At 64.6% G+C, this 56,508-nt stretch carries 51 protein-coding genes and 1 pseudogene (2 of these 52 cut by a window edge); 33 read left to right on the top strand and 19 right to left on the bottom strand.

Features of this window, described 5'->3' with window-relative positions; all coding sequences use genetic code 11:
- The 5 genes in view from ACVINW_RS01910 to ACVINW_RS01890 are tightly spaced (at most 58 nt apart) and all read right to left on the bottom strand, a layout consistent with a single transcriptional unit that may run on beyond the window.
- A protein-coding gene (locus ACVINW_RS01910; RefSeq protein WP_456749733.1) for an ABC transporter permease crosses the window boundary here: on the bottom strand, positions 1-769 show its 5' portion. Its footprint begins 32 nt before the window's first position; 769 of the gene's 801 nt are visible here — the first part of the coding sequence; the start codon lies at positions 767-769; its stop codon lies beyond the left edge, outside the window.
- Between the two features lie 7 nt (positions 770-776).
- Entirely contained in the window at positions 777-1,583 is an 807-nt protein-coding gene (locus tag ACVINW_RS01905; RefSeq protein ID WP_456749732.1) for an ABC transporter ATP-binding protein, read from the bottom strand.
- On the bottom strand, positions 1,562-2,317 hold the full coding sequence (locus tag ACVINW_RS01900) for an ABC transporter permease (protein WP_456749731.1): 756 nt from the start codon (positions 2,315-2,317) through the stop codon (positions 1,562-1,564). Before ACVINW_RS01900 ends, ACVINW_RS01905 begins: the two co-directional genes overlap by 22 nt.
- Before the next feature lies 1 nt (position 2,318).
- Positions 2,319-3,284 (bottom strand): ABC transporter substrate-binding protein, encoded by a 966-nt coding sequence (locus ACVINW_RS01895; protein ID WP_456749730.1) that lies wholly within the window; start codon positions 3,282-3,284, stop codon positions 2,319-2,321.
- A gap of 58 nt (positions 3,285-3,342) precedes the next feature.
- Positions 3,343-4,068 (bottom strand): GntR family transcriptional regulator, encoded by a 726-nt coding sequence (locus tag ACVINW_RS01890; protein ID WP_456749729.1) that lies wholly within the window; start codon positions 4,066-4,068, stop codon positions 3,343-3,345.
- A 190-nt stretch (positions 4,069-4,258) separates the two neighbouring features.
- On the opposite strand from ACVINW_RS01890, the gene ACVINW_RS01885 reads away from it, so the two are divergent.
- Genes ACVINW_RS01885 through ACVINW_RS01875 form a run of 3 tightly spaced genes read left to right on the top strand, consistent with a single transcriptional unit; the run spans position 4,259 to position 7,053 of the window.
- Entirely contained in the window at positions 4,259-5,308 is a 1,050-nt protein-coding gene (locus ACVINW_RS01885; RefSeq protein WP_456749728.1) for an aromatic ring-hydroxylating dioxygenase subunit alpha, read from the top strand.
- Positions 5,309-5,313: 5 nt separating this feature from the next.
- On the top strand, positions 5,314-6,060 hold the full coding sequence (locus ACVINW_RS01880; protein ID WP_456749727.1) for a GntR family transcriptional regulator: 747 nt from the start codon (positions 5,314-5,316) through the stop codon (positions 6,058-6,060).
- Between the two features lie 12 nt (positions 6,061-6,072).
- Positions 6,073-7,053 (top strand): PDR/VanB family oxidoreductase, encoded by a 981-nt coding sequence (locus ACVINW_RS01875; RefSeq protein ID WP_456749726.1) that lies wholly within the window; start codon positions 6,073-6,075, stop codon positions 7,051-7,053.
- Positions 7,054-7,224: 171 nt separating this feature from the next.
- Here the strand turns inward: ACVINW_RS01875 and ACVINW_RS01870 are convergent, their stop codons facing one another.
- A complete protein-coding gene (locus tag ACVINW_RS01870; RefSeq protein WP_456749725.1) occupies positions 7,225-9,186 on the bottom strand; it encodes a putative bifunctional diguanylate cyclase/phosphodiesterase in 1,962 nt (653 codons plus the stop codon).
- A 267-nt stretch (positions 9,187-9,453) separates the two neighbouring features.
- On the opposite strand from ACVINW_RS01870, the gene ACVINW_RS01865 reads away from it, so the two are divergent.
- Genes ACVINW_RS01865 through ACVINW_RS01855 form a run of 3 tightly spaced genes read left to right on the top strand, consistent with a single transcriptional unit; the run spans position 9,454 to position 13,713 of the window.
- Entirely contained in the window at positions 9,454-10,449 is a 996-nt protein-coding gene (locus tag ACVINW_RS01865; protein WP_456749724.1) for a VOC family protein, read from the top strand.
- Position 10,450: 1 nt separating this feature from the next.
- Complete coding sequence (mhpA, locus tag ACVINW_RS01860) at positions 10,451-12,040, top strand: bifunctional 3-(3-hydroxy-phenyl)propionate/3-hydroxycinnamic acid hydroxylase MhpA (RefSeq protein WP_456749723.1); 1,590 nt, start codon at positions 10,451-10,453, stop codon at positions 12,038-12,040.
- Positions 12,041-12,099: 59 nt separating this feature from the next.
- On the top strand, positions 12,100-13,713 hold the full coding sequence (locus ACVINW_RS01855; protein WP_456749722.1) for a GMC family oxidoreductase: 1,614 nt from the start codon (positions 12,100-12,102) through the stop codon (positions 13,711-13,713).
- A gap of 267 nt (positions 13,714-13,980) precedes the next feature.
- Here ACVINW_RS01855 and hemE read toward each other — a convergent pair whose 3' ends face one another.
- Complete coding sequence (gene hemE / locus ACVINW_RS01850; protein ID WP_456749721.1) at positions 13,981-15,027, bottom strand: uroporphyrinogen decarboxylase; 1,047 nt, start codon at positions 15,025-15,027, stop codon at positions 13,981-13,983.
- A 121-nt stretch (positions 15,028-15,148) separates the two neighbouring features.
- On the opposite strand from hemE, the gene ACVINW_RS01845 reads away from it, so the two are divergent.
- Positions 15,149-15,334, top strand: coding sequence for a hypothetical protein (locus ACVINW_RS01845; protein ID WP_212017518.1), 186 nt, complete (start codon positions 15,149-15,151; stop codon positions 15,332-15,334).
- A 218-nt stretch (positions 15,335-15,552) separates the two neighbouring features.
- Here the strand turns inward: ACVINW_RS01845 and ACVINW_RS01840 are convergent, their stop codons facing one another.
- Genes ACVINW_RS01840 through ACVINW_RS01830 form a run of 3 tightly spaced genes read right to left on the bottom strand, consistent with a single transcriptional unit; the run spans position 15,553 to position 17,962 of the window.
- Positions 15,553-15,843, bottom strand: coding sequence for a PilZ domain-containing protein (locus ACVINW_RS01840; RefSeq protein WP_456749720.1), 291 nt, complete (start codon positions 15,841-15,843; stop codon positions 15,553-15,555).
- Between the two features lie 45 nt (positions 15,844-15,888).
- Entirely contained in the window at positions 15,889-17,547 is a 1,659-nt protein-coding gene (locus tag ACVINW_RS01835; RefSeq protein ID WP_456749719.1) for a pilus assembly protein TadG-related protein, read from the bottom strand.
- A 1-nt stretch (position 17,548) separates the two neighbouring features.
- Positions 17,549-17,962 carry a TadE/TadG family type IV pilus assembly protein gene (locus ACVINW_RS01830; RefSeq protein WP_456749718.1) on the bottom strand — a complete coding sequence of 138 codons (414 nt, stop codon included), beginning with the start codon at positions 17,960-17,962 and terminating at the stop codon, positions 17,549-17,551.
- A 398-nt stretch (positions 17,963-18,360) separates the two neighbouring features.
- Between ACVINW_RS01830 and ACVINW_RS01825 the strand changes: the two genes are divergently transcribed.
- Positions 18,361-19,248, top strand: coding sequence for a LysR family transcriptional regulator (locus tag ACVINW_RS01825; RefSeq protein WP_456749717.1), 888 nt, complete (start codon positions 18,361-18,363; stop codon positions 19,246-19,248).
- Positions 19,249-19,278: 30 nt separating this feature from the next.
- Here ACVINW_RS01825 and ACVINW_RS01820 read toward each other — a convergent pair whose 3' ends face one another.
- Together ACVINW_RS01820 and trhO are read right to left on the bottom strand one after the other, a co-directional pair.
- Entirely contained in the window at positions 19,279-19,494 is a 216-nt protein-coding gene (locus tag ACVINW_RS01820) for a SlyX family protein (RefSeq protein WP_456749716.1), read from the bottom strand.
- Entirely contained in the window at positions 19,487-20,239 is a 753-nt protein-coding gene (trhO, locus tag ACVINW_RS01815) for an oxygen-dependent tRNA uridine(34) hydroxylase TrhO (RefSeq protein WP_456749715.1), read from the bottom strand. The genes ACVINW_RS01820 and trhO overlap by 8 nt, the downstream gene beginning before the upstream one ends.
- Before the next feature lie 193 nt (positions 20,240-20,432).
- Between trhO and ggt the strand changes: the two genes are divergently transcribed.
- The 3 genes from ggt to ACVINW_RS01800 are packed head-to-tail and all read left to right on the top strand — an operon-like array spanning position 20,433 to position 23,566.
- A complete protein-coding gene (gene ggt / locus ACVINW_RS01810; RefSeq protein WP_456749714.1) occupies positions 20,433-22,019 on the top strand; it encodes a gamma-glutamyltransferase in 1,587 nt (528 codons plus the stop codon).
- Between the two features lie 34 nt (positions 22,020-22,053).
- Positions 22,054-22,512 (top strand): FKBP-type peptidyl-prolyl cis-trans isomerase, encoded by a 459-nt coding sequence (locus ACVINW_RS01805; protein ID WP_456749713.1) that lies wholly within the window; start codon positions 22,054-22,056, stop codon positions 22,510-22,512.
- A 46-nt stretch (positions 22,513-22,558) separates the two neighbouring features.
- A complete protein-coding gene (locus tag ACVINW_RS01800) occupies positions 22,559-23,566 on the top strand; it encodes a D-2-hydroxyacid dehydrogenase family protein (protein WP_456749712.1) in 1,008 nt (335 codons plus the stop codon).
- 56 nt (positions 23,567-23,622) lie between these two features.
- Here the strand turns inward: ACVINW_RS01800 and ACVINW_RS01795 are convergent, their stop codons facing one another.
- Positions 23,623-23,838: a CsbD family protein gene (locus ACVINW_RS01795; protein ID WP_456749711.1), complete on the bottom strand. Its 216-nt coding sequence runs from the start codon at positions 23,836-23,838 to the stop codon at positions 23,623-23,625.
- Between the two features lie 146 nt (positions 23,839-23,984).
- On the opposite strand from ACVINW_RS01795, the gene ACVINW_RS01790 reads away from it, so the two are divergent.
- Together ACVINW_RS01790 and ACVINW_RS01785 are read left to right on the top strand one after the other, a co-directional pair.
- A complete protein-coding gene (locus ACVINW_RS01790; RefSeq protein WP_456756272.1) occupies positions 23,985-24,527 on the top strand; it encodes a cupin domain-containing protein in 543 nt (180 codons plus the stop codon).
- Positions 24,528-24,576: 49 nt separating this feature from the next.
- Positions 24,577-25,314: an enoyl-CoA hydratase/isomerase family protein gene (locus tag ACVINW_RS01785; protein WP_456749710.1), complete on the top strand. Its 738-nt coding sequence runs from the start codon at positions 24,577-24,579 to the stop codon at positions 25,312-25,314.
- 159 nt (positions 25,315-25,473) lie between these two features.
- On the opposite strand, the gene ACVINW_RS01780 is transcribed toward ACVINW_RS01785, so the two are convergent.
- Positions 25,474-27,000, bottom strand: coding sequence for an amidohydrolase family protein (locus ACVINW_RS01780; RefSeq protein WP_456749709.1), 1,527 nt, complete (start codon positions 26,998-27,000; stop codon positions 25,474-25,476).
- 227 nt (positions 27,001-27,227) lie between these two features.
- Between ACVINW_RS01780 and ACVINW_RS01775 the strand changes: the two genes are divergently transcribed.
- Positions 27,228-28,238 carry an alpha/beta hydrolase gene (locus ACVINW_RS01775; RefSeq protein WP_456749708.1) on the top strand — a complete coding sequence of 337 codons (1,011 nt, stop codon included), beginning with the start codon at positions 27,228-27,230 and terminating at the stop codon, positions 28,236-28,238.
- 194 nt (positions 28,239-28,432) lie between these two features.
- Positions 28,433-28,867, top strand: coding sequence for a VOC family protein (locus tag ACVINW_RS01770; protein ID WP_456749707.1), 435 nt, complete (start codon positions 28,433-28,435; stop codon positions 28,865-28,867).
- A gap of 106 nt (positions 28,868-28,973) precedes the next feature.
- Here the strand turns inward: ACVINW_RS01770 and ACVINW_RS01765 are convergent, their stop codons facing one another.
- Positions 28,974-30,377, bottom strand: coding sequence for a sensor histidine kinase (locus ACVINW_RS01765; protein WP_456756271.1), 1,404 nt, complete (start codon positions 30,375-30,377; stop codon positions 28,974-28,976).
- Positions 30,377-31,048 (bottom strand): response regulator, encoded by a 672-nt coding sequence (locus ACVINW_RS01760; RefSeq protein WP_456749706.1) that lies wholly within the window; start codon positions 31,046-31,048, stop codon positions 30,377-30,379. Before ACVINW_RS01760 ends, ACVINW_RS01765 begins: the two co-directional genes overlap by 1 nt.
- Positions 31,049-31,675: 627 nt before the next feature.
- Here ACVINW_RS01760 and ACVINW_RS01755 point away from each other — a divergent pair.
- From ACVINW_RS01755 to ACVINW_RS01745, 3 genes are all read left to right on the top strand, one after another.
- Positions 31,676-33,346, top strand: a complete 1,671-nt coding sequence (locus ACVINW_RS01755) for a glycosyltransferase family 39 protein (RefSeq protein ID WP_456749705.1) — start codon at positions 31,676-31,678, stop codon at positions 33,344-33,346.
- Positions 33,347-33,460: 114 nt separating this feature from the next.
- Complete coding sequence (locus tag ACVINW_RS01750; protein WP_456749704.1) at positions 33,461-33,784, top strand: hypothetical protein; 324 nt, start codon at positions 33,461-33,463, stop codon at positions 33,782-33,784.
- 186 nt (positions 33,785-33,970) lie between these two features.
- Complete coding sequence (locus tag ACVINW_RS01745; protein WP_456749703.1) at positions 33,971-34,300, top strand: hypothetical protein; 330 nt, start codon at positions 33,971-33,973, stop codon at positions 34,298-34,300.
- Positions 34,301-34,408: 108 nt separating this feature from the next.
- Here ACVINW_RS01745 and ACVINW_RS01740 read toward each other — a convergent pair whose 3' ends face one another.
- Entirely contained in the window at positions 34,409-35,599 is a 1,191-nt protein-coding gene (locus ACVINW_RS01740) for a hypothetical protein (protein ID WP_456749702.1), read from the bottom strand.
- A gap of 2 nt (positions 35,600-35,601) precedes the next feature.
- Positions 35,602-36,342 (bottom strand): annotated as a pseudogene (locus ACVINW_RS01735) (FecR family protein).
- Positions 36,343-36,547: 205 nt separating this feature from the next.
- Here ACVINW_RS01735 and ACVINW_RS01730 point away from each other — a divergent pair.
- Positions 36,548-37,852, top strand: a complete 1,305-nt coding sequence (locus tag ACVINW_RS01730) for a phospholipid carrier-dependent glycosyltransferase (protein WP_456749701.1) — start codon at positions 36,548-36,550, stop codon at positions 37,850-37,852.
- Positions 37,853-37,908: 56 nt separating this feature from the next.
- Here ACVINW_RS01730 and ACVINW_RS01725 read toward each other — a convergent pair whose 3' ends face one another.
- Positions 37,909-38,538 (bottom strand): OmpA family protein, encoded by a 630-nt coding sequence (locus tag ACVINW_RS01725; RefSeq protein WP_456749700.1) that lies wholly within the window; start codon positions 38,536-38,538, stop codon positions 37,909-37,911.
- A 156-nt stretch (positions 38,539-38,694) separates the two neighbouring features.
- Between ACVINW_RS01725 and ACVINW_RS01720 the strand changes: the two genes are divergently transcribed.
- From ACVINW_RS01720 to ACVINW_RS01655, 14 genes are all read left to right on the top strand, one after another.
- Positions 38,695-38,937, top strand: a complete 243-nt coding sequence (locus tag ACVINW_RS01720) for a hypothetical protein (protein ID WP_456749699.1) — start codon at positions 38,695-38,697, stop codon at positions 38,935-38,937.
- Positions 38,938-39,012: 75 nt separating this feature from the next.
- Positions 39,013-40,176 (top strand): winged helix-turn-helix domain-containing protein, encoded by a 1,164-nt coding sequence (locus tag ACVINW_RS01715; protein ID WP_456749698.1) that lies wholly within the window; start codon positions 39,013-39,015, stop codon positions 40,174-40,176.
- A gap of 213 nt (positions 40,177-40,389) precedes the next feature.
- Complete coding sequence (locus ACVINW_RS01710; protein ID WP_456749697.1) at positions 40,390-41,715, top strand: MFS transporter; 1,326 nt, start codon at positions 40,390-40,392, stop codon at positions 41,713-41,715.
- A gap of 291 nt (positions 41,716-42,006) precedes the next feature.
- A complete protein-coding gene (locus ACVINW_RS01705; protein WP_456749696.1) occupies positions 42,007-43,113 on the top strand; it encodes an efflux RND transporter periplasmic adaptor subunit in 1,107 nt (368 codons plus the stop codon).
- Positions 43,114-43,243: 130 nt separating this feature from the next.
- Positions 43,244-46,381 carry an efflux RND transporter permease subunit gene (locus ACVINW_RS01700; RefSeq protein WP_456749695.1) on the top strand — a complete coding sequence of 1,046 codons (3,138 nt, stop codon included), beginning with the start codon at positions 43,244-43,246 and terminating at the stop codon, positions 46,379-46,381.
- Between the two features lie 21 nt (positions 46,382-46,402).
- Positions 46,403-47,011: a TetR/AcrR family transcriptional regulator gene (locus ACVINW_RS01695; RefSeq protein ID WP_456749694.1), complete on the top strand. Its 609-nt coding sequence runs from the start codon at positions 46,403-46,405 to the stop codon at positions 47,009-47,011.
- Between the two features lie 177 nt (positions 47,012-47,188).
- Positions 47,189-47,812 (top strand): flavin reductase family protein, encoded by a 624-nt coding sequence (locus ACVINW_RS01690; protein WP_456749693.1) that lies wholly within the window; start codon positions 47,189-47,191, stop codon positions 47,810-47,812.
- 221 nt (positions 47,813-48,033) lie between these two features.
- Positions 48,034-49,278 carry an SMP-30/gluconolactonase/LRE family protein gene (locus ACVINW_RS01685; RefSeq protein WP_456749692.1) on the top strand — a complete coding sequence of 415 codons (1,245 nt, stop codon included), beginning with the start codon at positions 48,034-48,036 and terminating at the stop codon, positions 49,276-49,278.
- A gap of 209 nt (positions 49,279-49,487) precedes the next feature.
- On the top strand, positions 49,488-51,755 hold the full coding sequence (locus ACVINW_RS01680; RefSeq protein ID WP_456749691.1) for an acyl-CoA dehydrogenase: 2,268 nt from the start codon (positions 49,488-49,490) through the stop codon (positions 51,753-51,755).
- Entirely contained in the window at positions 51,755-53,038 is a 1,284-nt protein-coding gene (locus ACVINW_RS01675; RefSeq protein ID WP_456749690.1) for an acetyl-CoA C-acetyltransferase, read from the top strand. Before ACVINW_RS01680 ends, ACVINW_RS01675 begins: the two co-directional genes overlap by 1 nt.
- 2 nt (positions 53,039-53,040) lie before the next feature.
- Entirely contained in the window at positions 53,041-55,137 is a 2,097-nt protein-coding gene (locus tag ACVINW_RS01670; RefSeq protein ID WP_456749689.1) for a 3-hydroxyacyl-CoA dehydrogenase NAD-binding domain-containing protein, read from the top strand.
- Positions 55,138-55,226: 89 nt separating this feature from the next.
- Entirely contained in the window at positions 55,227-55,580 is a 354-nt protein-coding gene (locus tag ACVINW_RS01665; RefSeq protein ID WP_456756270.1) for an acyl-CoA thioesterase, read from the top strand.
- Positions 55,581-55,749: 169 nt separating this feature from the next.
- Positions 55,750-55,944, top strand: coding sequence for a hypothetical protein (locus ACVINW_RS01660; protein ID WP_456749688.1), 195 nt, complete (start codon positions 55,750-55,752; stop codon positions 55,942-55,944).
- A gap of 110 nt (positions 55,945-56,054) precedes the next feature.
- Positions 56,055-56,508 carry the 5' portion of a DeoR/GlpR family DNA-binding transcription regulator gene (locus tag ACVINW_RS01655; RefSeq protein WP_456749687.1) on the top strand. The gene runs 374 nt beyond the window's last position, so 454 of the gene's 828 nt are visible here — the first part of the coding sequence; the start codon lies at positions 56,055-56,057; the stop codon falls past the right edge of the window.

Here is a 56,508-nt window from a genome sequence, read left to right as displayed (position 1 = left end):
CCTCGTCGGCGGCGCTCTGGCCGGCGCGCGTGCCGGTCTGCCAGATCGCGGCCTTGCGCTCGACCCAGCGGATCGCGCTATTGAAGGCGATCGCCATGAACAGCACCAGCAGCACGCCGGCGAACACGTGCGGGCTGTCGAGGATGGTGCGGTAGCGCGAGATCAGATAGCCGATGCCGGCGGAGGAGATCAGCATCTCCGAAACCACGACGCCGACGATGACCAGCGCGCCGCCGATCCGCAGGCCCGACAGCACGGTCGGGATCGCGGCGGGAATGATGACGCGGACCAGCCGCTGGCTCAGCGTCGCGCCCATGCTGCGCGCGGCGAGCAGCAATTGCGGGTCGATGGTCTGGATCCCGGCCGCGGTCGCCAGCATGGTCGGCAGGAAACCGTAGATCGACGCGAAGGCGATCTTGGATTCGGAGCCGATGCCGAGCCACACGGTGAACACCGGATAAAGGATCACGAGCGGCACCGCATAGAGGCTCGAGACCATCGGCATGATCAGCAGTCGCGGCCGCGGCAGGCTGCCGACGACGGCGCCGAGCAGGATGCCGCCGCCGCAGGCGAACGCCATCGAGACCGCGACCTCGTAGAGCGTCACCGCCAGCGCATGGCCATATTCGGCCGCCTCGTTCCAGCCGGCGAGCAGGGTGGAGGACAGCGACGGCAGGAACAACTCGGGGATCAGGCCGGTGCGCGGCAATAGCTCCCACAGCACGAGCAGGCCTGCGACGATCAGATGACGAAGGGTTTTCGCGCTCATCGCCGTCTCACGCCGATTTGCGGATGTGCCGCCAGATGCGGTCGCGCAGCGCGCCGAAAGCATCGCCGCTCAGCATCTCGTAGGTCCGCGGCCGCGGCAGATTGACTTGCAATTGATCGACGATGCGGCCCGGCCGCGGCGACATCACGATCACCTCGTCGGCGAGATAGACCGCTTCCGTCAGGCTGTGGGTGACGAACACGATGGTCTTGCCGGTGGCGGCCCAGATCCGCAGCAGCTCGTCGCCCATCGTCATGCGGGTCTGCTCGTCGAGCGCGGCGAACGGCTCGTCCATCAGCAGCACCGGCGGATCCTGCACCAGGCCGCGCGCGATCGAGACGCGCTGCTTCATGCCGCCGGACAATTCGTGCGGGTGGCGCTTGCCGAAGCCCTCGAGGCCGACCAGCTTGAGCGCATCCTGCGCCTTGGCCCGGCGCTCCGCCTTGGCGACGCCGCGCAGCGCCAGCGGAAACTCGACATTGTCTTCCGCGGTCAGCCACGGAAACAGGCTCGCTTCCTGGAATACGACGCCGACGCGGTTCGGGTCCGGCTGCGGGATCGGCGCGCCGTTGATGGTGATGGTGCCCGAGGTCTGCGCGCGCAGCCCGGCCATCATCATCAGGAGCGTGGACTTGCCGCAGCCGCTCGGGCCGACCAGCACGACGAAGCGTCCCGGCTTGATGTCGAGCGAGACATTCTCCAGTGCGACGACGTCCTGCGACTTGGTCCGGAACACCTGCCCGACATTCCGCACCTCGATCGCGCCGGCGCGCGGCGCAGGCTTCAACGGTGTCACGTTCGCCAATGGCTGCATCGTGTTTCCACCCATCTGATCAGTTCATTGAAGGTCATGGCGATCGCGGCGACCATCACGACGCCGGCGAGCAGCTGCTTCATCTGGAAGTTCTCGCCCCAGGTCGCGATCTGGTGGCCGATGCCGTCCCGCGAGGCGTACATCTCGGCGAGGATCACGCCGGTGAGGTTGAAGATCATCGAAATCCGCAGCGCTTCCAGCAGCACCGGCAGCATGCTCGGCAGATAGACGCGGAACGCGGTTTGCGCGCGCGTGGCGCCGTAGGAGCGGGCCACCGTCAGATGCTCGACCTTGACCGACTCGACAGCCGTCGTGGTCGACATGATCACGATGAAGATGGTCGAGAAGAAGCCGAAGCCGACCTTCTGGGCGAAGCCGACGCCGAACACCAGGATGAACAGCGGCAGGAAGATCGATTTCGGGATGCTGAAGGCGAAGAAAAGCAGCGGCTTGGCGACATCGGCAAAATAGCGGTTCTCCGCGATCAGGAATCCGATCAGCGTGCCCATCGGCACCGCGAGCGCGAAGGCAGCCAGCACCTCGGTCGCGGTCACCATGAGGTCGGTCCGGACGCTCGACCGTTGCAAGAGGTCGCCGAGGGTGGCGAGCGTATCCGATGCCGACGGCAGCAGGCGGGGATTGACGAAGCCGGTCCGCGACAGCATTTCCCACAGCGCGAAGATCGCGATCACGATCGCGACCCGCGCGAGCTTGATGGTGAGGGTGGCCTGCATCTTATGGCTTGGTCGGAACCGGCTTGAATTTGGTCGAGATCACGTCCTCGACCGGAACGATGTCCTTCAATCCGCCGAGCTTGGCGAGATCGAGCGACAGCTGCACCGCCGCCGGCACGTTGGCCGCGCCCATGTCGCCATCGGTCTCGAGCTTCATGATGGTGTTGTCATATTCCATCGCGGCGATCTCGGGCGGCATCTCATAGAGGTCGGCGATCAGCTTCACGGTGACGTCGCGGTTGGCGCGCATGAACTGCACGGCGCCATAGAGCGCATTGACGGCCTTCTGCACCACCTCGGGCTTGGTCTCGGCGAACTTGTCGAGCACGATCCAGCCCGCGGTGAGGTTCGGCGGTGCCGCGGTCGCATAGTCGAGGATGGTCTTGGCTTCGCCCGACTTGGCGACCTGGAAGCTGAGCGGCGAATAGACCACGGCGGCATCGACATTGCCGGCAAGCAGGTTCGGCACCAGGCCGCCGCCGCCGACCGGCACGCGGGTGAAGTCGATCTTCCTGTCCTGGATGGTCCAGAGCGCGAGCAGGTCGGAGCCGGAGCCCGCCGCGGTGATCCCGACTTTCTTGCCGTTGAGATCCTTGACCTCGAGCGTGGACTTGGCCGGCACCATCAGCTGCCAGCCGAAATTGCCCATCGCAGCATTGGCGACGATCCGCGACATCACGCCCTTCTTGCGGCCGGCCGATACCAGCGACGGCGGATCGAGGATGATGTCGGCGGCTCCGGCCGCCATGCCCTCGAAGGTCTCGGCGCCGCTGCGATAGACCGTCAGCTCCGCCTTGATGCCTTCCTTCTCGAACAGCTTCTGCCGCACCGCGGTCTCGGCGATCGTCGTCGGCCAATAGGTCTTGGTCGGCAGGCCGACGCGGATCGTGTCGGCGGCGACCGCTGGGCCGGCCAGCAGGGTGGTGGCGATCAGGGTTGCCAGCGCGCGGCGGCGCGTGATGCTCATGGTTCTGTTTCTCCCGGATATCGATTGTTGTTATTTGCGGCGCCTTGCGCGCCGTGGATCAGGGCGTGCCGTTGACCTCCGCGATGCGCGGAGCCGCGAGCTCGACGAATTCCCTGGTGGTGCCGAAATGCTTTGACAATGCGCGAACTGCCGCATCCGCATCGCGCGCGAAAACCGCGTCCACAATCGCGGCGTGCTCGGCCTGGACGTCGCGCGCCCTGCCGACCTCGCGGCGGATCGAAAGCCGCCGGTAGCGCTCGCTCTGCTCATGCAGCACGTCGCGGAAGCCGAGCAGCCATTGCGATCCGCAGGCATTGACCAGCGCACGATGGAAGACGCGGTGGCGGACCACCCATTCCTCGTAATGCACGGTGGGGTCATCGGGATAGCGATGCGGCACGGCCTTCAGCGATTCCCAGGCCGCCGCGACCGACGACAGCCAGGCCTCGTCGCCGCGTTCGATCGAGCGCCGCAACGCAAGGCCCTCGATGTCGATCCGGGTCTGCGTGACATCGGCGAGATCGGCGAGCGAGACCGGGCAGACGCGAAAGCCGCGCTGGTCGGAAGCCTGCACCAGGCCGTCGGCCACCAGGCGCGACAGCGCCTCGCGGACGGCGGCGAGGCTGACCGAGAACTGCTTGGCGAGACCTGCGATGTGCAGCTTCTGGCCCGGAAGCAGCCGGGTCGACAGGATGTCGGCGCGCAGCCGCTCCTGAACCGCCGATGTCAGGCTGCGCGGCCCGTCGCCAGCCAGGCCCTCGCGAAAACTCAAGGCGATGTTCATGGCCGCGCAGACTGGCGGACGACCTTGTTGCCGTCAATCGAAAATCGATTTTATTCGGACGCAGACCTCTCTTGACAGTTAATGTATACTGATATGGCGTTGACGGCACGAATGAGCGAGAATTTCCTTGGGAAATTGCCGAAAATGGAGTATTAATGTATACAATCAGAATGCAACTAGGGAGGATCTCGTGCCAAAGCCCTTTCCGATGAACGCCTGGTACGCGGCCGGCTGGGATGCCGAGATCAAGCATGCGCTGCTGCCGCGGACGATCTGCGGCAAGCATGTCGTGATGTATCGTAAGGGCGACGGCGAGGTGGTGGCGCTCGAGGACGCCTGCTGGCATCGCCTGGTGCCGCTCTCTAAGGGCCGGCTCGACGGCGACACCGTGGTCTGCGGCTATCACGGCCTGAAATACAATGGGCAGGGCCGCTGCACCTTCATGCCGTCGCAGGAGACGATCAATCCGTCGGCCTGCGTGCGCGCCTATCCCGTCGTCGAGCGTCACCGCTTCATCTGGCTCTGGATGGGCGATCCCGCGCTCGCCGATCCGGCGCTGGTGCCTGACATGCACTGGAACCACGATCCGGCCTGGGCCGGCGACGGCAAGACCATCCACGTCAAATGCGACTATCGCCTCGTCGTCGACAATCTGATGGACCTGACCCACGAGACCTTCGTGCACGGCTCGAGCATCGGCAATGACGCGGTCGCCGAAGCGCCGTTCGACGTCACCCATGGCGAGAAGACCGTCACCGTGACGCGCTGGATGCAGGGCATCGAGCCGCCGCCGTTCTGGGCCAAGCAATTGCAGAAGCCGGGCCCGGTCGATCGCTGGCAGATCATCCGCTTCGAGGCGCCGTGCACCGTCAACATCGACGTCGGCGTCGCGCCGGCCGGAACGGGCGCGCCGGAAGGCGATCGCTCGCAGGGCGTCAACGGCTATGTGCTCAACACCATCACGCCGGAAACCGAGAAGACCTGCCATTACTTCTGGGCCTTCGTCCGCAACCACCGCATCACCGAGCAGCGGCTGACCTCGGAAATCCGCGACGGCGTCGCCGGCATCTTCCACGAGGACGAGATCATCCTGGAAGCGCAGCAGCGCGCGATGGACGAGAATCCGGACCGCGTGTTCTACAATCTCAACATCGATGCCGGCGCGATGTGGGCACGACGCGTCATCGACCGTATGGTGGCGAAGGAAAACCCGTCGCAGCAGCTGCAAGCGGCGGAGTAGACGGCATGGCGGAGCGCGAAGCCGAGCGTTCAGTGTCGCAGACCGTGCGGGCGCAACTCGCGCTGCGCGAGCTGATCGTTTCCGGCGGCTTGCGGCCGGGCGAGCGCATCTCGGAATTGCAGGCGGTCGAGGTCACCGGGGTGTCGCGCACGCCGGTGCGGATGGCGTTGGTCCGGCTGGAAGAGGAAGGCCTGCTGGAGGTGATCCCGTCCGGCGGCTTCATGGTCAAGGCATTTTCCGAGCGCGACATCCTCGATTCGATCGAGCTGCGCGGCACGCTGGAGGGATTGGCCGCGCGCTTTGCCGCCGAGCGCGGCGTCTCGTCGCGCGATCTCGAGCCGCTGAAGCAGTGCCTCAACGAGATCGACGGCCTGGTCCGGCAGGAGCCGATCTCGATCGAGGCGTTTTCGTCCTATGTCGCGCTCAACGCCCGCTTCCACGTGCTGCTGGCCGAGCTGTCGCGCAGCCCGCCGCTGATCCGGCAGATCGACCGCGCCTCGGCGCTGCCATTCGCCTCGCCGAGCGGCTTCGTGATGGCGCAATCGGTCTTGCCCGAGGCGCGTCAGATCCTGCTGATCGGGCAGGATCATCATCGCGTCGTGGTCGACGCCATCGAGAACCGCGAGGGCGCGCGTGCCGAGGCCGTTATGCGCGAGCATGCAAGGCTCGCGGCGCGCAATCTGCGGCTGGCGCTGCGCAACCGCACCCATCTCGATCTGCTGCCGGCACTGGCGCTGATCTCGGCCGGCTGAACGGAGCGCGCCATGCGATTCATCGAAACCTGGACATCAGCCACGCTGCTTGGCGTGCGCGACCTCACGCCCGGCATCCGCGAATTCCTGCTGCGGCCCGACGATTTCACCGCCGCGCCCTATCCGGTCGGCAGCCATATCGACGTCGGCGTCACCATCGACGGCCAGCCGCAGACAAGATCCTATTCGCTGGTCGGTGAGGTCGATCCGCAGGGGTTCCGGATCGCAGTGCGGCACGCCCCGGATTCCCGCGGCGGCTCGCGCTACATGTGGTCGCTCGCGCCCGGCGCGCGGCTCAACATCACGCAGCCCGCCTCGCTGGTGCAGCTCGACTGGACGCGGCGGCAATTCTGCCTGATCGCAGGCGGCGTCGGCATCACGCCGATCGTCGGCGCGGCGCAGGCGCTGGCGCGCCGCGATGTCGGCGTCACGCTGCATTATGCCGCGCGGACGCGCGGCGATGCGGCCTATCTCGGTGCGCTCGAACGTCTGCTCGGCGACCGCCTCATCGTTCATGCCGGCGACGAGGGCCGGCGGCTCGACCTCGACAGCGTCTTCGCAGGTCTGCCGCAGGATACGATGACGTTGTTCTGTGGGCCGATGCGGATGCTCGATGCGGCGCGGCGGGCCTGGGAAGCGTCCGGCCGTCCGATGACCGATCTGCGTTACGAGACCTTCGGATCGAGCGGGCTGTTGCCGACCGAAGCGTTCCGCGTGCGACTCCGCGATGAAGGCACCGAGTTCGTGATCCCGCGCGACCGCTCGATGCTGGACGTGCTGAACGAAGCCGGCCATGAGGTGATGAGCGACTGCCGGCGCGGCGAATGCGGGGTCTGTGCGCTCGACGTGGTCGATGTCGACGGCGAGATCGACCATCGCGACGTGTTCTTCAGCGACCACCAGAAGCAGGAGAGCCGCAAGATCTGCGCCTGCGTGTCGCGGGCCCGCGGCACCATCACGGTGGACACGTTGCATCGCGCCGATCCGCTCTGATGCGACCGCGTCACGATTCTACCCTCCGCCGTCATTGCGAGGAGCGATAGCGACGACGCAATCCATCTAACCGCGTTTGCGGGCCGATGGATTGCTTCGCGGAGCCCGTCATCCGGCGGCGCTTTGCGCCGACCGGGTGGCTCGCAATGACGGCTGGAGCCGTTCGCCAGGCTACGCCGCGTGCACCGAGTGCCGCGGGTCGTGATCGAGCAGGGCAGTGATCTCGCCGGCCGACATCGGCCGGCCGATCAGATAGCCCTGCACTTCGTCGCAGCTGGTCTGGCGCAGATATTCGAGCTGGTCTGCGGTCTCGACGCCTTCGGCGACGACGCCGATCTTCAGGTCCTGCGCGAGGCCGATCACCGATTTGACGATCGCGGCGCAATCCGGCTGGGTCAGCATATCCCGAATGAAGGACTGATCGATCTTGATGCGGCTGAACGGCAGCTTGCGCAGATAGGTCAGCGACGAGAAGCCGGTGCCGAAATCGTCGAGCGCGACCGTCAGGCCAAGCTCGAGCAGCCCGTTCAGGATTGCGGGCGCCGATCCGTATTTCGAGATCAGCATCGATTCGGTGATTTCGATCTCGAGCCGGTTTGGCGCGACGTTGGCTTCGGCCAACGCCTCGACGATGGTCTGCAGGATGCCGACGTTCTGGAACTGGACCGCCGAGAAATTCACCGCGATCCTGATGTCGTCGGGCCAGCGCGAGAGCATTGCGCAGGCGCGGCGGATCACCCACTCGCCGAGCTGGTGGATCAACCCGCTCTCCTCGGCGATCGGGATGAACACGCTCGGCGGGATCAGGCCGCGCGCCGGATGCTGCCAGCGCAGCAGCGCCTCGAAGCCGGTGACGCGGCCTTTGCGGATGTCGAGGAACGGCTGGTAGACCAGGAACAGCTGGTCCGCCTCGATCGCCTGTTCCAGATCCCGCTGCAAGGCGCGGCGGTCGCGGGCCGACCGGTCGTCACTCGCCTCGAAGAAGCAGATCGTGCCGGGGCCGGATTTCTTGGCCCGGTAGAGCGCGATGTCGACATGCTTGAGCAGGTCGTGGGAGGTGTTGCCGTCGCGTGGCGCGAGCACGATGCCGATGCTGATCGCGCTGGTGATCTCGAAACCGTCGATCGGGAACGGATCGGCGAAGGCCGCGACGAACCGGTCGGCGATCGCCAGCGCGTCCTCGGGCCGGGTCAGATTGGACATGATCAGCGCGAACTCGTCGCCGCCGATCCGCGCGACATGTTCGGCGGCGCGCGTGCAGCGCTGCAACCGCGCCGCGACCTGCACCAGGAATTCGTCGCCGGCCGGCCGCCCGAACCTGTCGTTGATCTCCTTGAAGCGATCGAGATCGAGCAGCAGCACGGCGAACTCCTCGCCCGAGCGCTCGAGCCGGCTCAGCGCGCCGTTGAGCGCCTCGTTGAAGGCGACGCGGTTCGGCAGATGCGTCAGCGGATCCTGCCGCACCGTCCGCTCGGCCTCGTGCTGGGCGATGATCCGCCGCCTGAACTCGAAGGCATTGACGAACACGCCGCGCAGCAGCACGGAGCCGTAGACCAAGACCAGCACCGCCATCAGGAGATAGATGAAGTCGCCGTCCCGGCCGAGGCAGATCGCGATGCCGACGAAGATCGGCGCGGTGAACGCGATCGCGGCGATCGGGATAGTCGAGAAGGCGAAGGCGCCGCCGGCGAGCATTCCGGCGCAAAGACACGTGATCACCAATTGCCCGCCGCTCGACGCACCGGCGAAGAAGGCGACCGGGACGATGCCCCAGGCCGCGCCGAGCGCCAGCGCATTGCGCACCAGGCGATACATGGTTCGGCGCGACACGAATTGCGGCTTGGCGAGGTGGCGCGATGCGCGAGCCTGCAGCCCGAAGAACAGCGCGGCGCTGCTCACCGCGGCCGCCCATACCAGCGCAAAGAGCCAGTCCGGCGATTGCCAGAGCGCGGCTGCGAGCACCAGTGCGTTGCAGGCATTGGCCAGCATGATGCCGAAGGAATAGCCGAGCACGAGCGACACCTGCTCGGCGCGGATATGGCCGGCAAGCGCTTCATCCGTCGGTGGTGCGCCGAAGGCCGCGAGGTCACCCGCGAACAGGGCCGCGAAATATGATCTGAGATAGGTACGCATCTCACTGGTTTGGCTGCGCGGTTGGCCAGGGCGTAGCAGCGAAGAATTCTCTGCAAACCTTTGACAAACTATGAACTATTGGGACGGACCCTGCCACGGCGGGCGCTGGTTCCGGTTCCACTGGCGGGCATTGCTAACAAATCGATACAAATGCGTGACGGGACGTCGGGGACCCGCAGAGACTGCCTAGCGCCACGCGGCTTGATCCTCCGCCGGTTTTTCGCAATGACTTGAGTTCCCGCGAGCGACAAGAACCAGAAGGTGCGCATGAGCCTCCCGACCACGAACCACGATCCCGGGTTCCGGATCACGCGGGCCAGCCATGTCGTCCTGACCGTGCGTGACCTCGCGGCAAGCCGGCAGTTCTACGAGAAGGTGATCGGGCTGATCCTGACCGTAGAGGAGGGCGATGCGCTGTATTTCCGCGGCGTCGAGGAGGCCTGTCATCACAGCCTCGTGTTGCGCAAGGGCGCGGACGCCGTCTGCGCGCGGCTGGGCTTGCGGGTGTTCAGGGATGACGATCTAGACCGGCTCAAGGCCTTCTTCGAAGCCAACGGATGCCGGGCCGGCTGGGCCGAGGTGCCGCATCAGGGCCGCACCTTGCATGCGACCGATCCGGCCGGCACGCCGCTGGAGTTCTGCGCCACCATGCCGGTCGAGCCGCGCATGATCACCCGATTCACCCGCCATGCCGGCGGCTCCGCGCTGCGCCTCGATCATTACCAGGTGCTGACCCCGGAGGTCCGCAAGGCCTGCGAGTTCTACACCGCGGCCGGCTTTCGGCTCAGCGAGTACATCGCGCCCGCCGCCACGTTCGATCTGCGCGGCGTGTTCCTGCAACGCAAGGGCAATCCGCACGACATCGTGTTCTTCAACGGCGCCGGACCGCGGCTGCATCATTTCGCGTTCCTCGCGCCCGAGGTTCATCATCTGCTGAACGCCTGCGATATCGCCGGTGAGCTCGGCTATGGCGCCGCCGTCGAGCGCGGCCCGGGGCGGCACGGGCCGGGGCACGCGATGTATGTCTACATGCGCGATCCCGACGGACACCGCGTCGAGCTGTTCAACACGCACTACCAGATCATGGACATCGAGAACGAGCCGATCGGCTGGGATCCGTCCGACCACACGATCTCGTTTCCATGGGGCCTGCCGGCGCGGCAGGCCTGGTTCGAGGAAGCGACGCCGTTCGAAGGTGTCGCGATCCGCGAGCCGCAGATCAAGCCGAAGCCGGTGACGCTCGAGAGCTACCTCGCGAAGTAGCATGTCACTGTCGGCCGCGAACTCCAGCCATGATGTGGCGATCGTCGGCCTCGGGCCGGTCGGTGCCATCTTCGCCAATCTGCTCGCGAAAGCGGGCCTGAGCGTCGCCGTCGTCGAGCGCGTCGCCGAGATCTACGACAAGCCGCGTGCGATCACGCTCGACCATGAGGCGCTGCGCGTGCTGCAGGCGATCGGGCTCGGCGAGTTCATGGAGCAGGCGATCGCTCCGCATAACGGCTCGCACTATCTCGGCGTCGACGGCGAGATCATCAAGATCTTCGACCCGATGCCGCCGCCGTTCCCGCTCGGCTGGATTCCGAACGTCACCTTCGTGCAGCCGGACCTCGAGCAGGCGCTGCGCGACAAGCTCGCCGGCTTTCCGCATGCCGACGTTGTTCTTGCAGCCGCCGGCGTGGCATTGCGGCAGGACGACGACGCGGTGACGCTGACCGCGCGGCGCGAATCCGGCGAGGAGTTTTCGATCCGCGCGCGCTATCTGGTCGGCTGCGATGGCGCCAACAGCTTTGTGCGCAAGCAGCTCGGCGTCGGCCTCGACGATCTCGCCTTCGATGAATGGTGGATGGTGGTCGACACGCTGACCAGCGATCCCGCCAAGCGGCCGGCCAAGAGCTTTCAATATTGCTGGCCACAGCGCCCCGGCACCTTCGTTCCCGGGCCGCGCAATCTGCGGCGCTGGGAGATCAAGCTGCTGCCCGGCGAGGATCCCGAGGCGTTCGGCGCGCCCGACAATGTGGTGCAACTGCTCAAGGGCTTCACCGACATCTCCGACCTGACGATCTGGCGCTCGGCGGTCTATCGTTTCCACGCCCTTCTCGGGCAGCGCTGGCGCGATCGCCGCGTGCTGCTGATGGGCGACGCCGTGCACCAGACGCCGCCGTTCCTCGGGCAGGGGCTGTGCGCCGGCATCCGCGACGCCGTGAACCTCTCCTGGAAGCTGCGGCTGGTGCTGCGCGGTGACGCTGACGAGACGCTGCTCGACAGCTACGAGATCGAGCGCAAGCCGCATGTCCGCACCGTCGTCGCCAGCGCCAAGGAGTTCGGCAAGATCATCGGCGAGCTCGATCCGGTGGCTGCGGCCGAACGCGACCTGCGGCTGCGCGCCGAGCTGAAGGCAGGCACGGCCGAAACCATCCGGCAGAAATTCATTCCCGATCTCGTTACCGGCCTGATCGCGCGCGATGCCGTGCTTGCCGGGCGGCTGTTCGTGCAGCCGCATGTGTGCGCGCCGGACGGGCGGACCTGCCGGCTCGACGATCTGCTGCAACCGGAATTTGCGATTGCGACGGCGAGCGCCGAGCCGATGGCTTGGCTGTCGGAGGAGTCTCGTGCCGCCTGGCAGCGTTTCGCCGGCCAGCGCGTTGTCATCGCTGCGTCAGGCGAAAGCAGCGATACTGACGGTATCCTGACGGTGGTCGAGCGCGACGGACTGTTCGCGGGGTGGATGCAGCAACACGACGCGTCGGCCGTCATTGTGCGGCCCGATCGTTATGTGTTCGGCGCCGCCGGGAACGCCGACAAGCTCAATATGCTTGTCAGGCAACTGCTCCAGAACCTCAGCGCAGAGCCCTAGCCTTTTCAAGACGGTGCTTTGTCTGTACCACCGGAACAAAGAAATTCCGGGGGAAACCAGTGAACAACAATAGTGATGCGGCCGAGTATGATTACGTCATCGTCGGTGCCGGCTCGGCCGGTTGCGTGCTCGCCAACCGCCTGAGCGCCGACGGCAAGCACTCGGTGCTGCTGCTCGAGGCCGGGCCGAAGGACAGCAACATCTGGATCCATGTGCCGCTCGGCTACGGCAAGTTGTTCAAGGAAAAATCCGTCAACTGGATGTACCAGACCGAGCCGGAGCCCGGCCTGAACGGCCGACAGGTGTTCCAGCCGCGTGGCAAGGTGCTCGGCGGCTCGAGCTCGATCAACGGCCTGCTCTATGTGCGCGGCCAGCACGAGGACTACGACCGCTGGCGCCAGCGCGGCAATGCCGGCTGGGGCTATGACGACGTGCTGCCCTATTTCAAAAAGGCCGAGGATCAGCAGCGCGGCGGCGACAAATATCACGGCACCGGCGGTCCGCTGCCGGTGTCGGACTGGCGGCATCACGACCCGCTGTCGGAAGCCTTCGTGCACGCCGCGGCCGAGATCGGCATTCCAACCAACCCGGATTTCAACGGCGCGACCCAGGAGGGCGCGGGCTTCTTCCAGACCACGACGCGGCGCGGCCGGCGCGCCTCGACGGCGCGGTCCTATCTGCGGCCGGCGCTGACCCGCGGCAATCTGCATGTCGAGACCTCGGCGCTGGCGCAGCGCATCCTGTTCGACGGCAAGCGCGCGAACGGCGTCGCCTACAAGCAGGGCGGGCAGTTGCGCACAGCGAAGGCGCGCAAGGAGGTGCTGGTGTCGAGCGGCGCGTACAACTCGCCGCAATTGCTGCAACTCTCCGGCATCGGCCCGGCCGATCTGTTGAAGCAGCATGGTATCGAGATTCTGCTCGACGCGCCCGGCGTCGGCAACGATCTGCAGGATCACATGCAGGTGCGCATCGTCACGCGCTGCGCGCAGAGCGTCACGCTGAACGACATCGTCAATCATCCGGTGCGCCGCGTCATGGCGGGCCTGCGCTACGCGGCACTGCGCAAGGGGCCGCTGACGATTGCCGCCGGCACCTCCGGCGCGTTCTTCAAGACCAGCCCGCGGCTGGCCTCGCCCGACATCCAGATCCACTTCCTGCCGTTCTCGACCGACAAGATGGGCGAGAATTTGCATCCGTTCTCGGGCTTTACGGCCTCGGTCTGCCAGCTGCGTCCGGAGAGCCGCGGCTCGCTGAAGATCAGGAGCGCCGACCCCAGCGTGCCGCCGGAAATCCGCATCAATTATCTCGCGACCGAGACCGACCGCCGCGCCTTCATCGACGGCATCCGCATCCTGCGCAAGATCCTGGCCGCACCGGCGCTGAAATCATACGCGGTCGGCGAAGTCGATCCCGGCGCCAAGGTGGTCAGCGACGACGATCTGCTGGAGTTCTGCCGCCGCACCGGCAGCACGGTCTATCATCCGACCTCGACCTGCCGGATGGGCAACGATCCGCTCGCGGTGGTCGACCAGCGGCTCAAGGTGCGCGGCATCGACGGTCTGCGCGTGGTCGATGCCTCCGTGATGCCGGACCTGATGTCGGGCAATACCAACGCGCCGACGATCATGATCGCGGAGAAGGCGTCGGACATGATTTTGGAGGATGCGCGGTAGGAATACTCAGTTCCGTCATCCTGAGGAGCGCGCTCTCGCGCGCGTCTCGAAGGATGCACGGCCCCGCGCTGACGGCTCGGAGAGGTCCGGGCCGTGGACCCTTCGAGACGACCGCTGCGCGGTCTCCTCAGGGTGACGGTGATGGAGTGGGGCGTAGCCCGCAATGAACTGGCGTAGCCCGGATGAAGCGAAGCGAAATCCGGGGCCAGACCATCGACTGAGGGGAGAAACCCGGATTGCGCTACGCTCCATCCGGGCTACAGGGCTCTACCCCTTATACGCCCGCACCCGCGCGGCCATCTGCTCGACATGGGCGATCGGCGTCTCGGGGAGGATGCCGTGGCCGAGATTGAAGATCAGCCGGCCCTTGCCGAAATTCTCCAGCACGTCGTCCACCGCGCGGTCGAGCGCTGTGCCGCCGGCGATCAGGGCCAGCGGATCGAGATTGCCCTGCACCGCGACGCGGCCCTGCACGCGCTCGCGGATCATCGACGGCTCGGCCGCCCAATCGATCGAGACGGCATCGACGCCGGTCTCTTCGACATAGGCCGGCAGCATGCCCGCGGCACCGCGCGGGAAGCCGATGATCCTGGCGCCGGGGACCTGCTTGCGCACGCCGGCAACGATGCGTTTCGTCGGCTCGATCGACCAGCGGGCGAATTCGCGCGGCGGCAGCACGCCGGCCCAGGTGTCGAAGATCTGCAGGCAGTCGGCGCCGGCCTTCAACTGGCCGACCAGATAGTGGATCGAGTTCTCGACCAGGACGTCGATGATCCCGGCGAAGGCGTCCGGATGGCGATAGGCGAGCATCCGTGCCGGGGCCTGGTCCGGCGTGCCCTGTCCGGCCACCATGTAGGTCGCGACCGTCCAAGGCGCGCCGCAGAAGCCGATCAGGGCGATCTCGGGCGCAAGCTCGCGCCGCACCCGGCGCAGCGCCTCGAACACCGGCTCGAGCTGGTCGAAATTGGCCTGCGTGGCCAGTGTCGCGATCTCGCCCGGCGTTGCCAGCGGATCGAGCCGCGGCCCTTCACCGGCCTCGAAGCGCACCGAACGGCCGAGCGCATAGGGGATCACCAGGATGTCGGAGAAGATGATCGCGGCATCGAAATTGAACCTGCGGATCGGCTGCAGCGTCACCTCGGTGGCGAACTCGGGCGTGAAGCAGAGATCGAGGAAGCCGCCGGCCTTGGCGCGCAGCTCGCGATATTCCGGCAGGTAGCGGCCGGCCTGCCGCATCATCCAGAGCGGTGGCACGGCCAGGCGGTGGCCCGACAGGACCTCGATGAACGGCTTCTTGGTGGAATCCTGGGGCACGTGGCTAGTTCCTGAGCACGGTCAAATTTGCGCCCCTGATACACGCTGCGGCGCAATGGGCCAAGGCGGTTCTGGAACCCGCCTCTGTACCGGCCGTTGTCTCCCCGAATGGAGGGACGAGATGACCGAGAAATTCGATCCTGCCCCGCATGACAAGCATGCCGAGAAGCCGCACGAGGCGCAGGCTGCCGACCGAAAGGCGCGCTCGCGGCTCAAGGAGGGACTGGAGGATACCTTCCCGGCTTCCGATCCGGTCAGCGTGACGCAGCCCGCGCCGTCGAAGCACGACGGCAACCGGGACAATTAGCTGGTATATCCCAGCGCTTGCTAACCACGATGCAAGATGAGTTCAGCCATGCGAGGAACCATTGGCCGCGCAGCGGCGGCTCGAAGCGCACCGCGCCCCTGGCGTGGAGCGCGATCGTGGCGGCAGCAATTGCTGTTATCCTGTGGCTGACGCTGCACGCCATATATGTTTGCGGGCGGCTTCGATGAGCGAAGCCGCCCGCACGTCGTTGGACCAGGCTAAACCGGGCCGCTTTCCGGGCGCTGCATCCGGTCGAATTCGAAGGTCACGCCGAGCCGGCGTTCGAGGCGCCAGACCAGAATGCAATGCCGCCGGATCGGCTCACTCTCGATCTCGAGATCGAACGCGAACGGGATCGCCTCGTCGCTTTCCACCGCAAGCCCGGCGCCTCCGGTCGAGATGTTCAGCACCAGGCATCCGACGCTGGTGTTGCGGAACAGGATCGTTCCGCGCTTCATCAGGGGCGTCCGCTGGCTGTCGGTCTTGTATCTTCTTATTGTTGTACTCACGGCCGTCTCCCTACCCCGACATGATGCTCCGTTGCGGTCGCGCCCCTAATTGACCAACACGGCGCCGTCGCAGCGGATGCCCAGCACCCAGACGTCGACCTGGCCGAGCCCGATGCCGAGCGTCGAGAGCAGCGTCGCCAGCACTTGATCGATCGGGCTCGTCACGGCGCTCAGGATGCTCATCACCAGCGCGCCCAATCCCGGGAGCGGAATGCCTGCGATGGTGAGCGAGAGGTTGCCGAGCAGGGTGCTGGTCAGCGACGTCAGGAAGTTGGTCGTCGTCACCGTCTTCTTGGTCCCGGACTGGATGTCGCTGTAGCTAAAATTGACGTTGGTCGGCGAGGTGTTGCCCATGCCGGCATGAGCCAGGCCCGTGATCTGGATCCCCAGCACAGTGGCCAGCAGTGCCGGAGGTGGATTGGGCTTGGTCGTGAAATTGGTCATGTCGGCCGTCGTGACGTTGCCGATCCAGGCATCCACGATTCCAGGCGTCACGCCGATCGTCACCTGCGAGGTGTTGATGTTCGGATGGCCGCAGGACACCGCGTTGAGCGTCGCGGTTCCGGAGGCGACCTCGACATAGACCGGCAGATTGATCGACGCGATGCTGCCGGAACCGAGCACATTGATGGTCGCCAGGACCCTGGTCTGCGCGGTGTGCACGCTCACGCCCTGGGTGCCCATCGCGATCCAGCTCGAACCGACCGGGCGTTCGCCGATCGTTGCGATCACGGACACATTGGCGATGCCGGGCAGGCCGAGATTGACCGAGGTTGCAATCTGATTGTTGCCATTGGCGATCTGAGCCACCGTGTTGACGAGATCGAATACCGAAACGCTGGCGCCGACCTTGGGTTTTTGCCCCACCGTGAGGTTGGCGAACGGGCCGAGATCGATCAGGGTGCCCGGCGAAATCTTGGTTGAAGAGCCGGTGACGGCCTGGGAGATCGTCGACAGCGCGGTCGTCGCGGCGTTCGCGCCATTGGTGATCTGCTGCGTCGACAGCGCGGCCGCAATGATGTCGCCGACCTTGATGTTGCTGCTCAGCAGGTCGCTGTATGTGACGCCGGTCAGGTTGACCCGGGTTGCCAGCGCCGACAGGAAATCCAGGGCGTCGATCTTGGCGCTGATCAGCGAATTGTAGTCCATCACCGAGAGCGACAGCGTGGTGCCGAGCATCGAGCCGAGCAGCGCGTTGAGCACGCCGCCATTGACCGAGAGCAGCCGTGAGCCGATCGCGAACGAGGCCATTTCGGTCGATGTCGCGGTGGCGGTGGTCGTGATGTTGAAGCTGCTGGCGCCGGTCAAATAGCGCGCGAAATAGAGCGGCGTCTGGGTCGTCAGCGTGACGCGCGCGGCATTGGCGGTGCCGACCGCCGGGGTCACGAAGCGGGACTGCGGCGCGATGGCGCTGTTTGCGGTGTAGGTCCCTGTCTCGACCTTGACCAGCGCGCTGGCCGGATAGTTGTTCTGCGTCACCGTCGCGGTGGCGGCGTTGACCGGGTTGCTCAGATTGGCGGCGGCGACGATCGCGGCCAGGTCCGCGGTGCTCTGGGTCTTGCGCCGGTCGGCGAAGATCGTGCCAAGGTCGATTGCAAGCCCGGCGCACCCGATCACGAGCGTCATCAGGCCGGCCGAGATCATCGCGAAGTTGCCGCGTTCGTCGGCGCCGAAGCGCCGCATCAGCATGAAGATGCCCGTCATCCTAGAACCCCCCGTATTGGATGGCCGCCGAGCGCACGATCGTGCTCGCCGGCGCCGGGACGAACGGCAGCTTGTAGATGAAGTTGCCGGCCGCGTTGTAGTTGACCGTCACGACGTAGACGTTGGCATTCGATGGGGACGGCGCCGCATTGACCGTGAGATTGCTGGCAACGAGCAGCGGATAGGTCGCGGCGTTGGCGGTGACGTAGTTGGTCGCGAGGCTGTTGCGTTCGGTATCCGTCATGCCAGCGATCGACGATCGCGCCGCCTCGGCGGCGAGTTGCTGAACGCCATGCACCATGGCGAGATATGAGCCGAATACGATGATGCCGAAAATGAAGGCGAGAAACAGCGGCAGCATCAGCGCAAATTCGACAGCAGAAGCGCCGCTTCGACAGCGAAAAAACCTGGTCATTGCACACCTCGACACGCAAGCTACGGCGTCACGTTGCGAGGCTTTGATTAAGGAAAACTATGAAAACGCTTTCGCGAATCAGTGACGTCAATTCAGATCAATGACCGCGTCGGAAGTTATCGGGTGCGCCGCACGTTATGGGGCAATCAAAATGTTTGATGCCATATCCGCAGAAATCCGGGGGTCGCCGGTGTCGGTGTGCTGCGCATGTGTGCAGAAGCAGCTGTCCGATACCGTAGCATTACGTGGCAATGCACGTAACGATACATATAAGCCGCAGTTGCTGCGGCGTCGCGACAAATTGAGGCTAAACGAAAGTGCAACCAAATGTTAGTATAGCTGAATCACATACTATGGAGATCGTAACTGCGTCCCGTGCTGAGATTGGAGGGCTCGCGATGCACAGACCACGTCAGCATTTGAATATTCCGACTGAGATTGTTCGCACCGTCGTTGCAATTGCAGAGACGGGAAGTCTGTCGAAAGCCGGTGAACGTCTCGGCCTCAGTCAGCCGGCGATCAGTTCACAGGTCAAGCGATTGCAAAGCCTGGTTGGCGGCGCGCTGTTCGTTAGAACAGCGAACGGCACCACGACTACTGAACTCGGCAAGGTTGCCGTGCAGCAGGCCAGGCGAATCCTCGAAGCCAACGATCAACTGCTTCGACTCGGTGGCAGTCATGAAGGACCCCAGCCATTGCGGTTGGGAATGAGCACGATGCTCGCCGACGAATTCCTCAAGCTCCATCCGGCCGATGCCCTCGCCGATATGCTGGTTCACGCCGACATGTCGCCGATCGTCATCAGGGGATTGATCGACGGGTACATCGATATCGCCTTCGTCTACAGCAACCCTTCGCTCGAGAACGAAGACGAGGTGACCATCGCCGCCGAGGCCGACGAACGTTCGGTCTGGGTACGATCACGCGATTTTGTGCTGCGGCCGGGCGCCCCGATCCCGATCCTGGCGTGGCCGGGCGACGACTGGATGATCCGGACGCTCACCAAGCACAACATCTCGTACAAGATCGTGTTCAGGAGCCCGAACCACCAGCTGCGACTGGAGGCCGCACGGGCCGGGTACGGCCTGACGGCATGCCCCGAGCGGATGATCCCGTCTTCGTTGATTTCGGCGAAGGACTATTATCTTCCGGAACTGCCGGTGCAGAAGCGCCTGCTGTGTGTTCGCCCGGGCCTCGAAGGCAGCCGTGCGACGGCGATGGTGCAGCGTTTGTCCAGCCTGTTCTTCAGCGGCGCGAAGCCGATGCGTCAGGTGAGCAACATGTAGTCCGGTGCCGCGGCAATCCCGCGGTTCCGATCAATAGTGCGGTGGGCGCTCGTTGGCGGGCCCCGGCGCTTGACGTTCGGCGTCCTGCAGCCGGTCGCGCAACTCGGCGAGTTGGCGGGTCAGCGCGTCGATCTGCTTCCATTGCGCGGTGATGGTCTGGTTCAGCGTCTCGATGGTTTCGTCCTGGTAGGTCAGGCGGACCTCCAGCGCGTCGATCCGTTCGCTCAGTCCTGCCGCGTCACTCATGGACGGCGTCCCCGCATCCATGTTGGTGCAGGCCGTGGCCGAGCGCGACACGCTCGTCGAACACAAAGCAGCCGCCGCGCCAGCGGCTGTCCTGCTGCGGAATGTCCTCGAGATATCTGAGGATGCCGCCCTTGAGGTGATAGACCTCGGTGAAGCCTTGCGCCAGCAGATAGGCGCTGGCCTTCTCGCAACGGATGCCGCCGGTGCAGAACATCGCAATCCTGCGGTGCTTCGCCGGATCGAGTTGTTGCGCGGCAAAGTCCTTGAATTGTCCAAAGCTCGCGATCTTGGGATCCACCGCGCCCTCGAAGGTGCCCATCGCGACCTCGAATGCGTTGCGGGTGTCGAGCACCATGACGTCAGGCGAGGTGATGAGTGCGTTCCAATCGCTGGCGTCGACATAGGTGCCGACCTGCCGGGTCGGATCGACCGTGCTGTCGCCGAGCGTCACGATCTCCTTCTTCAGCCGCACCTTCAGCCGTTGAAACGGCATCTTGGCGGCTTCGGAGAATTTCAGCTCGAGATTGTCGAGACGTCCGCCGAACAGCGGCCCGTGTCCGAGCTCCGCGACGAAGGCATCGATGCCGTCGCAGCTGCCTGCAACGGTGCCGTTGATGCCCTCATGCGCCAGCAGCACGCTGCCTTTGAGATCGAGCCCGGCGCAGAGCGCGCGCAGCGGCTCGCGCAGTGCGCGGAAATCCGGCAGCGCGGCGAATTGGTAGAAGGCGGCGACCTTGAGGGGCATGGCCCCGGGGTTTATCAGGCCGCTCAAACCGGCGAAACCCCGCAAAGCCATGCATAATCGGGATAATTCCTCTGGCATGCCAGGCATTGCCCTGCCGGGGATGAATGTGCCATGTACTCTGCATCCTTTGGCATCCCTTGCCATCATCCGTCGCGGCAACATCAGACCCGTACGATCAAGCGAGCACTCCGTTATGAGGAATTTCCATTTCGCCGGCCGTTCCACGGTCCATGCCCAGAACGCGATGGTGGCGACCTCGCATCCCGAGGCAGCGCTGGTGGCCATCGAGGTGATGCGCGAGGGCGGCACGGCGGCCGACGCTGCGGTCGCGGCCTGCGCGCTGCTCGGCGTCATCGAGCCGCAATCGACCGGCATCGGCGGCGACTGCTTTGCCCTGATCCAGCCGAAGGGCGAGGGCAAGATCACGGCCTATAACGGCAGCGGCCGGGCGCCGATGGCGGCCAATGTCGAGTGGTATCTCGAACGCAAGATCCATTCGGTGCCGCTGACCTCCGCGCATGCCGTCAGCATTCCCGGCGCGATCGATGCCTGGGACGTGATCCTGCGGGATCACGGCAAATTCGGCTTCGACCGGCTGCTGCAGCCCGCGATCAAGGCCGCCGAAGAGGGCTATGTCGTCGCGCCGCGCATCGCCTTCGACTGGAAGAACGGCTACGAGAAGCTGAAGAACGGCACCAATACCGAGCGCTATCTGCTGCCGCATGGCAAGCCTGCGGTTGCCGGCGACGTGATCCGCCAGCCCGAGCTCGGCAAGACCTTGCGCGCGATCGCGCAAAAGGGCCGCGACGCTTTCTATAGCGGCGAGATCGCCGCCGACATGGTCGACACGCTGCGCGGCATCGGCGGCCTGCACACGCTGGAAGACTTCGCGGCGCATTCGACCGAGACCACCGCGCCGATCGGCACCCTGTACAAGGGCCATGACGTCTGGCAGTGCCCGCCGAACGGCCCCGGCATCACCATGCTGGTGATGCTCAACATCCTGTCGCGCTTCGACCTGACCAAATACAAGCCGCTCAGCGTCGAGCGTTTCCACCTCGAAGCCGAGGCTGCGCGCATCGCCTACATGATGCGGGAGCAGCATATCGGCGATCCCCAGCAGGTGCATGTCGATGTCGCCGGCATCCTCGCCCGCGAATTCGCCGACGAGCACATCAAGAACATCCGGATGGACGGCCTGCTCGACCTGCCGAACGTGGCGCCGCCGATGAACCCGTCGACGGTCTACATCACGGTGGTCGACAAGGATCGCAACGTCTGCTCCTTCATCAACTCGATCGCGCATTCGTTCGGCTCGGCGATCGTCTCCAACAAGACCGGCGTCCTGCTGCAGAACCGCGCCGGCGGCTTCCGCATCCAGCCCGGCCATCCGAACTGCATCGCGCCGGGCAAGCGTCCGCTGCACACCATCATCCCGGCGCTGGCGACGAAGAACGGTCGCTCCGTGATGTCGTTCGGTGTGATGGGCGGACAGTATCAGCCGGTGGGCCAGACCCATGTACTGACCAACATGCTCGACTATGGCTGCGACGTGCAGGAGGCGATCGACATGCCGCGCGGCCTGCATTACGAGGGCGTCTACCAGCTCGAGGATTCGGTGCCGGCGGAGATCGTCGAAGGCCTGAAGAAGATCGGCCACAAGACCACCAGCGTGGTCGCCCCGCTCGGCGGCGGCCAGGGCATCTGGATCGACTGGGATAAGGGCACGCTGACCGGCGGCTCCGATCCGCGCAAGGACGGCTGCGCGCTCGGCTACTGATCGGATCGATATCAATCAAGGAAGGACGTCCGGGATGCAATCTTCACGACGCACGATCATCAAGGCTGCGTTCGCCGGCCTTGCGGCGGCAGTCTCCACGTCCGTTGCCGCCGGAACGGCAACGGCTCAAACCGCAGGAAAGCCCATGACCACAGCTTCAGGCCTTCAGATCATCGATAGCAAGGTCGGCACCGGCGCTTCGCCGAAGCCCGGCCAGACCTGCGTCATGCACTACACCGGCTGGCTCTACGAGAACGGCCAGAAGGGAAAGAAATTCGACTCGTCCGTCGACCGCAACGAGCCGTTCGAGTTTCCGATCGGCCAGGGCCACGTCATCAAGGGCTGGGACGAGGGCGTCGCCACCATGAAGGTCGGCGGCAAGCGGACGCTGATCATCCCGCCGAACCTCGGTTACGGCGCGCGCGGCGCCGGCGGCGTGATCCCGCCGAATGCCACGCTGATGTTCGACGTCGAACTGCTCGGTGTGAAGTAAGCCACCGGCCGCCAATTACCCGGCCCACGACAAGAGGGGCGCAGCGATGAAGATCTCGATCCTCGACGATTATTTCGACACGCTGCGCACCCTCGATTGCTTCCGCAAGCTCGATGGCCACGACGTCACGATCTGGAACGATCATGTCCAGGACGTCGACGCGCTTGCCGAGCGGCTCTCCGATACCGACGCGCTGGTGCTGATCCGCGAACGGACCCAGATCCGCACGCCGCTGCTCGAACGGCTGCCGAAGCTGAAGCTGATCAGCCAGCGCAGCGTCTATCCGCATATCGACATCGACACCTGCACCCGGCTCGGCATCATCGTGTCGTCGAGCCAGCATGCCGATACCCCGTCCTACGCCACCGCCGAGTTCACCTGGGGTCTGATCCTCGCGGCGATGCGGGCGATCCCGCAGCAGATGGCGGCGCTGAAGGCCGGCAAGTGGCAGATCGGCGTCGGTCATACGCTGCGCGGCAAGACGCTCGGCATCTATGGCTACGGACGTATCGGCGCCGTGGTCGCCGGTTATGGCAAGGCGTTCGGCATGAACGTGCTGGTCTGGGCGCGCGCGGGCGCGCTGGCCAAGGCGCGCGCCGACGGCTACGAGACGGCGGCCAGCAAGGCCGATTTCTTCGCCCGCTGCGACGTGCTGTCGCTGCATATGCGGCTGGTCGACGCGACGCGCGGCATCGTCAAGGCGGAAGACCTCGCGCGGATGAAAGACACCGCGCTGCTCGTCAACACCAGCCGAGCGCCGCTGATCGAGCCGGGCGCGCTGGTCGACGCGCTACGCGCCGGCCGCCCCGGCATGGCCGCGATCGACGTCTACGAGAAGGAGCCGCTGCGCGACACGGCCGACCCTCTGCTCAACATGGACAATGTGGTCTGCACGCCGCATCTCGGCTACGTCTCGCGCGACGAATACGAGATCCAGTTCACCGATATCTTCGATCAGATCGTCGCCTATGCGGCCGGTACGCCGACCAATGTGGTGAATCCGGATGTGCTTGCACATCCGGATGTGCTGACACATCCGCGCCCGCGCGGCTGACCGGCGTCGTCAACGCTCGGACGGCCGGCCCGATGGTCGGCCCATCTCATCATCCTTCAGCGGGTCCAGTGAGCCGCTGCGGTCACCTTGTTGACGGCATGTCGGACGACGGTCTTGATGCCGCCGAGCGCCTTCTGTCCCTTGCCCTTGGCTTCCAGGATCACGCCTCTGCCCTGCATCGCCGGGGAGCCGGTGAGCTTGCCAAGACGCCGCTTGAACCTGCCGACCGCCTCGTTGGCGGTACCCCTGATCTTGTAAGTCGTGCTACGCATGAAATGACTCCTTTGGAATACGCCGACCTAACGCGCTGCGACATGGCGATGTTCCGATTTGTCATTGTTCCGATTTTGCGCTCGCCTCTCCGCGTGGTTTTCGGTAGCGTTCCGGCCACAATACTTGACCAACGAAAGCAAGAATGATGAGCGGTTCCCACGATCACACCCATTCCCATGACCACGGTCATCACCATGACCACGGTCATCACCATCATGACGACGAGCGTTGGAAGCACGACGGCGTCCGCGTGATTCCCGGCAACCAGCTCGATCCGAACGTGCCGTCGACCGCCGGCATGGACCGCAAGGCCGCGATCAATTTCGCCCGCGTCGGCGCGCAGAAACTGTGGGCGGGCACCGTCAGCATCAAGCCGGACGCCAAGACCGGCGCACATCACCACGGCCATCTCGAAAGCATCATTTATGTGGTGAAGGGCAAGGCGCGGATGCGCTGGGGCGAGAAGCTGCAATTCACCGCCGAGGCCGGTCCGGGCGATTTCATCTTCGTGCCGCCCTACGTGCCGCACCAGGAGATCAACGCCAGCCCGGACGAGGTGCTGGAATGCGTGCTGGTGCGCTCCGACGGCGAGGCGGTCGCGATCAATCTCGACATCGAGCCGGTCGAGAAGCCTGAGAACGTGCTGTGGGTCGATCCGGTGCACCGGCATCCCGACGAGAAGAAATAGCCGCGCGGCATCGCCGCGACGGACAACAATAACGAACAGGGAGGCCAGCATGACGCTCGTTCGATACGAGAGCGCCGACCGCGTCGCCACCATCACGATGGCACGCAGCGAGAAACACAACGCGCTGAACAACGCGTTGTGCACGGAGTTGCGCGACGCCTGGCTAGGGTTTCGGGACAGCGACGATCGCGTCGCGGTGTTGGCTTCCGCGGAGGAGAAGTATTTCTCCGTCGGTGCCGATGTCGCCGACCTTCCCGTCAATATGTGGCACGCGGTCCCTGGCCTCGGCGTCGAGCTCGACAAGCCGGTCATTGCGGCGACGTCGGGCTGGGTGGTCGGTGGCGCCTTCGTGCTGGTCCAGATGGCCGATTTGTGCGTGGCGTCGGAAACGACGCGCTTCATCTATCCCGAGGGCAAAATCGGTACGACGGCCGGCGGCGTCTCGTCGGTGATGGCACGGATGCCGCACAAGATCGCCATGGAATTTCTGCTGGTCGGCGAGGAGATGTCGGCGGAACGCGCCTTCCAGATCGGTTTCGTCAACAAGGTCGCGCCGAAGGGGCAACACGTCGCGATGGCGCAGCAGATGGCCGCCAAGATTGCCGGCAACGCGCCGCTGGTGGTGCGCGCGCTGAAGAAGCTCGCCCGTGAGGCCATGCCGAAGGGGCCGCTGGAGACAGTCGCCGACGTGCGGCGGCTGCTCGACGAAGTGCGAGACAGCGACGACCTCAAGGAAGGCGTCAAGGCGTTCGCCGAGAAGCGGAAGCCGAAGTTTACGGGGAAGTAGCGCGAGCGGAGCCCTGACTATTTTCGTCATTCCGGGGCTCGCGAAGCGAGAGCCCGGAATCCATTCGACCGCGATCGTTGCTGCGAAATGGATTCCGGGCTCGACGCTGCGCGTCGCCCTCAGGTGCGCAATTGCGCACCGGGGAATGACGGCTGAGGACTACGCAAACACCGTGTGATCGATCACACCGTTCGGCACCACATAGCCGTAGCGCCTGTTCGACGGCTCCGGGCCAGCCTTCTCATACTGCGCCTTCATCATCGCGAAGCGATCACCCTTGATGTCGAGCATCGCGCGCTTCGGCTGGACGTTGTAGAGCCGGGCGTTGTTGTCGCCGAAGATCGCGGTCTTCACCGGCCCGTCGGCGGGCCCGAGCGGCGCGTAGCCGAACTTCTTCTGCATCATCTCAGGAATCTCCAGCCGCCGCAGGCCCTCGATCTGCCATTGCGGCGCGCCGGTCCACAGCGCATCGGTGCCCCAGCAGACGTGATCGACGCCCAGGCCCTTGATCAGCGTGCCCATCAGCGCGGCGCAGACATTGGGCTCGGCGACCAGCGTGGTCGCGAACAACTGCCCGACATCGCCATAGACATTGTTGACGCCGTACTGCGCCGGGATATCGGCGAGGTCGCTCGTCCAGGCGATCCGGCCGGTGCGTTCGAACTCGGCGAGCGCAACCCTCGGATCGCCGCCGACATGGCGATAGGCCGAGTGATAGATGATGAAGTTGAGCTGCGGCCAGTCCTTGGCCGCCTGGCCGACATCGGCGACGTCGGCGAAACCGCGCAGGTTCGGATACTGCTTCTCGATCCCGGGCGGGAACAGGCCCTTGTGGACGCAGACATTCTTGATGCCCGCCTTCACCATCTTCTCATAGCCCTTGTAGGTGACCTTCTCGTCGTCCAGCCGCCAGGGATAGCGGCTGATCTCCTTGTGCGTGTTGTCGCCGATCGTGTAGCCCTTGCAGGACTCCGGGCCGAGCGCCAGCGCGGCGTCCAGCTTGTCGAGCCAGCCGGGCTGCCCGGGCGTGAAGATGGCGTGGCAGAAAACCCGCCGCGAGCCGGCCTCGTTGTTGATCTGCTTGCGCGCGGCGGCCATCTGCTCGTTGGTCAGGAACCAGTCCTGTTCGATATCCGACGGCGCCGAGGAGATCAGCGCGATCTTGGTGTCGGAATCGAGAAACATCTCCTTCTTGTAGTTGTTGAACTTGAGATCCTCGATGGTCTGCTCGTGATCGTTGAGCTCCTTGTTCCAGCCGGCCTTGCCGACCGCCTTGCGCATTTCCACAAAACCCATGATGCGGGTGTCGTCGCGCAGGAAATGCGTGTGCATGTCCATGATGAACTGGTCTTTCAGGGTGTTGGCGCGCTCCTGCGCCATCGAAGGCGTCGCGGCCTCGGCCGCCGTCACATCGAACAACTCGCCATAGACCTGGTTCATCGCGACGAAGGAGGCGGCCATGCCGGCCGCGGTCTGGAAGAATTTCCGGCGATCGAGGCCCTGCTTGCCACCGAGATCGTCGGCCATCGCGAGCAGCCGCGCCTCGACCTCGCGCTGCCGTTCGTTCTGCGGATCGGGATAGAACTCGTCGCTGGAGACGATCTGGGTCGGGATCGGGGTCTGGTACTGGCACAGTTCGGAGGGCATCAAGGCGGCAAGTTCTTCGTCGGTGAGATTGCTGCTCATTCTTCGCTCCCGCGTCTCGCCGGATATTTCCGGTCGGATCGCTGCGGAGACTAGGACCAAGTTCGTCCGTCGTCCGCGCCGATTGCCGCAAGCCGCGTTCACAAAATCGTGCATCGTATTTGTCATGGTGAGATGCCGGCATCGCGCGTGCGCTCGCTGTGGCACGCGTACGCTGCTATGCTCGCTCGTACCGGATCGATAAGAAGAAATCCGGAAGGGAGGCGAACATGATGTCGTCAGGTCATTCGAGGCGCAGCATCATCAAGGGAATCGGCCTTGCAGCGGCCGGCGGTGCATTCGGCGCGGCGCAGGCGGCAGTCGCAGTTCCCACCGAGGGCGAAATATGGAGCAATGAATATTGGGCGAAGAAGGGCGACATCCCGCTGTGGATGTTCCGCAAGCGGATCGGCGCGCCGAAGCCGGGCGAGCCGGCGCGGCCCGTGGTGTTCTTCGTCCACGGCTCGTCGGTGACATCGAGGGCATTCGACCTCACCGTGCCCGGCAAGGGCGAGTATTCGCTGCTCAACGTTTTTGCGCGCTACGGCTTCGATTGCTGGACCATGGATCACGAGAACTATGGCAAGTCCGGCCGCACCTCGGGCAATGCAGATATCGCGAGCGGCGTCGAGGATCTGAAAGCGGCGGTCGAGGTGATCGCCCGCGAGACCGGCGAGCGGCGATATCACTTCGTCGGCGAGTCCTCCGGTGCGCTGCGGGCCGGCGCGTTCGCGATGGCCGCGCCCGAGCGGATCGACCGGCTGGTGTTCGCCGCCTTCACGTACAAGGGCGAGGGCTCGCCGACTTTGGCCAAGCGGGCCGAGCAGCTGGCCTATTACCGCAGCCACAATATGCGCAAGCGCGACCGCGACATGATCCGCTCGATCGCGACCCGCGACAGACCCGGCACGTCGGACCCCGCCGTGATGGAAGCGCTGGCCGATGTCGAGATGCAGTTCGGCGACCAGATCCCGACCGGCACCTATCTCGACATGACGGCCAATTTGCCGGTGGTGCACCCGGACAAGGTGCTGGCGCCGGTGCTGCTGGTCCGCGGCGAATATGACGGGATCGCGGCGGTGCCCGATCTCGAGGAGTTCTTCAACCAGCTGCCGAACGGCGACCGGCAGTTCATCATTCTGCCCGGCACGGCACATTCGGTGGCGCTTGCCATCAATCGCGAGCTGTTCTGGCACGTCACCTGGGCGTTCCTGACCATGCCGACGCCGATCGTGACCTGATAACACACCGTCGTTCCGGGGCGTGCGGAGCACGAATCCGGAACCTCGAGATTCCCCGGTGCGCAATTGCGCGCCTGAGGGTCGATGCTCCGCATCGCCCCGGAATGACGGGCTAAAATTTCTTACAGTGGATGTCGGAATCCGGCTATGCGGTTCGTCCTCGGGGCACAACCCCGCCAACTGGAGTGCCCCTTATGGCCAATCCCACAATGATCTTCGTCAACCTGCCGGTCAGCAATCTGGCCCGCGCCACCGCGTTCTACGAGGCGATCGGCGCCAGCAAGAATCCGCAGTTCTCCGACGACACCGCCTCCTGCATGGTGATCTCCGAGACGATTTTCGTGATGCTGCTGACCCACGACAAATTCCGGCAGTTCACGCCGAAGACCATCGCCGATGCCAAAACCACCAGCGAAGTGCTGATCTGCCTCTCGGCCGAGAACCGCGACGCCGTCGACGGCTACGTGACCAGGGCGAAGGGCGCCGGCGGCAGCGCCGATCCGTCGCCGAAGCAGGATTACGGCTTCATGTATGGCCGCAGCTTCGAGGATCCCGACGGGCACATCTGGGAAGTGATGTGGATGGACGTCGAAGCCGCAACCAAGGCGCAGAGTGCGGCGACCGCCTGAGCCGCTGCGCATTCGAGGCATTCCAAGGTGAGCGACAGGTCGCAATCCGCTTCGCGGCGGATTGCGAGACTTCAGGCGGCGGTGATGTCGTTCGGCCATGCGCCGGTCATGCCTGGGCGGCTCGTATCCCGAGAGGCGTGTCGGATTGCCGACAGAACGGAAAGTTCAGTTCGACCGTGGCGCCGCCTCCAGGCGTGTCGGACAGGGAAACGCTGCCGTTGTGGGTGGTCATCACCTGGGAAACAATCGAAAGCCCTAACCCTGTTCCTTCCATGCGTGTGCTGCCGCGTGTGAAGGGCTCAAGCAGACGTTCGGGCTGCCCCGGTTGGAGACCCGATCCGAAGTCGATCACGCTCAATCGCGCGGGTGCGCCGACCTTGATGAGGACAGAGCCGCCCGCCTCGCCATGAGTCACGGCGTTTCGGATCAGATTCGAAAGCGCGACCGCGATCGCAGCTTCCGAGCCACGAACCCAGACCGGGTGCGAAGGCTCGATGAATTCGACGTCGCTGCCATTCTTCAACGCCATCGGCACGTGCTCGGCCGCAACTCGGCGGGCGAGCGCCGCAAGGTCCAGTTCGACCAGTTCGGCGGGCTCCGCCGAGATGCGTGCCAGCTGGAGCAGCATGGTGACAATCGATGACAGCTTCTGGTTCTCGGCGATCAGCCTGGTGCGCAACACGGGGTCCTCAACCTGCTCGATGATGGTGCGCGCATTGGTCAATGGCGTACGAAGCTCGTGCGCCGCATTTGACAGGAAGTTTCGTTGCGCCCTTGAAGCGACGTCTATTCGCGACAGCGCGCGGTTGAACGCCGCCACGAGAGGCAAGAGTTCGGTTGGCGCATCTGCCTCGGGCAGTCGGCGGCCATCTGAAACACCATCGATCGTCTCGGCGGCCGCCGCGACGGCCCGGACGGGACGCGCGATAAGCGTCGGTACGAAAACCATCGCGGTAATCGCCGTTGCTGCCAGAACAAGGATGATGGGAAGCGCAACGATCGTCGCATCGGTGAGCATGCCGGTCGTCAATTGGCTGGCGGTATAGGCCACACCACCGGTTTCAATCCAGACCTCTCCCACAGGTGTGTTTCTGACGGCGGCCATCTTCTTCAGATTGGTGGTTTCGCCGTCAAACGCGTAGGCGAGGAAACTCGTCCCGTCACGGGATGTCTGGGTCTTCTGTGGACGCCACTTTGGTACAGGGCCGTAGCTGACCTCTCCACTCTTGTCGGACACGACATACCAGAATGTCGGGAAATTGCGGGTGATCTCGTCCAGCCTCGATGTCGGCTTGAGCGCGAGCTGTCCGGCTTCGTTGCGGGTGACGGCCTCCTTCAACGCGTCGGCGACGTCGGCGGCCGCCCATGTGCCGTCATCGTCACCGCCGAATCGGATGAGCAAGGCGGCTGCGCAGAGCAGCATGATGGTCGTCACCGCGCCGATCAGCGTCGCGGACAGCACCGCAATCGAGCGATGGCTGCGCTTGAGCGTTTGCCACTTCAACATCATCATTCACCACTCAAGAGATATCCGAGGCCACGTACCGGTTTGATGACGACCTTGCAGTTGGCCGCACGAAGACGTCGGCGCAGCCGCGAAACGTGTGCCTCGATCGCGTTTGATTGTATCTCATCGTCAAAACTGTAAGCGGCGACTTCAAGAGTCTCGCGCAGGACCACGCGGCCTATTCGCCGCACCATTGCTTCCAGGATCGCCAATTCGCGTCGTGGAACGACAATTGGCGTGTGATCGACGCAGACCTCGCGATTGAGCACGTCGTAGCTCAGATTGCCGATGCGAACGATCGCCCCGCGGTCCAGGAAGAGACGTCGGAGCACGGCCCTTGCTCGCGCAACCAGCTCGATCGGTTCAAAAGGTTTGGCTACATAGTCGTCCGCCCCTTCGTCGAGGGCACGCGCAATATCGATCGGATCATCGAGCGCCGTCAGCACGATCGTCGCAGGGCTGGGTTTCTGTTGCTTGAGGTCGCGCAGCAATGCGAGACCGTCGCCGTCCGGCAGTCCGCGGTCGATCACCACGAGGTCGAAGTTTCGCACAGCGACCGCGGCTCGCCCCTCCTCGAGTGTGGCGACCATGTCAGACGAACCGAAGGCCGCAGCCAGAGTATCCCGCAGCCATGGCCCAAGCTGAGGGTCATCCTCCACGACCAGAACCCGCACCGTATTCTCCCAAGCATGAAATACGGCGCCACCCATTACGGACAGATTACAATAACATTACGGCCGGCTTGAAAAGTCCGATTTCCTACCTCAACATGTTGATGTGGATCGATTTTTTGAGCCGGCTCCATCAGCCCGCTCGCGCCGGCGGCAGGCCGCCAATGATCCTTGCGACTGCTGTCGCGTAACCAGCGTCGGCTCCGGAGGCCGGCGCTGCCAAACCAGTCAGCGTCACGACCATCATGATAGCGCTTGTGCAGGCGCATCTCCTCCATGGGACCTGTGCGGAAGAGATATCGATCAACCTTACGAGCGAATGACGGCCGCCGGCATGCGCGCGGACAAGTCATCGCAGGCATGAGCCGCGCCACGTCAGGCTATCGTAATGCTCGCTGTGAAGAGCATGTCGGTGGAAGGCGCCGACACGGCGTCAGCAACACCAAGACGAGGATCTCGGATCATGTTCGATCGGGTGCGGGAGATCGACGGGATCGCCGGGAGAACCGACCGCTGCGGCCGCGAGGGATGTCATCGGATCGGGTGGCGAACATGTGCTTCTCGGCCGCTCAACGCAATTCGCATTGCACGTCGCGATCGCCGCCTCCGGCAGTCAGGCTTCTGAACATCATGGCGGTCGATTTTGCGTTCTCGGCGATGGCCAAGCGGTCAGATCGCTGCCCTGCGTCCTGGCGCCGTCCGCTCAATCGATGGCTGGATGGGATAGAGACCGGATGGTCAATCCCATTGCTGCTCGTCTGCTTCGCAGGCATCTGGACGCTGTATCTGTCAGTGGCCTATCACGGCGCCGGCCTGCATCCGGACGTGCTGGAGACCTGGACGTACGGACGGCATTTCGCGTGGGGTTATCCCAAGCACCCGCCGCTGATGGGCTGGATGACCGGCGCGTGGACCTCGGTCTTTCCGCCCACCGACTGGTCGTTGCAGCTGATGGCGATGACCAATGCAGCACTGGCACTGTGGTTCGTCGACGTCATTGCCAGACGGTTTGCGAGCGGACACAAGCGTCTGATCGTGTTGCTGCTGCTGATGCTGACTCCGGCCTACCAGTTTCATGCCCAGCGCTTCAACGCCAATGCCGTGTTGCTCGCTGTCTGGCCGCTTGCGACCTACTGTTTCCTCCGCGCCTTTGAAACCAGGGCGCCGCTCTGGGCGATGACTGCCGGATTGACCGCGTCTCTCGCAATGCTGGGCAAATACTATTCGATCTTTCTGGTGGCGAGCTTTGCGTTGGCGGCGATCCTTCATCCCGCGCGGCGCGCCTATTTTACCTCCAGCTCGCCCTGGATATCGATCGCGGCCGGGCTGCTTGCGCTATGCCCGCATCTGCAATGGCTGGCCGAGACGGGCGCGGAACCTGTCTACTATGCAGCGACCCATGTGCGGGCCGATTTCCTTTCGTCTCTGCAAGACGCCGCCAATTTCCTGTTAGGGCTTGCCGCAGCGGCCAGTCTGTCCGTCGCGACATGGATGCTGATCGCCGGGTATCGAGCAAGGCGCCTTGCTCGCGACATCGCGGCCTCGGAGCCCGATCTGAAACTGATCTGCCACATCGCGATCGGCACGATCGCTCTTCCCGTCGTCACATCCATTTTCCTCTGCACCGACCTTCCGTCGCTGTGGGCGCTGCAAGGATTGTTTCTGCTGGCTGTGCCCGTCGTTTGCAGCACAAGCTACCGGATCGAGCGCTTCTACACGGTCAATGCAGCGCTGCTTGTTGCAGGAATAGCGATCGGTGCTGCCGTGATCGCGGCCCCGCTTCATGCGCTCTACCGCAACAGCCACGGATATGAGGAGGGACGAAGCTTTTACCACCAGGCGGCGGACGAACTCACCCGCCTGTGGCACGAGCAGATCGGAACCCCTCTGTCGATCGTCGGAGGCAACGATAGCCTCGGGCTTGCGGTGGCGTTCTATAGCCCCGATCACCCGCACTATGGCGATCCCTTCGCGTACCAATATTCACTGGCATTGCCTCGCCAGGTGATGCCGGAGCGTGGCTGGGCAGCGCTTTGCTTCGATGACCAAGTCGACTGCATTGAATGGACCGAGCGAATGGCAGCCCATGCCGGAAGCTATGTCCGGCGCGAATTTTCCGTTCGATCGAGCTTGTTCGGAATTGCCGGCGTCAAACGAAACCTCGTTGCATTCCTGGTCGCGCCACTTCGCGAGCCGGACAGCACATCCTCAAGCCTCGCCGGTGATGTTGATCCGGGCAGGACACGTATCTCCGCCGACGGAAGCGTGGACTCGCAAAACCGGTTCGGCTTGATGCGCTGACCGAATTGATCGCCGAATGTCGCGACGACGATCGCGATCGTAATCTTGCGGTAATCGGTCGCCGCTTTATCGGCAGCCGGGTCAAGGGCGTCTCATCACGAAGGATAGCAGTCCATGCTTGTTAGATTGGTTTGCATCAGCCTCGGCGTTTGCGCCGTGATCGGTGCCACCGCGTTCGCGCAGACATCTCCATCAAAGACCGGTTCGAGCCACAGGGCGCCTGCGGCACGAGAGGCTGCCAGTCGCGTCGAACGGATCAATCTCAACACCGCTCCTGTCAGCGAGCTGGTGAAGATTCCGCACCTCAGCGTCCGCGGCGTTACCGCAATCACGGAGGCGAGGTCGAAGTCGAAGTTCAAGGATTGGAACGACTTCGTGGCAAGACGCGTCGTGCCGCGATTTGTCAGGACCGAGATCAAGGACCTCGTCACGTTCTAGGAACTGGGAGGTGTTGTTCGTCGCGTCCGAGCGTTCGGCGCAGGCGCTTCGGCGCGACGACCCAGCGGGCGCGGCGGCGCACGTAGAACGCAGGTCCCGCCGCGACGTCATCCTGCGGTAAGCCCGATCGGCGATCGCTACCGTCGACCAGCGCGGCGACTGAACTCAATATAAGGATATGCTTGAATGAAACGAGTAGCTGTTCTATCGGCCGTCGCCGTGATCGTCATTGGCGGTCTTGCGCCGACGGAAGCTGCGGCGCGTGGCCGGCGCGGCGATGCCGTGGCTGTCGGCATCGTTGGCGGTCTCGCCGTCGGCGCCCTGTTAGGTTCCACCATGACTGCCCGGGCGGCTCCAGCCCATGTCTACGAGCGGGACTATTATTCGCCTGCCCCGGTCGTCCACTACCACCGTCATGTATACGACTATGGCGACGAATATCCGGGCGGATATGACCACGGATATAGATCCGGCTACCGGGAAGGCTACTCGGACGGCTATTGGGACAACGATTGAACGTAGATCGGTATCGTCGCCGGCCGACGCGTTGTGACGCGGCAGCTGCCAGCAGATTGCTGGCAGGACCCGCACGTCGGCGCGATGCCGGCGACGACCATCAGCTAGCTAATAGCTGATCCGCAGCCCGACGCCGCCATGGACCGTGTTGCCGACCGGCTGCGGTCCGGCGGTGCCGTTGAGGAAGATGTCGGCGACCCAGCCCTTGGTGATGCGGAAGCCGACGCGGCCGCCATATTCGAACCAGCCCTGGTTGCCGATCGTCGGCACGATGGTGCCGTCGCCGGTGACGGTGGCGACGATGCCGGAATGGGTAGCGAACGACTGCACCCAGCCGCCATTGATGTTGGTTTCGATGTTCGATCCGAACAGATGCGTCCACTGGCCGCCGATCTTGACCAGGCTGGTGCGATCGGTGCCGTCGGCGATGGTGGCGTCGAACGGATTGAAGGCAACCGCGGGATCGCTGTAGCCCTTGACCCGTTGCCAGAGCTGCCAGACCTCGACCGAGGCCGCGACCTCGTCGCGTGCCGACAGCCGGTTGATCCAGCCCGCGCGGCCGTAGACGCCGTAATTCTCGCTCGAGGTCTGGCCGGTGACCGACACCGGGCCGAGGCTCGTGGCGTAGTTGCGGGTGTAGCGCACCTTCTCGGACGGCGAGAGGATGGTGCCGATGTCGAAGAACGGTCGCGAGGAGCCCCAGTCGACGAAGTCGTAACGCAGCGCGAACGCGCCGATCGGCGCGCTGGTGACGTTGTAGCCGCCCTCGCCATACTGCGTGTAGGCGATGCCGGCGAGCAGCGACAGATTCGGCGTGATGGTCTTGCGCCCATGGATGCCGGCCGAGAACGAACCGGCCGAGCCGAACGCGCTGATGCAATCGTCGCAATTGACCTGCTCGTTGACGCCGAGCAGCACCGATCCGAGCACGCGGTTGGTGATCATCTGGTTGAAGCGCTGGTCGGCGAGGCTGTTGATCGAACTGCCGCTCGACGGCGCGCCGGTGATCGGCGTCGGCGTCGGTGTGGGCGTTGGAGTTGGCGTCGGGGAAGGGCTCGGCGTCGGTGTCGGCGTGGGGGTCGGTGTCGGTGTCGGCGTCGATGTGGGAGTGGGCGTCGGCGTGGGGGTCGACGTGCTGCAGTTCGGCGACGGCACGAACGTGTCGGTCGAGGGAACAGACGTACAATTCGACGTTGGAGTCTGCGCCTGGGCCGGTGCGGCCAGTGCATGCAGCATCGCGACCGCCAGCGCGATCGTCAGCGCCGCCGACAGGACCACATGATGGATGCGGCGCGCCATGCTCACCGTCCGCACAGCATGCCGGTGGGATCGTCATTGACCGGCGGCGTCACCGGCGTCGCGTCCGCATACTGGGTGACGGTGCAGAGCCCTGCCGACTGGCTGCAGGTCGCGGCAAAGGTCCAGGGCGGGTTGTTGGTCTTCTGGATCGTGGTGCGGCCGCCGCTCGAGGTGATGATCGCGGTGTCGCCGGGCTGGGTCAGGTCGATGCACTGCCGGTTCGACGTGCACACCGTCGATCCGCCTTCCTGCAACACCACAATGGTCTTGCCGCCGCTGTGACAGGATATCGAGCACCGTGCCGCGAACGCCGATGGTCGCAAGCGGCGTCGTGATCTTGTAGGCGGCCTTTTCCGAATGGCCGGTGACGAAGCGGAACGCGCCCGAGGTCAGGCGGATCGCCACATCGCGATAGTGATGCTCGTCGTCGAACACGGTGCGATCGAGCTTGAGCGAGGCGTTCGGCCCGAGCGAGAGGTTGGTGCTGTCGGCCATCACCAGTCGCGCCGCGCTCTCGAGACCGGTGCGCACCGTCTCATCGCGCAGCAGCGCGTCGCCGACACTGATCGGCGTCGTCGCGGCCGCAACACGGAGGACCTCGTTCTTCACCATCGCCGCTTCGCCGACGCGACTTTGCGCCCGAGCGGGATGGGCCGTCAGGGCGACGGCAAGGCCGAGTGCTGGCAGGAAGAAAAAGCGGCGAGGCGAATTCATTGCGATACCGATCAACTTAACCGCGTCATCGTACCGGATCGTGTGCGCATCTGATATTGTATATTTGTCACAAGCTTCGCCGAGGTGATTGGATGGTTAGTGTCCGTCGATTCGACTACGTTCAACGGTGCGGACGTGAACGTGAGTTCCGATCACACACGTCACAGAGTCACACGCGTCGCGAACGCGCGTAGCTCACACTTCGCTCACACTCGTTCTCATCGTGCACGCCCATTGAGTACCGCAAGCAAATCGTCTGCTGTTGACCGCCGCCCGGCCGCGCGTACGGCGATCGTTGCGGCCGTCATCTTCGTCGTTGCCCATGTCGTGCTGCTGCTCGGGATCACGACGCCCGACAAGCTCTATTTCGACGAGGTGCATTACGTGCCGGCGGCGCGGCAGATGCTGTTGCCGGTGACCGAGGGGCCGATCCTCAACCCGATGCATCCGCCGCTTGCCAAGGAGATCATCGCGCTCTCGATCAAGGCGTTTGGCGATGGGCCGCTTGGATGGCGTTATCCGGGTGCGTTGTTCGGGGCGCTGGCGCTGGTCGCGATATATCTCGGCGCGTTCGCGCTGTTCGCATCGCAGGAGCGCGCGGTCGCCACCGTACTGATCGCCTTCTTCAACCAGATGCTGTTCGTGCAGTCGCGGATCGCGATGCTGGATATTTTCGCGCTTGCCTTCTGCCTGTTCGCGGTCGCCGCCTTCATCCATGGTTTCAGACAGCAACGGCCGCACACCGCGTTCGCGCTGGCGGGACTGGCCGCGGGACTTGCGAGCGCCTGCAAATGGAGCGGCCTGTTCGTGCTCGCGACCTGCATCGCCATCGTCGCGGTGATCCGCCTGATGCAGGGCTGGCGTACGCGCTTTGCCGACGCCAGCGCGGAGGATTGGTACCGGCCGGAGCTGTGGCCGGACTTCAGGCTTCCGCATTTCATCGTCTGTTTTGTGCTGCTTCCGTCAGCGGTCTATCTGGCGACGTTCGTGCCGCTCTACGGTCTCTCATGGTCCGGCCTCGTCGAAGCGCAGCGCCGCATCTTTGCCGACAACACCACGACCGCGATCGCCGGCCACACCTATATGAGCTCGTGGCCGTCCTGGCCGTTGCTGGCGCGCCCGGTCTGGTTTCTGTTCGAGAAGGTTGGTGACGACGCTTTCGCCGCGATCGTGTGTCTCGGCAACCCGCTGGTGCTGTGGCCGGCATTGATCGCGCTGATCGTCGCGCTGCGCGACTGGATCGTCGGGCGCGGCCGCACTGCGTTTCTCGTGCTGGCGTTCTACCTCGGCCCGTATCTCGCCTGGGCACTGCTGCCGCGCACGCTCGGCTTCATCTATTACTATCTGCCGGCGGCGACCACCGCGAGCTTCGTGCTGGTCCACGCCCTGACCAGCAAGGGCGCGCCGCGCTGGCTGTTGTGGGCTTTCGTGGCGGTCGCATGCGCAGGATTCGTCGCGATGCTGCCGGTCACCGCCGCCGGCATCGGGACCTCGATGGCGACCTTCAATCGGCTGATGCTGTTCCAGAACTGGATTTGAAGCTCGTGGGATCAATCGAACCGCCTGCCGGGAAGCGGCGGATCGTGTGCGGGCGATTACTGCTGCGCCGTCTTGGTATCCATGTTGACGACCTGCACGCGGCGATTGGTCGGGTCCATCGGCGCGTTCGGGTCCTTCGGCCGGGTCTTGCCGTAGCCGACGGTCACGAGGTCCGAGCCGTTCAGGCCGTAATGCTCGACCAGATATTTCTTGATGGTGTCGGCGCGGCGCTCCGACAGGTCCTGGTTATAGGCCTCGCCGCCGATCGCATCGGTATGGCCGGCGACGACGAAGGTCGAGCCCTTCATGCTGGCATCCGACAGCGCCTTGCCGAGCTCCTGCACCGCCTCGGTCGAGCCCTTGGCAATGGCGGCCGAGTTGTAGTCGAAGTGAATCTCCAGATCGATCTTCGGCTTGCTGGCGGCGATGTCGGCGATCTCCTGGCGCTCGCCCAGTGACAGCGAGCGGGTCTGCCGGTTGCGAACGGTGTTGAGGAAGCTCGTCTCCCTGGCCGTCGCGGCCGGGTCGGCCGGCGCGCCGGAGAGGCTGCGGGTGGCCGACTTCGGCTTCAGCGCGTTGAGGATCTGGGCGGCCGGGACGGTATCGCTGCCGGCCAGTGCAACGCCCGCCGTCATCGACAGCGCAGCGCCGATTGTCAAAAGAGACAGGGAAAAGGAGCGGGTCATCGTTTTCGTCCTTAGATACGCGGCCAGCCGGTTTTGGCTTGCTGTCGTTTTGATGCCGGGAACCTAGGACTGGTTCAAAGTCCCGTATGTGATGTACATCACAGTGCGATTTTCTGGACCCTGTGCAGGCAGACGGCAACGGAGAGGGCGAGCAACATGGCCCACGTCAATCGCGTGCTTCGCTCGATCAATGACGAGGATGCCGCGCGCTGCGTCGATATCTTCGTTCGCCCGGACCGGACCATCGGCTTCGAGGAATACCGGCGGGACGTCGAAGACGGCAGCGGCTGGTTTCCGGTCGGCGGTCATGCGTCCCGGGTCTTCGACGAGGAGGGCGCAGCGCTCGCAGCGGCGATGCGGGACGTGCCCTGGCTGCAGCGGGTCGTCGGATCGGATTAGCCGGTCCTGGCGCGCGGCTGATTTCCCTCGCGCGGCTCTCCACAGCGCCGCGAATCTCACTACATTGCCGGGGCAATGCCCCGCGCCGCCGAACCCTTATCCCTGAACAATGCTGCCGCCCGCCACATCTGGCTGCGTGCGCAGCGGTTGGATACGCAGACGCCGTTCGGGGAAGGCGCGTCGGCGGTGGCGGCCGCCGTCGACCATCTCGGCTATGTGCAGATCGACACCATCAACGTGATCGAGCGCTGCCATCACCACATCCTGTTCACCCGGATCCCGGACTATCGCCGCGCCGACCTCAAGCAGGCGCAGAGCCAGGACAAGAGCGTGTTCGAATACTGGACGCACGCGTTGTCCTACGTGCCGTCCAAGGACATCAATATCTTCCTGCCGGCGATGAGGGCGCACAAGCGCGACGGCCATAAATGGTTCTCGTCGGTCACCCCGGCGGACACCCGCAAGATCATGCGGCTGCTGCGCGAGGGACCGCTGACCATCCGCGACATCGACGACGATGTGCTGACCGAGAAGGAGCATCTCTGGCAGAGCCGCAAACCCTCCAAGCGGGCGTTGCAGCTCGCCTTCTATGGTGGCGTGGTCACGATCAGCGAGCGCAACGGCATGCTCAAGACCTACGAGCTGATGGGCAGGCATTTCGGCTGGGTCAAGCCGCCGAAGCCGGCGCCGGCCTCGGCCCGGACGGCCTATCTGCTCGACCGCGCGCTGCGCTCGCAGGGCATCGTCAGCCTGGATTCGGTCTGCCATCTGGACGCGCCGAGCAAGAAGGCGGTGCGCAGCCTGATCGAGGCGCGGGTGCGCCGCAAGGAACTGGTCCAGATCGCGCTCGACGGCGCCGGCAAGCAGGAGCATTGGGCGCGCCCCGAGGTGCTGGACGCGACCGGCGAGGGGAATCCGTCCCTGGTGCACATCCTCTCGCCGTTCGATCCGCTGATCATTCAACGCAAGCGCACGGAGCTGTTCTTCGGCTATGGCCACCGCTTCGAGGCCTATGTGCCGAAGGAGAAGCGCCTGTTCGGCTATTTCGCACTACCGGTGCTGGTCGGCGACGACATCGTCGCCGCGCTCGACCTCAAGACCGACCGGCAGAACAAGAAGCTGCTGATGCAGAAATGGAGCTGGGTCGGCAACGGCAAGAAACAGGCGACGCGCAAGGAGCTTAAGCGCCGCATCGAGGAGGAGCTCGACCGCTTTGAACGTTTCCAGCTCGCGGATTAGACGGCGGTCTAGCCGTCATTGCGAGCGAAGCGAAGCAATCCATGGCGCCGCAAGGCGAACAGATGGATTGCTTCGTCGCTATCGCTCCTCGCAATGACACCGTGGAAACCGGCTCGGGTTCCCGTTTGTGCTGTGTGCTATGAGTTTTTGCCATTGCCGAATGCCGGGCCACCCAATAATCGTCAAGGCAAGCAATATTTCGGGGGGATACAGATGAGCCAGACCGCGACGATCGCGCCCAGCAGCGGCGCCCGCAGCGAGATCGAAACGTCCACCATCCGCGCGATCTCCTGGCGGCTGATCCCGTTCCTGATCCTGGCCTACTTCTTCTCCTATCTCGACCGCGTCAATCTCAGCTTCGCCGCCCTCACCATGAACGCGGAGCTGAAGTTCTCGCCGCTGGTGTTCTCGTTCGGTGCCGGGATCTTCTTCATCGGCTATTTCATCTTCGAGGTGCCGAGCAATCTGGCGCTGGAGCGGTTCGGCGCCAGCAAATGGATCGCCCGCATCATGGTCAGCTGGGGCATCCTCTCGGCCTTGATGGCGGCGGTCTATGACGAGCACAGCTTCTACGCGCTGCGCTTCTTCCTCGGCGTCGCCGAGGCCGGTTTCTTCCCCGGCATCATTCTCTATCTCACCTACTGGTATCCGGCCGAATATCGCGCGCGCTTCCTTGCCGCCTTCGCGATCGCCGTCCCGGTCTCGACCGCGATCGGCGCGCCGATCTCCGGGCTTCTGCTCGGGCTCGACGGCGTCATGGGCCTGAAGGGCTGGCAATGGCTGTTCATCATCGAGGGCGTGCCCTCGGTGCTGCTCGGCATCGTCACCTGGTTCTATCTCACCGACCGGCCGGAGCGGGCCGACTGGCTCTCGACCGAGCAGAAGGCGTGGCTGAAGGCGAAGCTCGATGCCGAGGTGGCGGCCAAGCAGGCCGCCAAGCACTTCACGCTGTTCGAGGCGCTGTCTTCGCCGAAGGTGCTGGCACTGAGCGCGATCTATTTCGGCTTCGTCGCCTCGCTCTACGGCATGCAGTTCTGGCTGCCGCAGATCGTCAAGGCGTTCGGCCTGACCAACGCGCAGACCGGTTTCGTCACCGCGATCCCCTATGCGGTCGGCACCGTCGCGATGATCCTGTGGGCGCGGCGGTCGGACGCCACGCGCGAGCGTGTATTCCATGTCGGCGCGCCGCTGTTGCTGACCGCGCTGGCGCTCGCCGTCTCCAGCTACATCACCGATCCGACCACGACCATGCTCGTGCTGACGGTCGCCGCGATCGGCGTGTTCTGCACCTTTGCGGTGTTCTGGACGCTGCCGACCGCCTGGCTGTCCGGCACCGCGGCCGCCGGCGCGATCGCGCTGATCAACTCGATCGGCAACCTCGCCGGTTTCCTCGGGCCCTATCTGATCGGCTGGGTGAAGGAGACAACCGGCAGCACGTCGACCGGGCTACTGGTGCTGGCGCTGCTGCCGCTCGCGGCGGGACTGCTGGTGTTCCTGGGCAGCCACGAGACCAAGACCGAATTCGCGGGGGCGAAGTAGCGACCCGAATCCGCGACCGGCACCCTCGTCGCCGGCTCGAACAAAAAGTCGAAAACAACCCCATGCACAGTGCGTAGCCCGGATGAAGCGAAGCGAAAATCCGGGAGGTCGCCGACGTGACAACGGTACCCGGATTGCGCTTCGCTCCATCCGGGCTACGTCCCCACAAATCCCTGCCAATCCGAAGGCCACCATGGCCGACCTCACGAATTGGTTATCACTGACGAATATTGACATTCATCAGTGATAAATAGATAGTCTTCATCAGTCGTCAGCCGATGGAGATTTCAGATGTTGGTTCGTTCCGTTTTATCGAGCTACTACAGGCTCTTAACCGGAGCGTCGCTGGCTTTCGCGTTGTTCGCGCTGACCGGCTGCAATGAAAAGGCGGCCGAAACCGCCGATCCCGGACGCCCCGTTCTGGTGGCGACCGTCCATTACGAAGCTGAAACCCCTGAACGCAGCTTTGTCGGCACCATCAAGCCCCGTATCGAGGCCGATATGGGCTTTCGGGTTGCCGGCAAGGTGGCCAAGCGGCTGGTCGAGGTCGGACAGACAGTCGACGTCGACCAGCCCTTGGCCACCCTCGACGAGGTCGATTTGAAGCTGCAGGCCGAGCAGGCGGAGGCCGAGTTCAGCGCCGCCACCGGCGTGCTGGCGCAGGCCGCGGCCGCCGAGCAGCGCGCCAAGGACCTGAAGGCCAAGGGCTGGACCACCGATGCGGCGCTCGATTCCGCCAAGGCCGCCGGCGACGAGGCCCGGGCGCGGCTGAACCGCGCCGAGCGCTCGGTCGAACTGACCAAGAACTCTCTCTCTTACGCAACGCTCGTGGCCGACACCCGGGGTGTCGTCACAGCGACCATGATCGAGCCCGGCCAGGTGGTTGCCGCGGGCCAGGCTTCGATCCGTGTCGCCCGACTTGGCGAGAAGGAAGCTGTCGTCGCGATCCCAGAGACGCTTCTTGCTCGTGCCAGGTCGGGCGTTGCCACGGTGACGCTGTGGTCGGACGCGAAGAAGAGCTACGACGCGAAACTGCGCGAGGTCGCGCCGCAGGCCGATCCCGCCACCCGCACCTATCTCGCAAAGTTCTCGCTGCCTGACGCCGACGAGGCCGTCTCGCTCGGCATGACCGCAACCCTGACCCTGGCCGACAAGGCGAGCGAGCGCGTCGCCAAGTTGCCGTTGTCGGCGCTGTACAGCCAGGGCGGCGATCCCTCGCTCTACATCGTCGACGACAAGGGCGACATCGCGCTGAAGCCGGTCAAGGTGAAGGCCTATGAGAGCAACAATGTCGTGATCTCCGCCGGCGTCGACGACGGCGCCAAGGTGGTCGCCCTCGGTGTGCAGAAACTCGATCCGAGCCAGAAGGTACGGGTCGTCTCGTCGCTGTCGTTCTGATTAATGTTCCGTCATTGCGAGCGAAGCGAAGCAATCCATCTCGCAGCAAGACAAGTGTGGATTGCTTCGTCGCTAACGCTCCTCGCAATGATGGCCGTGGCGGTAACGGTTTGGGGAATTGGAGTCTGACATGAAGCGCTTCAACCTTTCGGCCTGGGCGGTCAGCCATCCGACGCTGGTGCTGTTCCTGATGATCATCCTCGGCGTCGCCGGCTTCTTCTCCTACGAGAAGCTCGGCCGCGCCGAGGATCCGTTCTTCACCGTCAAGGTGGTGAACGTCTCGGTGATGTGGCCGGGCGCGACCTCACAGGAAATGCAGATGCAGGTCGCCGATCCGATCGAGAAGAAGCTGCAGGAACTGCCGTTCTTCGACAAGGTGCAGACCTATTCCAAGCCCGGCTTCACGGCGATGCAGGTCTCCTTCAAGGATTCGACCTCGCCGAAGGACGTGCCCTACCTCTTCTATTTGTTGCGCAAGAAGCTGGTCGACGTGCAGGGCGAGCTGCCTTCCGGCATCCTCGGCCCCGTGGTCAACGACGAATTCTCCGATGTCGATTCGATCCTCTATATGATGACCGGCGATGGCGCCAATTATGCGCAGCTCAAGAAGGTCGCGGAAGGTTTCCGCCAGCGCCTGCTGAAGGTGCCGGGGGTGACCAAGATCGACCTCTACGGCACCCAGGACGAGCGCATCTTCGTCGAGTTCTCGCATGCCAAGCTGGCGACGCTCGGCATCACGCCGCAGGCGCTGTTCGATTCGCTCGCCAAGCAGAACAACGTCACGCCCGCCGGCACCGTCGAGACGTCGTCGCAGCGCGTGCCGCTGCGCGTCACCGGCGCGCTTGACGGCGTCAAGGCCGTTTCCGAGACGCCGGTCGAGAGCAATGGCCGCGTGTTCCGGCTCGGGGATATCGCAACCGTCTCCCACGGCTATGTCGATCCGCCGAGCTTCGTGGTGCGCCAGGAAGGCAAGCCCGCACTCGGCATCGGTGTCGTCACCGCCAAGGGCGCCAACATCCTCGAGCTCGGCAAGGAGGTCCAGCAGGCCACCGCCGAGTTCATGAAGGCGGTGCCGCAGGGCATCGACGTCGAGCAGATCGCCGATCAGCCCAAGGTGGTCGAGCACGCCGTCGGCGAGTTCGTGCACTCCTTCGTCGAGGCGCTCGCGATCGTGCTGTTCGTCTCTTTTGTCGCGCTCGGCTGGCGCACCGGCATCGTGGTGGCGCTGTCGGTGCCGCTGGTGCTCGGCATCGTCTTCATCGTGATGAACGCGATGTCGCTCGATCTGCACCGCATCACGCTCGGCGCGCTGATCATTGCGCTCGGCCTGCTGGTCGACGACGCCATCATCGCGGTCGAGATGATGGTGGTGAAAATGGAACAGGGCTGGGACCGCATGAAGGCGGCGTCCTTTGCCTGGGAATCGACTGCGTTTCCGATGCTCACGGGGACGCTGGTCACGGCCGCTGGCTTCCTCCCCATCGGCTTTGCCAATTCGGCAGTCGGCGAATATGCCGGCGGCATCTTCTGGATCGTGGCGATCGCGCTGGTCGCCTCCTGGTTCGTCGCGGTGATCTTCACGCCCTATATCGGCGTCAAGCTGCTGCCCAACATCAAGGTGCACCAGAACCACGATCCGCATGCGATCTACGAGACGCGGATGTATCGGGCCTTGCGCAGCGTCGTGCAGTGGTGCGTCGATCACCGCATCAAGGTGGTGGTCGCGACCGTCGGCGTGTTCGTCGCCGCCATCGTGGGCTTCGGCCACGTCCAGCAGCAGTTCTTCCCGCTGTCGGAGCGGCCCGAGCTGTTCCTGCAACTGCGCCTGCCGGAAGGCACTGCCTTCAACGTCACCGAAAAGGCGGTGAAGAAGGCCGAAGGGCTCCTGAAGGACGACCAGGACATCCAGACCTATACGGCCTATGTCGGCCAGGGTTCGCCGCGCTTCTGGCTCGGCCTCAATCCGCAGCTGCCGAACGAGGCTTTCGCCGAGATCGTGATCCTCGCCAAGAACGTCGAGGCTCGCGAGCGCGTCAAGGCGAAGATCGAGCAGGCCGCCGCCGACGGCGCGCTGAACGAGGCCCGGGTCCGGGTCGACCGCTTCAACTTCGGTCCGCCGGTCGGCTTCCCGGTCCAGTTCCGCGTGATCGGGCCCGATGCCAACAAGGTGCGCGACATTGCCTACCAGGTCCGCGATGTCATGCGCCAGAACAAGAACGTCAAGGACGTCCAGCTCGACTGGAACGAGCAGTCGCCTTACCTCAAGCTCGCCGTCGACCAGGATCGGGCGCGCGCGCTCGGCCTGACCCCGCAGGACGTCTCGCAGGCGCTCGCCATGCTGATCTCCGGTACGCCGGTCACCACGATCCGCGACGGCATCGAGAAGGTCGGCGTGGTCGCCCGCGCGGTGCCGTCCGAGCGGCTCGATCTCGGCCGCGTCGGAGATCTCACCATCACGTCACGCAACGGCGTCGCGGTCCCGCTACAGCAAATTGCAAAAATCGAATATGCGCATGAGGAGCCGATCCTGTGGCGGCGCAACCGCGACATGGCGATCACCGTGCGCTCTGACGTCGTCGACGGCGTGCAGGCGCCCGACGTCACCAACCAGATCTCGCCGAAGCTCAAGGATATCCAGGCTCATCTCGAGCCGGCCTACCGGATCGAGCCGGGCGGGGCGTTCGAGGAATCCGCCAAGGGCAATGCGTCGATCTTCATCCTCTTCCCGGTGATGGTGATGGTGATGCTGACGCTCCTGATGATTCAGTTGCAGAGCTTCTCGCGCCTGACGCTGGTCTTCCTGACCGCGCCGCTCGGCATCGTCGGTGCCTCGCTGGGCTTGAACGTCGCCAATCAGCCGTTCGGCTTCGTGGCGCTGCTCGGCCTGATCGCGCTCGCCGGCATGATCATGCGTAACACCGTGATCCTGGTCGATCAGATCGAGAGCGACGTGGCGTCCGGCCTGACCCGGCGCGAGGCGATCGTCGAGGCCACCGTCCGGCGCGCCCGGCCGGTGGTGCTGACCGCGCTCGCGGCGATCCTCGCCATGATCCCGCTGTCGCGCTCGGCGTTCTGGGGCCCGATGGCGATCACCATCATGGGCGGTTTGTTTGTTGCGACTTTCCTGACCTTGCTGTATCTGCCGGGCCTTTACGCCCTCTGGTTCCGCAAGACCCTCGAGGAGAGCGGCCCCGAGCAAATCAATACTGCGCCGCAGCATGCCGGCGATGCGCAACGCGCATTTCCGCTTGCTGAAGCCGCTGAATAATTGAAGATTGAGCAGACCAACATGACACTGATCCAGGAACATAGCGAAACCGACACCCGCGAACGGATTCTCGTGGTGGCGGAGCGCTTGTTCCGGCAGATCGGCTACCAGAAGACCACGGTCGCCGACATCGCCAAAGAGCTGCGGATGAGCCCCGCCAACGTGTATCGCTTCTTCGATTCGAAGAAGTCGATCCACGAGGGCGTGGCACGCAGCCTGATGGGCGGGGTCGAGGTCGAGGCGCAGCGCATCGCCCGGTCGGAAGGGCCGGCGGCGGCGCGCCTGCGCCAGATGATGACGACCATCAATCGGATGAACACCGAGCGCTATGTCGCCGATTCCAAGCTGCACGAGATGGTCGAGATCGCGATGCAGGAGGATTGGGACGTCTGCGTCGCCCACATGCAGCTGATCGGCCAGATAATCGGCGAGGTGATCGCGCAGGGCGCGGCCTCGGGCGAATTCGAGGTCCGAGATCTGGAGGTCGCCGCGCTGTGCGCTTGCACGGCGATGATGCGGTTCTTCCACCCGCAGATGATCGCCCAATGCGCCACCAAGCCGGGGCCGACCATCGACCAGATGATCGATTTCGTGATCGCCGGCCTGTCGCCGCGCGCCCGCACCCATTGAGCGTCAGGGCTGACATTTTCGTCAGTTGACTCTTACGTCAATTATCTCATTCGTCATTCCGGGATGCGCCGCAGGCGCAGGCCCGGAATCCATACTCACGATCGTGGTTATGGATTCCGGGCTCGCGCTGCGCGCGCCCCGGAATGACGAGCGACTGATAATAGGAAAGAGCCACCGGTGACCGCGAAAGACCTGCATTTCTACGAGCCGAAGAACGGCCATGGCCTGAAGCACGATCCGTTCAACGCCATCGTCGCGCCGCGGCCGATCGGCTGGATCTCGTCGCGCGACAAGGCCGGCAACGTCAATCTCGCGCCCTACAGCTTCTTCAACGCGTTCTGCTACGTGCCGCCGATCATCGGCTTCTCCTCCACCAACTGGAAGGACTCCGTCGCCAACATCCAGGACACCGGCGAGTTCGTCTGGAATTTGGCGACGATGGATCTGGCCAGGCACATGAACGCGACCGCTGCGCATGTCGCGCGTGATGTCGACGAGTTCAAGCTCGCCGGCCTGACGCAGGTACCCGGCAAGCTCGTCAACGTGCCGCGCGTCGCCGAAAGCCCGGTGTCGTTCGAATGCAAGGTGAGCCAGATCGTCCAGCTGCAAGGCGCCGACGGCAAGAAGGCGGAGGCCTGGCTGACCCTCGGCGAGGTGGTCGCGGTCCACATCGACAAGGCCTTCATCAAGGACGGCGTCTACCAGACCGGCCTCGCGCACCCGATCGTCCGCGCCGGGCGGAGAGGAGACTACTTCGAGATCAAGCCGGAAAACATGTTCGAGATGGTCCGGCCGGATTGAGCTTGTCCGTCATTGCGAGCGAAGCGAAGCAATCCATCGTTCAGCGCATGGGATAGATGGATTGCTTCGCTTCGCTCGCAATGACGGAACCAGAAACCACAACAATGTGAAATTTCCGCCCGTGGTGATGAAAAACCGTCACTCGCAACCTCGGGGCGAGCAGTCTAACCTCCCGCGCGCCAGGCCGGATCAACGGCCGGCCAACAGAGTGGGAGGATGCGATGACACGCCACGAGCAGAGCGGTCAAAACGAAGACCGGCGCGATCCGAACGTTTCACGACGAACACTTGTCCAGGGGCTGGCGGCCGGAGCGGCCGCTGCCGCAGCCGGCGTCGGCAGTGCGCTGGCCCAGAATGCGCCCGCGCCGGTCGGGCCACCGACGACCATCACCAGCCCGCCGCGCGACTTCAGCCCGCGTGGTGCGCCGACCACCTATTTCTGGGACCCCGACATCATCGCGGTCGATCCGTCCTTCAACGATCTGGCCCAGCCCAACACGTCGATCAAGCGTCTCCACACCGGCCTGTTGTGGGCCGAAGGGCCGGCATGGAGCTCGCAGGGCCGCTATCTGCTCTGGAGCGACATCCCCAACAACCGGCAGATGCGCTGGTCGGAGGACGACGGCCATGTCAGTGTGTTCCGGATGCCGTCGAACTACTCGAACGGCAATTCGTTCGACTTCCAGGGCCGCCAGCTGTCCTGCGAACATCTCACCCGCCGCGTCACGCGCTACGAGAATGACGGCACCGCGACGGTGCTTGCCGACAACTATCAAGGCAAGCGGCTGAACTCGCCGAACGATATCGTCGCGCATCCCGACGGCAGCTACTGGTTCACCGATCCGCCCTATGGCGGCCAGCTCTATGAGGGCGAGCCGGATGCGGCGGGCGGCCCGGGCAATTCCGCCGGCAAGCTCAATCCGCGGATCGGCCAGCCGGCGGGCTTCGTGCCGGTCAAGCGCGAGCTGCCGACCAATTGCTATCGGATCGATCCCTCCGGCCGGATCGATCTCGTGGTCAGCGAGGACCAGGTGCCGGATCCGAACGGCATCTGCTTCTCGCCTGATTACAAGAAGCTCTACGTGGTCTCGACCGGCAAGGGCCCGGGCGATACCGGCGCGGGCGGCAAGGGCGACGTCTTCGTGTTCGATGTCGGCGCCGACAACAAGCCTGTTAACGGCAAGCGGTTCAGCGATTTCACGATCGACGGCGTGAAGTGCGGGCCTGACGGCATCCGCTGCGATGTCAACGGCAATGTCTGGTGCTCGAGCAATGCCGGCCGCGCGGTCGGCTACAACGGCGTGACGTGCTGGTCGCCGGACGGCAAGCTGCTCGGTCGCATCCGGCTGCCCGAGGTCTGCGGCAACATCACCTTCGGCGGCCCCAAGCGCAACCGCCTGTTCATGGCCGCAAGCCAGTCGCTCTACGCCGTCTATACCGCGACCCAGGGCGCCGGGCCGGCCTAGCTCGTCCTGCGTGGGGATGGCGTCCGCGCCATCCCCCGCTACCTGATTGTCGCAGCTCAGCTTTCGGAACTGAACGCGCGGCCTGCCGTTAACAAACGGCGGCTTGGCCGCGTCAATTTCGCTTTATTTGAACAGCGAAGTGTTCACCGGTGAACGGCACTTTCCGATAGGATCACTCAATCCGCGCCGCCGTTTCATGAGGACCCTCCATGAGCTTCCGCCGCGACTATATTACAAAACCGATCTTCTCCTGGGCGCGCGGCGTGCTGCCGACCATGTCGGACACCGAGCGCGAGGCGCTGGAAGCCGGCGACGTCTGGTGGGACGCCGATCTTTTCACCGGCAATCCCGACTGGTCGAAATTGCTGGCGTTCGCGCCGGCCAAACTGACCGACGAGGAGACGGCCTTCCTGCACGGTCCGGTCGACGAGCTCTGCACCATGCTCGACGAGTGGAAGATCAACTGGGAATGGCGCGATCTGCCGCCCGAGGTCTGGGCCTTCATCAAGGCCAAGAAATTCTTCGGCATGATCATCCCCAAGGAATTCGGCGGGCTCGGCTTCTCGCCCTACGCGCATTCCGAAGTGGTGCGCAAGATCTCGTCGCGCTCGCTGACCGCGGCCGTCACCGTGATGGTGCCGAACTCGCTTGGGCCGGGCGAACTGTTGATGCGTTTCGGCACCAAAGAGCAGCAAGACAAATGGCTGCCGCGGCTCGCCGCCGGCCACGACATTCCCTGCTTCGGCCTGACCAGCCCGGAGGCCGGCTCCGACGCCGCCTCGATGATCGACAGCGGCATCATCTGCAAGGGCAATTTCGAAGGCCGCGAGGTGATTGGGCTCAAGCTGAATTGGCACAAGCGCTATATCACGCTCGGTCCGGTCGCGACGCTGCTCGGCCTTGCCTTCAAGGCCTATGATCCCGATCACCTCGTCGGCAATCAGGACGAACTCGGCATCACGGTCGCGCTGATTCCGACCCATCTGCCCGGCGTCTCGATCGGCCACCGCCACCTGCCGGCGATGCAGGTGTTCCAGAACGGCCCGAATTGGGGCAAGGACGTCTTCATCCCGCTCGACTACATCATCGGCGGTGAGGCACGCTTGGGGCAGGGCTGGAAGATGCTGATGACGGCGCTTGCCGCCGGCCGCGGCATCTCGCTGCCGTCGCTGTCGGCTGCGGGTGCCGCCTATGCCGCGCGCACCACCGGCGCCTATGCCCGCATCCGCGAGCAGTTCGGCATTTCCATTTCCAAGTTCGAGGGCATCGAGGAGCCGCTGGCGCGGATCGCCGGCACCGCCTATCTGCTTGACGCCGCGCGGCGGCTCACCTGTGCAGCGCTGAACGAGGGACATCATCCCGCCGTCATCTCCGGGATCATGAAGCTCCACGCCACCGAGCGGATGCGGATCGCGATCGACGACGCCATGGATATCCATGGCGGCAAGGCCGTGATCGACGGGCCGCAGAACTATCTCGGCGGTCTCTACCGCTCGGTGCCGGTCGGCATCACGGTCGAGGGCGCCAACATCCTGACCCGCAATCTGATCGTGTTCGGGCAGGGCGCGATCCGCGCGCATCCCTATCTGTTGCAGGAGATGAACGCGCTTGGCGAGCCCGACCGCGACAAGGGCCTCGCGGCGTTCGACACCGCGTTCTGGAAGCATGTCGGCCACAGCTTTGCGACCATGTTCCGCGCCTGGGGCCGCAGCTGGACCGGCGGTTTGTTCGCACCGGCGCCGGATGCCGGCGATGCGACGGAATTCTATCGCCAGCTGTCGCGCTATTCGTCGGCGTTCGCGCTGTGCGCCGATATGGCGCTGCTCACCCTCGGCGGCGCGCTGAAGCGCAAGGAAATGCTCTCCGCGCGCTTCGGCGACATTCTCTCCGAACTCTATCTGCTCTCCGCCGCGCTGAAGCGCTGGCAGGACGAGGGCCGGCAGACGGAGGATCTGCCCGCGCTCGATTGGTGCATGGCATCGGGCTTCAAGACCATCGAGAACCGCTTTGCGGAAATCCTCGCGAATCTGCCGAACCGCCCGGTGGCATGGCTGCTGAAATTCCTGATCCAGCCGTTCGGCGCCCGCGTCACCGGACCGTCGGACCGCGTCGTGCATCTCTGCGCGCAGCTCGTGCTGTCGCCGTCAGCGGCACGCGACCGCCTGACGCCGGACCTCGCCTTTGTCGAGGATGACGGCGGCATCGCGCGGCTGGAGAAGGCCTTCCGGCTCGTCACCGAGGCCGAGGACGCCGCCAAGCAGCTGCGCGCGGCGCGGCTGCATGACTGGAAGGAGGCGGTGAAGAAAGGCGTCATCACCGAGGCCGACGGCGAGAAGCTCGCGGCCGCGCACGAAGCCGTCACAAAAGTCATCGAGGTCGATGATTTTGCGGCCGAGGCGTTGTCCCCGATTTACAAGAAATCCGCCGACGTGCATCAGTTCTTCCAGGAGCTTGGTGAGCAGAGGGCGGCGAGCTGATGGCGCGACCAGTCTTTATCGTCGACGGCAGCCGGACGCCGTTCCTGAAGGCGCGCTCCGGTCCCGGCCCGTTCACCCCGGTCGATCTCGCCGTGCAATGCGGCCGGCCGCTGCTGGCCCGGCAGCCGTTCGCACCCGCCGCCTTCGACCAGGTCATCCTCGGCTGCGTCAACGTCATTGCCGACGAGATGAACCCGGCGCGGGTCGCAGCACTCAGGCTCGGCATGGGCGAGCAGATGGTCGCCTTCACGGTGCAGATCAACTGCGGCTCCGGCATGCAGTCGATCGACACCGGCTACCGCTACATCCGCGAGGGCATCTCCGACCTGATCCTGGCCGGCGGCGCCGAAGCCTTGAGCCACGCGCCACTGGTCTGGCCGAATTCCGGCGTGCGCTGGTTTGCCGGCTTCGCCGGCGCCAAGGGGTTGGGCGCCAAGATCGCCGCGGCGCTGAAGGTGAAGCCGAGCTATTTCAAGCCGATCATCGGCCTCGAGCGTGGGCTGACCGACCCGATCACCGAGCTCAACATGGGACAGACCGCCGAGAAGGTCGGCCACCTTTTCGGCATCACCCGCGCGCAGTCCGATGCCTACGCCGCCGAGAGCCACCAGCGGCTGGCCAACGCGCAGAAGCAGGGCTTTCTCAAGGGCGAGGTCGAGACCGCGTTTGCGCGCGACGGCAAGTTCTACGATTTTGACGACGGCGTCCGCCCGGACTCGACACCGGAGACGCTGGCCAAGCTGAAGCCGGTGTTCGAGCGTCCGTGGGGTCAGGTCACCGCCGGCAATTCCTCGCAGATCACCGATGGCGCCTCCTGGGTGATCCTGGCGTCGGAGACCGCGGTGGCAAAGCACGGGCTGACGCCGAAGGCCGTCATCCTCGACAGCCAATGGTCGGCGCTCGATCCCTCGATCATGGGGCTTGGTCCGGTGCTGTCGGCCAGCGCGCTGCTCAAGCGCAACAGCATGACCTTGCAGGATGTCGAGACCTGGGAATTGAACGAGGCGTTTGCAACGCAGGTGCTCGGCTGTCTTGCAGCCTGGAACGACGAAAAGTTCTGCCGCGAGATCCTCGGGCTCGATGGTGCGGCCGGCGAGATCGACCGCGCCAAGTTGAACGTCGACGGCGGCGCGATCAGCCTCGGCCATCCCGTCGGCACCAGCGGCAACCGCATCGTGCTGCACCTGGTCAATGCGATGAAGCGGCTCGGCACCAGGCGCGGCGTCGCCACCGAATGCATCGGTGGCGGGCAGGGCGGCGCGATGTTGATAGAGACGGTGTGATCATGGATTCACGGATCATGGACCTTCTCGCCGACCGCGTGCTCGAACTCGGGCCGCCGCCGGCCGCCGACAGCCCGTACAGGAATTTCAAGCTGACGCGGGACGCGGACGGCATCGCCTGGCTGCTGTTCGATCGCGCCGGCGCCAGCGCCAACACGCTGTCGGCCGATCTGCTCGAGGAGCTCGACGCCATCGTCACGGCGCTGGAGAGCCAGCGGCCGACCGGCCTCGTGGTGCGCTCGGCGAAAAAGAGCGGCTTCATCGCCGGCGCCGACGTCAATGAGTTTCGCGGCGCCAGCGATCCCAGCACAGTCGAGACCGCGATCGGACGCGCGCACGCGGTGATCGATCGGCTCGAGGCGTTGCGCGTGCCCTCGGTCGCGATCATTCACGGCTTCTGCCTCGGCGGCGGCCTCGAGGTCGCGCTGGCCTGCCAGATGCGGATCGCGATCGACGATGCCCGGTTCGGCTTCCCCGAGGTGATGCTGGGCCTGCATCCCGGCCTCGGCGGCACGGTGCGCTTCACCGAGCTGGTCAATCCGATGCAGGCGATGACCCTGATGCTGACCGGCAGAACCATTGACGCGCGCCGCGCCAAGGCGCTCGGCCTGGTCGATGCCGTGACGCAGGAACGCCACGTCCGCAACGCGGTGAAGGATGCGGTGTTCGGCCGGCTCAAGCGCGCCAAGCCCGGTGTGCTCAACTCGCTGCTCAATTCGGGGCCGGCCAGGGGCCTGCTGGCGTCGCGGATGCGCAGCGAGGCCGGGAAGGCGGCGCCGCGCCAGCATTATCCGGCGCCCTACGCGCTGATCGATCTCTGGGAGAAGCACGCCGGCAACCGCTCGGCGATGCTGAATGCGGAGAAGGCGTCGTTCGCCAATCTGATGGTGACGCCGACCGCGCAGAATTTGATCCGCGTGTTCTTCCTGCGTGAGCAGATGAAGAAGGTGGCAGGCTCCGGCAACAAGGTTGCGCACGTCCACGTCATCGGCGCCGGCGCGATGGGCGGCGACATCGCGGCCTGGTGCGCCAACCAGGATATGCGCGTCACGCTCGCCGACATGAAGGCCGAGCCGATCGCGGGCGCGATGAAGCGGGCGTCGGAGCTGTTCGGCAAGATCATGCGCAAGAAGATCGACCAGCGGGACGCGCTGGACCGGCTGATCCCAGACATGGACGGCGAAGGCGTCCGCAATGCGGACGTGATCATCGAGGCGGTGCCGGAAAAGCTCGAGCTGAAGCAGAAGGTCTATGCTGGCCTCGAGCCGAAGATGAAGCCGGGCGCGATCCTCGCCACCAACACCTCGAGCATCCCGCTGCAGGATCTGCGCACCACGCTGGCTCGGCCGGAGCGGCTGCTCGGCCTGCATTTCTTCAATCCGGTGTCGCGGCTGCAACTCGTCGAGGTGGTCAGCCATGACGGCACCGATTCCGCGATGCTGAAGGAGGCGCTGGCCTTTGTCGGCGCCATCGATCGCCTGCCGCTGCCGGTGAAGAGCTCGCCGGGCTTCCTCGTCAACCGCGCGCTGACGCCCTACATGCTGGAAGCGATGATGATGCTGGACGAGAAGACCGACCAGCGCCTGATCGACGCGGCGGCGATCGAGTTCGGCATGCCGATGGGGCCGATCGAGCTCGCCGACCAGGTCGGCCTCGACATCTGCCTCGACGTCGGCGACATGCTGCGCTCGAAGTTCGGCGACGCCTTGCCGCCGACGCCTGCATGGTTGCGCGAAAAAGTCGCCAAGGGCGAGCTCGGCCGCAAGACCGGCAAGGGCTTTTACAGCTGGAAGGACGGCAAGGCGGAGAAGGCGCCGCTGCCGGAGACCGGTCCGAAGGTCAGCGACGAGATGATCGACCGCCTGGTGCTGCCGATCTCGAACGTCTGTGTCGCCGCCTTGCGCGAAGGCATCGTCGACAATGCCGACATGGTCGATGGCGCGATGATCTTCGGCACCGGCTATGCCCCGTTCCGCGGCGGTCCGCTCAACTATGCGCGGACCCGTGGCGTCGATAATATCGTGTCGACGATGCAGGCGCTGATGCGCAAGTTCGGCGGACGGTTTGCCCCGGATCCCGGCTGGGAGGCTTTCAAGTGACCGACTCGCAAGCAACCGACACTCACGTTCACGCGCCGCCGATCAGCGGCAACGAGCCGCAGGGCGATCTCTGCATCCGCACGCTGGCGATGCCGGCCGACACCAACGCCAACGGCGATATCTTCGGCGGCTGGCTGCTCAGCCAGATGGACCTCGGCGGCGGCGTGTTCGCGGGCAAGGTGGCGAAGTCCCGCACCGTGACGGTCGCGATCGAGGCGATGAATTTTCGCAAGGCGGTCTATGTCGGCGACCTCGTCTCGGTGCACGCCAATCTGGTGCGCGTCGGCCGCACCTCGATCACGGTGCATCTCGAAGCCTGGGTGCTGCGCCGCCGCGAGCAGCAATCGATCCTCGTCACCGACGGCAATTTCACCTACGTCTCGATCGACGACCAGGGCCATCCGCAGCCGATCCAGCGCGATGGCGCGACGATCGCCACATGACGCGGTCTAGGGGGTGCCGAATCATCCCTGCGACCGGCCAAATCAAAACTGAAGGCAGGATTGGATCGCCTCAGAACTATTACGCCGCAGCGCATGTTGCCGCAGCAGCGACCAGGAACAAATCCGTATCGCCTCGGTTATCGGCCCGGAATAAGAACCGAGGCTAACAATGTCCGACAGTTACGTGATCGAAGTGAGTTCGAAGACCGCGGGTATCGTGGTGCGCGATAAACGCGGCTATCAGTTCTTTGCTGCATCGCAACTTTTTTCCCGGCTTGAGGGCCATATCTTCCGTAACGCGCGTGAGGCCGAGCGCGCGGCGCGCCGGCTCCTCGCCGGCGACACGTTGCAACTGGCGTCGTAGCCGTTACGCTGCGGAGCAATGACCCTGACGCGGGCGCGCCGTTCCCCGCACGTTGACCTCCGCGCCGAACGGTCGCACCATGGGCGAGTCGCCGTTTCAAGGGGGCCGCCGTGGCCGGACTCTCCCACCGCCAGACTGAAATCCTCAACATCGCGCGTGCTTTTGGCCGGGTCATGGTCGAAGACCTCGCCAAGCGATTCGAGGTGTCGGCTCAGACCATCCGCAAGGACCTCAACGATCTCTGCGACGAGCGGTCGCTGACCCGAATCCATGGCGGCGCGATCATCGCCTCCGGTGTCGAGAACCTCGCCTATGAGGCGCGCCGCTTCGTCGCCGCCGAGGAGAAGAAGGCGATCGGCGCCGCCGCGGCGGCGCGGATTCCGAACGGCTGCTCGCTGTTCATCAATATCGGCACCACGACGGAAGAGGTCGCCAGCGCGCTGACCTCGCATGAGGACCTGCTCGTCATCACCAACAACCTCAATGTCGCGATGCTGCTCTATCGCCATCCGCGTATCGAGGTGGTGGTGGCCGGCGGCACGGTGCGCCGCGCCGACGGTGCCG

The organism is Bradyrhizobium sp. USDA 4461 (genome assembly GCF_054055655.1).
The sequence above is the reverse complement of the archived record's forward strand: the minus strand, read 5'-3'. Positions and strand labels throughout refer to the sequence as shown.

Excerpts from the sequence above, each read along its gene's own strand:
- ACVINW_RS01780 (WP_456749709.1), bottom strand. The coding sequence starts at position 27,000 with ATGAGCAGCAATCTCACCGACGAAGAACTTGCCGCCTTGATGCCCTCC.
- ACVINW_RS01660 (WP_456749688.1), top strand. The coding sequence starts at position 55,750 with ATGTCCGACAGTTACGTGATCGAAGTGAGTTCGAAGACCGCGGGTATC.
- ACVINW_RS01880 (WP_456749727.1), top strand. The coding sequence starts at position 5,314 with ATGGCGGAGCGCGAAGCCGAGCGTTCAGTGTCGCAGACCGTGCGGGCG.
- ACVINW_RS01770 (WP_456749707.1), top strand. The coding sequence starts at position 28,433 with ATGGCCAATCCCACAATGATCTTCGTCAACCTGCCGGTCAGCAATCTG.
- ACVINW_RS01700 (WP_456749695.1), top strand. The coding sequence starts at position 43,244 with ATGAAGCGCTTCAACCTTTCGGCCTGGGCGGTCAGCCATCCGACGCTG.
- ACVINW_RS01665 (WP_456756270.1), top strand. The coding sequence starts at position 55,227 with ATGCCGGCCGACACCAACGCCAACGGCGATATCTTCGGCGGCTGGCTG.
- ACVINW_RS01905 (WP_456749732.1), bottom strand. The coding sequence starts at position 1,583 with ATGCAGCCATTGGCGAACGTGACACCGTTGAAGCCTGCGCCGCGCGCC.
- ACVINW_RS01800 (WP_456749712.1), top strand. The coding sequence starts at position 22,559 with ATGAAGATCTCGATCCTCGACGATTATTTCGACACGCTGCGCACCCTC.
- ACVINW_RS01900 (WP_456749731.1), bottom strand. The coding sequence starts at position 2,317 with ATGCAGGCCACCCTCACCATCAAGCTCGCGCGGGTCGCGATCGTGATC.
- ACVINW_RS01890 (WP_456749729.1), bottom strand. The coding sequence starts at position 4,068 with ATGAACATCGCCTTGAGTTTTCGCGAGGGCCTGGCTGGCGACGGGCCG.
- ACVINW_RS01710 (WP_456749697.1), top strand. The coding sequence starts at position 40,390 with ATGAGCCAGACCGCGACGATCGCGCCCAGCAGCGGCGCCCGCAGCGAG.
- ACVINW_RS01740 (WP_456749702.1), bottom strand. The coding sequence starts at position 35,599 with ATGGCGCGCCGCATCCATCATGTGGTCCTGTCGGCGGCGCTGACGATC.
- ACVINW_RS01830 (WP_456749718.1), bottom strand. The coding sequence starts at position 17,962 with ATGACCAGGTTTTTTCGCTGTCGAAGCGGCGCTTCTGCTGTCGAATTT.
- ACVINW_RS01695 (WP_456749694.1), top strand. The coding sequence starts at position 46,403 with ATGACACTGATCCAGGAACATAGCGAAACCGACACCCGCGAACGGATT.
- ACVINW_RS01680 (WP_456749691.1), top strand. The coding sequence starts at position 49,488 with ATGAGCTTCCGCCGCGACTATATTACAAAACCGATCTTCTCCTGGGCG.
- ACVINW_RS01705 (WP_456749696.1), top strand. The coding sequence starts at position 42,007 with ATGTTGGTTCGTTCCGTTTTATCGAGCTACTACAGGCTCTTAACCGGA.
- ACVINW_RS01820 (WP_456749716.1), bottom strand. The coding sequence starts at position 19,494 with ATGAGTGACGCGGCAGGACTGAGCGAACGGATCGACGCGCTGGAGGTC.
- ACVINW_RS01670 (WP_456749689.1), top strand. The coding sequence starts at position 53,041 with ATGGATTCACGGATCATGGACCTTCTCGCCGACCGCGTGCTCGAACTC.
- ACVINW_RS01755 (WP_456749705.1), top strand. The coding sequence starts at position 31,676 with ATGGCGGTCGATTTTGCGTTCTCGGCGATGGCCAAGCGGTCAGATCGC.
- ACVINW_RS01765 (WP_456756271.1), bottom strand. The coding sequence starts at position 30,377 with ATGATGTTGAAGTGGCAAACGCTCAAGCGCAGCCATCGCTCGATTGCG.
- ACVINW_RS01875 (WP_456749726.1), top strand. The coding sequence starts at position 6,073 with ATGCGATTCATCGAAACCTGGACATCAGCCACGCTGCTTGGCGTGCGC.
- ACVINW_RS01750 (WP_456749704.1), top strand. The coding sequence starts at position 33,461 with ATGCTTGTTAGATTGGTTTGCATCAGCCTCGGCGTTTGCGCCGTGATC.
- ACVINW_RS01745 (WP_456749703.1), top strand. The coding sequence starts at position 33,971 with ATGAAACGAGTAGCTGTTCTATCGGCCGTCGCCGTGATCGTCATTGGC.
- ACVINW_RS01790 (WP_456756272.1), top strand. The coding sequence starts at position 23,985 with ATGAGCGGTTCCCACGATCACACCCATTCCCATGACCACGGTCATCAC.
- ACVINW_RS01775 (WP_456749708.1), top strand. The coding sequence starts at position 27,228 with ATGATGTCGTCAGGTCATTCGAGGCGCAGCATCATCAAGGGAATCGGC.
- ACVINW_RS01870 (WP_456749725.1), bottom strand. The coding sequence starts at position 9,186 with ATGCGTACCTATCTCAGATCATATTTCGCGGCCCTGTTCGCGGGTGAC.
- mhpA (WP_456749723.1), top strand. The coding sequence starts at position 10,451 with ATGTCACTGTCGGCCGCGAACTCCAGCCATGATGTGGCGATCGTCGGC.
- ACVINW_RS01835 (WP_456749719.1), bottom strand. The coding sequence starts at position 17,547 with ATGACGGGCATCTTCATGCTGATGCGGCGCTTCGGCGCCGACGAACGC.
- ACVINW_RS01685 (WP_456749692.1), top strand. The coding sequence starts at position 48,034 with ATGACACGCCACGAGCAGAGCGGTCAAAACGAAGACCGGCGCGATCCG.
- ACVINW_RS01720 (WP_456749699.1), top strand. The coding sequence starts at position 38,695 with ATGGCCCACGTCAATCGCGTGCTTCGCTCGATCAATGACGAGGATGCC.
- trhO (WP_456749715.1), bottom strand. The coding sequence starts at position 20,239 with ATGCCCCTCAAGGTCGCCGCCTTCTACCAATTCGCCGCGCTGCCGGAT.
- ACVINW_RS01825 (WP_456749717.1), top strand. The coding sequence starts at position 18,361 with ATGCACAGACCACGTCAGCATTTGAATATTCCGACTGAGATTGTTCGC.
- ACVINW_RS01845 (WP_212017518.1), top strand. The coding sequence starts at position 15,149 with ATGACCGAGAAATTCGATCCTGCCCCGCATGACAAGCATGCCGAGAAG.
- ACVINW_RS01805 (WP_456749713.1), top strand. The coding sequence starts at position 22,054 with ATGCAATCTTCACGACGCACGATCATCAAGGCTGCGTTCGCCGGCCTT.
- ACVINW_RS01675 (WP_456749690.1), top strand. The coding sequence starts at position 51,755 with ATGGCGCGACCAGTCTTTATCGTCGACGGCAGCCGGACGCCGTTCCTG.
- ACVINW_RS01865 (WP_456749724.1), top strand. The coding sequence starts at position 9,454 with ATGAGCCTCCCGACCACGAACCACGATCCCGGGTTCCGGATCACGCGG.
- ACVINW_RS01795 (WP_456749711.1), bottom strand. The coding sequence starts at position 23,838 with ATGCGTAGCACGACTTACAAGATCAGGGGTACCGCCAACGAGGCGGTC.
- ACVINW_RS01715 (WP_456749698.1), top strand. The coding sequence starts at position 39,013 with ATGCCCCGCGCCGCCGAACCCTTATCCCTGAACAATGCTGCCGCCCGC.
- ACVINW_RS01725 (WP_456749700.1), bottom strand. The coding sequence starts at position 38,538 with ATGACCCGCTCCTTTTCCCTGTCTCTTTTGACAATCGGCGCTGCGCTG.
- ACVINW_RS01785 (WP_456749710.1), top strand. The coding sequence starts at position 24,577 with ATGACGCTCGTTCGATACGAGAGCGCCGACCGCGTCGCCACCATCACG.
- ACVINW_RS01895 (WP_456749730.1), bottom strand. The coding sequence starts at position 3,284 with ATGAGCATCACGCGCCGCCGCGCGCTGGCAACCCTGATCGCCACCACC.
- ggt (WP_456749714.1), top strand. The coding sequence starts at position 20,433 with ATGAGGAATTTCCATTTCGCCGGCCGTTCCACGGTCCATGCCCAGAAC.